A 53,949-nucleotide genomic window follows, 5' to 3' on the forward strand; every position below is an offset into this window, starting at 1 on the left:
TGGTGACTGCCCGTGTGATCATATGTGCGGGGTGGGTATGCACCGGTTGAGCCCCGGTCCATGGTGGTGCGATAGCTGGAAGGTCGGTATATGCTTTCTGGCTACTAACTGGCGCAAAAATCTAACGTAAATTATAATCGGAGACCTCGTTCATTTGCAAGGATATTATTAACCAACAATGGAGGTTAGCTTCGGTTGGATGTTGGTTAAGGTTGGTATGGTACTCTACTCGAATTCCACGACGTCTCCACGCCCGTTGTCGAGGATTTCTCGCACTTCAGCCAAGAGTTCCCGACCTTCCTCGTGGAGTCTTGTACCTTCATCGAGGCCACACTCGTCCGCATCGAGCTGCTCAATGATTTCCTCGACACGGCTCAGCCGGTCGTGAATCTCTCGGTCGTTTGCCACGCTCAGATCACCCCCAGCCACAGTCCGGTAATGACCAACAACAGCAACAGCAGCACAGCAATGGCAACCTTGTAGTAGATCGGCGGGAGCCCCTCGGGTGCGGCCGCCTCGTCGACTGCTTCGGCGAGTTCCTGTTCGTGTTCGTGCTCTTGCTGGAAAGTTTGGTACGCAGCCTCGAGTTGCTGCTCCAGCGGTTCGACCTCACTCGCAAGGAACTCCTCGCGGGACTTGACGATGTACTCGCCGGCGGCCGTTGGCGTGATCGCGGCCATATCCGCCACCCGATCCGCGATCAGCCGGTCATCAGTGTGCCCAATTGCGGTGACGATCGGCGTGTTCGCGGTGAAGATGGCCTCCGCGACCCGTTCCGTGTTGAACGCCTGGAGATTCGAGTCACTCCCGCCGCCGCGACCGACGATGATCGCGTCGACGTCCTCCGAGCGATCAAGATGATGAATGCCGTTCGCGATGGATGTCGGCGCTTCCGATCCCTGGACGGTCGCATCCTTCACCAGAATGTCGACAGTAGGGTCCTGCTCGTGGATCGCACTCTGGATATCGTAGCGGGCATCCCCACGAAGAGAGGTCACGACACCGACTCGCTCCGGAAACGCCGGCGGGCGCTGTTTCTGCTCGTCGTCGAACCAGCCGCGCTCATCGAGTTCACTCCGCAAGCGTTCGACGGCTGCGGCCTGATCGCCGTCGCCGACAACGATCACCTCCCATGGTTTGAGGTCGATTTTCCCGCCCTCGACCCAGTAATCGATATCGCCTTCGAGGATGACCTCCGTGCCATCCTCGAGGTCGACGTCCATATTCCGGTAGCGGTTCGCCCAGATCATGCAGGGAAGCTCGGCGTCGCCGTCAGTGAGGGTGAAATAGAGAGCCGTACTGTTCTGATGGAGATCCGTGACCTCGCCAATACAGCGGACACCGTCGAGAGCAGGCGTGTTCTCGATGGCCGATGCAATCCGCTCGTTCAGCTCCTGCACTGAAAGAACATCCCCGGAGCGAACGTCATCTACCTCGCGTTCAGCATCGGCCATCGATCCGACTTAAAAAGTGGGTAGGAGAGAGAAAAATGTAACCCCCAGTGGCAGCGAATCCGACGACCTGGTTCGAGCTCCCAATCAGTCCAATAATCCGAGATCGGTGAGTTGGTCTTCGATCTTCGTGAGGGCTTGTTCGGCGTCATCAATCTGCTTGCCGCCGGTGATGACGAGCTTCCCACTGCCAAAGAGAAGCGCGACGACGTCCGGATCGTCGAGCCGGTAGACGAGCCCGGGGAACTGTTCGGGTTCGTATTCGATGTGTTCGAGCCCCAAGCCGATCGCGATGGCATTCAAATTGAGTGTGTGGTCGAGATCGCCACTTGAGACGATATTCTGGATTTCAATCGCTGGAGAAGCAGCGACATCAACGCCCAACTCGCGGAGTTCGTCGAAGACGTGCTCAAGGGCCGTCGTTACGTCGTAAACGCTTTTCGCACCCGTACAGACGACTTTCCCGGAGCGGAAAATGAGTGCTGCGGCTTTTGGATCGTGCATCCGATACACGAGACCAGGGAAGCTATCGGGATCGTAGTCGGTCGCTCCGAGGTCTTCGGAGAGCGTTTCAAGATCGAGTTCCTGGCCGATATCGGACGATGCAACCACGTTCTCGACCAGAATTGACTCGGTTGTGACACTCATAGCTGTACCTTCCAGCCACGAGCATCTTAAAACAGTGAGTGAATTCGAGCGGCGGGAGGGTTCGTTCCGAGCGACCTAGAGATCGCGGGGCTGGACAGTTTTCCGATCGTTTGCCTCGGCACGTCGGGCTGCATCTTCGAGCACTTCAGTTACTTCGTCATCCAGCGCCTCGTAGAAATCCGCCGAGACGTTGTGGTCGTTGAGCGCTTCTTTCACGGCCGATTTGACGATCAGGTCTGCCATACGCAGCGATTGTTCTCCCGTCCTCTGTATAAACATACAGGTATCTGATTCGGTGTCTGTGGGGTGTTACTGCCATCTGAGGGGCAACAGACGTATGCGATAGCGCTTCGTATCAGAGAGCGAGACAATGTACGACCTGACCGGGTTCCAGCGCGACCTCCTGTACGTGATCGCCGGCCTCCAAGAGCCCCACGGTCTCGCCATCAAGGAGGAACTCGAGGAGTACTACGAGAAAGAAATCCATCACGGGCGACTCTACCCGAACCTCGACACACTCGTCGAGAAGGGTCTAGTCGAGAAAGGTGAGAAAGATCAACGAACGAACGTCTACACGCTAACTCGTCGGGGCCGTCGTGAAATCGAGGCCCGACGTGAGTGGGAACAGCAATACATCGAGCGCATAGCATCTGTACCGGCGTAACCCGGGGCACAACTTTCGATCGGGTTCTCATCGTCAGTGTGGATCTTCAGGCGCAAACGCATCCCATTGATTTCGATTTCCTCGGGAATATACTGGTGTCGTGCGTGCCGACCGGATCTGAGGACAACCGTATCTCTTCGTCATCTCGGTAGATTCTTTTTCGATCACTCTTAGAGAAACAGCTATTAGAAAGATGAGGAGAATCCTCTCTTCAGTAGCGTGCAGATCTACCTCTCTGATAACGCATAAGTGGAATTTATTCGGACCGGTTTTTATGACTATTCAAGTGCAACACTACATCGATGCTCGAACAAGGCGATACTGCCCCGACGTTCTCCGCGACACGTGGTACGCGTGATCATGAACCGTTCGACCTCGAGAATACGATAGGCAACGGACCGACTGTGCTTGCGTTCTTCCCGGGCGCCTTCACGCCGCCCTGTACAAATGAGATGGTCGCCCTCCAAGAGCGACTCGACGAATTTCAGGCTGCTGGCGCAACCATTCTTGGGGTGAGTGCTGACTCGCCGTTCTCCCAAGGTGCATTCCGCGAGGAACACGGTATCGAATTTGACCTCGTCAGCGACATGGCGGGCGAAGCAATCCGAGAGTACGATCTCGAAATCGACATCGAAGAACTCGGGCTGTACGGAATCGCGAATCGAGCTGTGTTCGTCATTGATGAAGATGCGAAGGTTCGGTACAACTGGATTGCTGATGATCCGACGAACGAGCCAGACTACGACGAAGTTCTTGCCGCTGTCCGGAGCGTATAAGGTACGAGACGGCGGAATATCTACCCGTATATTCTCCATTCATCTATCCGGCCAACTATTCAATCTCACAGGGATGTGAATATATGAATAGCGGCCGATTTTTTACAAACGGCTAATGGAATAATATTCGGTGAATTTAATGATATCACACCCGCATTCGGTAATCTCTGTTGCTTGGGGGAAATCAACAGTTATAGTTGACTGGTCGGGATTTTGCGCGGAAACGATTGTCTCTTGTAACGAGTCTTCGATCTCGTCAAAGTGACATACTGACGCCGTTTCCGGTATGTTTGTCACGGGCTCTATGATAATCTGTGTTAGATTGCCAGTCATTCACTACCATAGTATGCTCCTTCGGTAGTACGTTGGTTGTCGCGAAGATATTTTGTTATTGATTGAAGTGATGGACAGTTCTCTAACTGCAGGGTGTCTTGAGGACAGGGAAGCGAATCAATTCGGACGAATATCCACCTTCGTGCGTGACTTTAGACTATCCATGCCAACGCTGTCATCTGCAACTACTTATTTTGGGCTTGGACTTGGGGCTCTATGTGCCGTTGCTGGACTCGTACTCCACGGAATCGAAGGCGGCCTCTTGGGAGGTCTTGTTGGGTATTTCCTCGGAAAAACGATACAGAGTATATTCTGGACGCTTTTCGGTGGCTATACGACGTGATTTCCCCCTCTCGGTGACTTTCACCGGTTCCTGAATATCTTCGCGATAACCGTTTCGCTGGAAGGGTATGACGTTACCACTGGAATGACCGAACAACAACTCGACTTGCGTGAAATTCCGCCACCACAACGACATCCGAAGATATTCAAGGCGTTTGAGGAGGTGGAGAGTGGTGACGCGCTGACGCTCGTCAACGACCATGAGCCGACACCCTTGTATCATCAGATGGCTGCTGAAGTTGAATCGTTTGATGCCGAGGGCTATACTGTCGATCGCGTAGGGGCGAACGAGTTCATCGTAACGCTTCCGAAGAAATAACTCGACGATCAGAATACAGTTACGGAAGCTCACCCGGTTTTCTCGACGGTGAACGGGCCACCATCGGCAGGCGCATCAAGAATCCGCTGTACACGGCTATACCACTGTTTCCGGAACCCACGAGCTTCGTCGTCATCAGCGGCACCGGCAACGATTTTTGAGAGCGTCTGCATTGAGGGGCCGCCACCGGCATCGGAATCGACGCCAGCCCCAGAGGGGTCGAACGAGACGATGACTGCTGTATCGTTGTCGGTTCGTTCGAATCGGAATGCACGTCCAGAAGCGTCAACGTCACCGAACGAGAGAAGGTCGTTACGACCGCCGAATCCCCCAAAGCCGGCGAATCCAGTTTCGTCAGCTGCGCCAGTGATGTGTCTAATCACGTTCGCCATAGGGCCGAGTCCCGAGTCGCTTGGCTCTCCACCGACAATGACCTCGATGTCTGATCGTACCGGATATCCGTCGGGATAGAGTCGCTCGAGTGCGAGTTGCGTACTTCGGTAAGCACCGGCCACAGCTGGGCAGGCGTGGCCGGCTACCTTCGCTACGTCTGCAAAGGTCACAACGAGTGGTTCATGTTCGGGAACCATCCCCAGTACCTCTGCGAGAGGATCACGAATCCGGATCGGTTCTGCGTTCGCGAGGTATTGCCACGGCGTTTCGTCTGTCGGTTGTGTTGGACTGTCGGCTGTTGTGGTTTCGTGGTTACTCATGATGAATCTCCAGGTAGGTCGTGTACTCCTTGCGGAGGAGACGGCCGCGCTCACTCTCGATTGCGAGCAGTTCGTGCGGTGTCTGTTCTGCCAGTTGTGGGTACTCCTGTTTGGCTCGTTTGTCGGTACTCTTTACGACCAGTACAGCGCCGTCTGATAGGTCTTCGAGCGCCCGCTGTACGCGGGCGATTCCACTCGCACAGCCACGCCCTCGGTTATCGACGGTCATGTCCGATTCAACATCAGGGGCTGTGTCAGGTATCGTGGCTTCAGTCATCGTTTGCTACCTCTGCTGATTCTTCGATCGGTTCGCTGTTTTCCGATTCGCTCCTTCTGGTACTGCCTTCGCTGAGATCATCAAGTTCGCAGACGCCTTCGATCGGGGAACAAGCCCGCCACATCGGGCAGAGCTTGAAGATGACCACGAGCAGGCCGATGAATCCGACCTTTGCGAGGACAGCCAGTCCGACAGTGCTTCCAAGATACAATGAAACGCTCGTTCCGAGGCCGTCTACGGCTTGGTAGAGGCCAGTAAGGAACAGCGTTGGGATGATGAACCGAACCGCCCACCGAAATCGCTCGAGTTGCTCGCCCGCTGCTTGAACGACTCGAACGGTCGGGCGCTTTTGCCCCGTAGGAACTGCGACGAAGATGTTCCACACCGCACCGCCGATCCATACCGCGAACGCCAAGAGATGGAGTATCCGGACGCCGACGGCGACCGGATCGAGACCACGCATTCCTACTTCGATGATAGCCGTCGCGATGACGACCGCCAATGCGAGTGCCAGTGCAGCCAGCCCGACCCTGCTCCGAAACTGGTGCTCGATAGTGGCGTTCCGATGTGTCGTTATGACAGCGAACACCATCCATACTGCTACCAACGCGGCGTATCCGAAGACGCCTATCGTCTGTCCGACCGCTCCGAGATACCTCCAAAAGACAACTATCCCACTGATCGCAAGCACAGCAATGGCACCGGCGGCGATACGGTCGAATCGATCGTACATTTCGGCACAGTAGTCGGCAGCTTCGGTTCCGAGATCTCCCGGACGTACGAAGAGATGCTTCCAGACATACCCACCCGTGAGGATTCCCAGTGCGACGAAGTACGCCCACTTAGCTACAGCGAGTGTTAGGGCAGCGGTTCCGTTTAGAGTCGTGGTAACCCATGTGCCGACCAGTGAGGCTACTAAAATAACCGCCAGCGCAATTTTCGGGAGCGTATATCTGTCGAAGAGCGCATCCGTCTGTTCTGCAACAGTCTGAGTTTGAGATTCCGGCATGGCGAGTGGGATCCCTTCAATGGATGATTAGGTTACCCGAAACTAAGTTTCGTGGCGGAGATATTCGGCCGAGGTGACTCGGTGGCTCGCCGGAAACTCTCCTGGTATGGAAACGATATCTGTCGATCGGGAATACGACGCTCCCGAACATCGCTTGCGCTCAGTGTTTGAAGATGTCACTGCCTTTTTCGATGCTGCAGGCTTCGATGTCGATCGGACCCACGACCGGCTTGAGCTATCGAAACAGGTAGCCGTAACCCGGTTTGAGCTGGACGTTAAGCTACGCGAGACGGAATCGGCCACGCTCGCGTACGAACAGGTTTCAGGTCCCTTCAAAGAAATGACGACCCGCTACCACGTCGATTCGTCTGCAACTGGTAGCTGCCTCACCATAGAGACGTCATTCGAACCGCCAGCGACTGGGTTTGGGTCATTTCTGAATGGAACTGTGATCAAGCAGCAACGCCGTATGGAACTTGATGCGGTTGCTTCACTGCTGAAGGTGAATGACGAGACTTCAGGACAGAAAATCGAGGGCCCCTCTGTTACAACTGGGGACGATTGATGGATGGCTAATACGTACGCGGACCGCGAGCCGGTTACGAGGCGAACACATGATCATCCGTGGGTTGCCAACCTTGAAGCGGATGAGCACGCCACCAATCAGCAGCTCACTGTCGCCGAAGCCGTGGACGCGGTCGAACAAACACAACCAGACCACTTCGTTGATCTTGTGACCCACGAACAGCACGGTCATCCGATGTCGTATCTCTACAAGGCAGTTCGATCCATAGACCGATCGGTTACTCTCTCTGATGAAGGTCGGTGCTCTTGTGGTGGATACGTCACCCGCGTCACGGTATATCGTCGAGACTGAGATGATTACTGCAATGAAAAGGATGTGTCGTCTCTGGAATGCGAATATCTCGGGAAGTACTTTCCCGTGGCAAGGGCGTATAGTAAGACGATGAATATGGGAGAGTCGGCAGATAACGCTCTAACGACAGTCGAGTGGCGACACATATCGTCTGATGGGATATCTCCACCTATCGTCCAGCGGATCCCCTATGTCGAACTAAAACTCGAACATCCCGAACTCGAATCGAGCGGACACAGCGACCGTTTCTTTCCGGACGCGGTTCCATACGGACTTGATGACAACCCGCGAGTATTCTATTGGCGGTCAGCGTTGGCGCCATCAGCTGGTGAACCGAATGCTTGGCAACTAGCCTGTGCCACTACGCACGAACTTGTCGGGTATGACTCGCTTCCAACCGATGGGCCATCGCTCGTTACCGAAGGTGCGAGCGGATCGATACTCGTTGTCGACGGGACGATTGCTGGTGATGCAACGACCAGTCACGTAGCATCGTATACGGCTCCGGAGCTTACTGTCGATGAACAGTCCGATACAGATATCAAATTGACGGTAAACGGAACCCAATACAGCGTTTCAATCGGTGAACGACGTCGAATACGCCTCAATGAGCAATACATTCAGCCGGCGTCAGGAGATGGAGATCCCACACCAGTCACGCCGGAACTCGTTGTCCGCTATCCTGGACGGCGCGAACTTCACCATCCGGCTCGTGGCGCGATGTATCGGCTGTTCCCGTCGTTTGATCTCAATCTTGACGAGATCCCTAACCCATTACCTATCCCGACCACGGCTGGCGAACTCGACGATGCAGCCTTGGCAACGAAATTAGGTGTCGATCTATCACAGCGTCCCTATCCCGAACGGGTCCTCTGGCAAGCGTTCGCGTACACAGCATTCGACGTACACACTGACGCGATCCCGGAATTAACACAGTTTGGCACGGGACATATCGTGCTTCGAATGGGCAACGAGGCAACGTAACAAGTCGACGGCGACTCACTATCTTTAGTCCATCTTTGCGGTGGTCAGAGTCGTTCTCTCCTAATTTCGACGTGCCACTCTTCGGGCGATGGATTAGTGGTCTCGTATTCGTAGCCGCGGTCCTCCAGAACGTCATAGAGTGGTTCCGGTTCGAAACTGTTGATCAACAGGAGTGATTCGTCGCTGGAAAGCTCCTCAAGCGTGGTCATGATATTATCAAACGGTTCGCCGTCGATTTCTCGCACATCCAGCTTTCGGTCTACCTCGCCAAACCGTTCCGAGCTCATACCCAACCATTCGTACGCGGAGAACTATACGTTCGCCCGATGACGTTCGCCCCGGTCAGGTAGACACACCATCCGAATATGGGTTTTCTGAGCAACATCTATCCCGGTAGGCGAACAACAGGCACTATGGGCGATCCTGCGTGTTATCGAGATTACTGTCCAGAGTGCGATCTCGAAGTGACGATTACAGATGAGGAGTGCCCAGAGTGCGGCATAGAGCTGCCCCAAAATTGCGAATAACCCGATAGCACGAGAATCGGAGCGGGGAAATTACGAATTCCATTATAGGCCGACGGTCGGGTGAGAATAGGTGATTCTCAGTCTTTCCAGATTACTGTGACTACCTCATCTCCGGATTCGAGCGTATCATACTCGTATCCCCTGTCGTCTAATTTCGGATATAGATGCTGTGGCCGTCGGTCGTTTAGCTGAATTAGGACGACTGTGTCGTCTATCTCCGAGAGCTGTTCTAATGTGTTGCGTAGTGGCTGAGGCGGGGGTAACTCACTGGCATCGATGGTCTCACACGGCCGGTTTTCCGGTGCATCAGTCTGTGACAGGTACGAGACGGTCCGTTCCATACCGTTCACATTAGATTTCCGAATAAACGACTGTTCGGCCGAAGGTATTCCCATTGAGAGTCATACGAAATGGGGCCGTACCAACCAGGTGATGCCTACCATCGAATACCTCAATTACGACGTGGTGGATGACAAGGGATGGGACATCCACGACGAGAGGAACTTCGATCAAGCCGCGGAGTTAGACCTCTCGGAGGAGGATTACGGTACGTTCGAGTGTAACGAGGGAGAATACATTCTCGAAGCAGCAGAAGCCGAGGGATACGACTGGCCGTTTTCCTGTCGGGCCGGGGCCTGTGCGAACTGCGCCGCGATCATTGTCGAGGGGGAGATCGAGATGGATATGCAGCAGATTCTCAGTGACGAGGAGATTGAAGAAAAGACCGTCCGACTCACGTGTATCGGGTCCCCTGCGACCGACCACGTAAAACTCGTCTATAACGCGAAACACTTGGATTACCTGCAGAACAGGGTGATTTGAGGTAATCAGATGTATATCGAATTCGACCGCGACACCTGTGTGGGGATGTTCAACTGTGTCGAGGAGTGGGACAAATTCATCGAAGATCGGGACGCTGGCAAAGCGAGACTCCTCGAGAGCGATGAAGACCGGGAAGATGTTTACGTCCGAGCCGTGCCTCCTGGAGAAGAGCTCGATGCAGAAATGGCCGCTCGGGTCTGCCCTGTTGATGCAATTACCGTGTACAAGGATGACGACTAAACTGATCTGCCTGCTGCATTTCTATTCCACCGATATCGCGGGAGACCTGATATTCTCGCTCACCAAACCCGGTGAGGTCCTCGATCAGTTTGCTCGTTTGTAGCTGGCGATCACTAAGCCGGTTAGAACGACCAGTATGAGCAACTTGAGAATAATGAGATGGCCGAGAAGAGATTGGAGAAGTGCGGGAGCCGAAAGCCCGATAAGACGATCAGTCTGATAAGCTCCGCTCACCGCGAGGAGGACGATAATAATTGGAAGATGGCGACGGAACTTCTGCGCCTGTGATTTTACTGGGGATGCGGTACCAGGACGAGTTCGAATCGTGGGAAGGACGACGAAATTGTGCCAGACAGCCCCACCGATCCAGAGTGAGAACGCCCCGACGTGACCTAATCGTACTATCCAGTTAAAGGGAGACGTACCTGTTTCGAGCCACGCAAAGCTACCGAGCGAACCGAAGGCGACGAGCAGTAGACTAGCTCTGAGTACTGTCCGCCGGCGGGTTGATCCATCAGTGTACCACCTGATACCGCCCCAAATAGCTAATGCACAAATGAGTGCGATAGCGAGTGCCAGGTCTACGATCCCAAATGGATCGTTGCTCATACTGAAAGTGACATAAGCAGTTCCGGAGAGGATGGCTCCCCAGACAGCGACAGCTTCGATTCGTTCCCACCGATTTTGAACGTATCGACAGTACTCAAGATTGTTGAATGTACTTCGATCAAAGAGTGCGACCCGCCAGTAGAGACCCCCGACGAGGACACCGACTGAGACAACGAGTAGCCACGTGACAATCCGATTTTCAAGGGTATCAGCTATGTGGGTGACCCAGATACCCGCGAGCGAGCCGCCAAACAATAGTCCAAGAACAACTCGTGGCTGCAGTCCTTTTGTGAAGGGACTTCTTCCAAATCGTGAAACCTCTCCGTTTTCATTTTCCTCCATCTCTCTGGGTGACTTTGTATTTAGGCGTGCCTAAACTAAATGCTGGGCCGGAGATATTCGACTGATAAGTCGTCTACGACGGGGCGAAGGAATTCGGGAATATGTATTCGACGGTAGATGATCAACCGAGGAGTATGGCATCAGAACCGAGGACGGGGATCTCGTCGTCGTCTCCACATTCACTGTCCGATATCGAACGAAGCGCAGCACGATATCTCTTTGCGATTTCTGCCCTCTCAGAGTCCAACTCGAATCGAATCGCGACTGGTGAGTTGCAGGAGTATTTGGATGTTACCCCAGCTAGCGTCACAGAGATGGTAGCGAAACTCGACGAACGTGGATTGGTAGAATACGAAAAGTACCAAGGAGTGATGCTCACGGACCAGGGGGATGCACTCGCTACAGAGGCAGGCTGGCGATTTTGTGTTGTTTCGACCTTTTTCGAATCGGTGTTAGATATGAGGGTTACCGATGAGACAGCATTCGATATCGGATTCGTGTTACCGAAAGATGGTGTATTCCGTCTCCGCGATCTCGTCGATTCGGCCTGTCTTGGGCTCTGTCCGGCTTTGGACGACGACTCGAAGCGGTGCATGGCCTAAGCAGAGGTACGAAATTCCCTGTTTACCGAGTTCTGTCTCCACTCAACGGTGTCAAACGTAACTGCCTGTACTAAGCGTCCCACAGCTGATGTACAAGTCCAATAGCCACTGCCTCCTAGTGGGATCGGTCACCAGTATTTCAGTTACCCGTGTCGTCTAAATTGTCTACTACTGCTCTTGGCTGGCCAAGCACATTACTCTGATACGTCTCTGGGAGTGGCCCCAATATACGGAATAATCGCTAATTGGTAGGTTCTGTCCCCGCAGGGGGCGCTCATTCCAGTCTGCTAGTTGCAATTTTCTCGGCGGTGTCGCCGGCAACTGGCTTCGAGTTATGAACCTCTATTGCCGTTACCCATTTGATGCTCTCCCAACAATCCGAGTTAGTGGTGGTTGGCACGAGTCGGGCGGGCCCACCGTGTTTCACCGGAAGAGGCTGATCGTCGATTTCGACGGCGAGAAGCGCATCAGCTACGCGATCTATAGGGAATGAACAGGCGTACTCGGCGTCCATCGCGTGGACGAGTGCGTAGTCGGCAGTGGGCTTGAGATCGGCACGGTTCAGGAGGGAACTGACGCGTATCCCCCGCCACGAAAGATCCTCTGCGACCCACCCTCGATGCACTCGAAGTCGTCTACAACCGTCCCGACGGGAAACTCCAATAACTCCTCCTGATCGATACGAAGCGGGTTGGAAACAGCACCGGTGACCTGGAGTGTCCAATCGCTCGGGTCAATTTCAGCCGGAACTTCGTGAGTTCGTAGTTGGGACATAGTATTTTTCGGTGATGGGTGCCTATTTGTCGTGTTCAATCACTGATCAAGTGACCAAAATGGGATAGTTACACAGTGTGGAGTTCATATCCCTCCTCGACGAGGGCGGCGATATCCGGTCCATGTTCGGTGCTCTCGATCTCGAACCCTTCCCGTTCGACGGCATCGGCAACGCCTTTGAACGTTGCACAGTGGTCACAGACACCTGCAATGAGTCCTCGCTCTTTGGCTTGCTCATAGGCCTCAACTGCGGGGCCCGGATGATCTTCGATTCCATCGAACCAGTATGTCGCTGCACCGTCGAAGTAGACTGCGACATCGTGGCCGGCTTCGTCCAATTGACGAGCATAGTTAAGCGGATTCGCGAACTTACCCGGTGTTTCGGGAGACGACAACAGCAGGAAGGCGTGTTTGGACATCTGGTGTGAGTTCGGGGGCGACCCCCATATGCTTAGTCGCGAACATCTCGTTCGGTTCGTTCTTCCCCGTTGGTATCGCTACTGACTAGCGTTGACCCCAGCTTGACGAAGGACATCTGTACTGAAGGTCGGTTCTGGACGTTCATCCTTCGAGGAACTCGTGGAATTTCTCATCATTAGACTAGTTGACTATGGACGAACTGAATATATTCGCAACAACTTATTTTAAGTCTCTCGCCAGAAATCCATCTGGATGAGTTTAGGCCAGCCTAAAAATATGAGTCGGGAACAGAGCGGCAATAACCCCCATTTCCGCATCATGCAGATATCATGATACGAAACCATCTCCGGCATATCCATCATACAATCGACGACAAATCCCTCCCGATCCGAGGTGCGATCACCCTCGTAGCGTTGCTTTCACTCCCCGTCTTTGGGACTGGCGTCCGCGCCCTCGGGAGTGCACTCGGACTCGGTCGGCTAGTCCTCCCATTACTGGTACTCGCCCACGTACCGGCTGTAATCGTACTCATCGCAGTCTGGTCAATCGGTTGTGACATCTGTCGACCGGAGGGATCAACGTGACGGCTACCGATTTCGATACGGAGCGGGCATACGACGATGACCAATTCTCGGCAGTCGAGGTTTTCCGAAGTGACCGGATGAAGGTCGTCTGTGGCTACTTCGAACCGGGGCAGTTTATCCCGGTTCACGCCTCATCCAGTGACGTCGCGATCCACATCCGTTCCGGAACCGGACTCGTCCGCGACGGTGACGAGGAACACTCTGTCGAATCCGGCGACGTGATTGTCGTCGAAACAGATACTGACAGGGGCATCAAGGCCAATTCCGACTCACGGTTGGAAGCCTTCCTCGTTACTGCGCCGCCGCCCACCGACGTCGAACACGAACCAGTCCGCCAAGGACTCCAGCAAAACGACTTCGACCCACAAAACCCATGACCACGATCCGGACACTCGACGAACTAGATGGACAGCCACACGCGAACGTCTTCCCCGATGCGGAACCGAAGACGATCAGGCTCACACTCGACGAGGGTGAAGGAGTCGCTCCCCACTCACACCCCGACCGCGAGATTATCTTTTATCTCATCGAAGGAACAGTCGAGTTACAACTCGGAGACCAGACACACGAACTGACGGCAGGCGATATTGCCCACTTTGACGGCGATCAAGAAATCGCTCCTCAAGCTATCGAAGAGACGAGTGCATTGATCGTCTTGGCATCACGATCAGACGATTGATTCAGCCCTCAACGAATGTAGATCGTCCCAGGTGAAGAACTGAAACACTCGTCCTTTCCAGCTCGTTGAATCCTTTAGACAATATCCGTCAAAGTCGGGAAAACAACTATTTGGCAAGACATCCCTCTACTACTCTTTGGTAGGGTGCTCCCCTGTTGCTCTTGATCGCTGGCGGGGGTCGAGCGAGCCCAAGAGAATTCGACCTAAGGAGTGTGGACTGTGGTCGCGGATGACGAATATCATGTTTGCACTAAAAACGACGATTCCGAGGCTAACGAGCCCGCCACCGATGATCTGGAAAATCGACGAAAGCTGGAACCACTCCGACGCGACGAGTACAAGGGTGCCGCTCACCAGCAACGTCGCATCTGTCGCTGCGATCCTGCTGTCGTAGAGGTCGTCGATCATCGGGACATCTTCGAGGCCGAGGAGATCACTGTATCGATGGACCCAGATGATGAACGGAATGATGTGATAGAGAGTCCCGAGGACGACGAATCCGATAGTGCCGAGAACGAAGAGGTGGACTGCTCCTGGCGCACCGAATAGGTGTTCCGGCGCAGTGGGGGTCTGTAGCCACGCTGGTATCGTGACGAGCGCCCACGCAGCTAATCCCGGCACGACGATCGCATACCGGGTATGCATCGGTGTCCAGGCTACTTGCATTTCATAGAGTTTCCGCCCAAGAATCGTACTGAAAGCGAGCGCTGCCGCCAGTATGAGCACAGCACCAACTTGGGCGACGAGTACTGTCTCCAGTACTCTGCCAACCGCCAGTAGGACGACACCGACTGGATGACCGATCTCTTCGATCGGCTGTAGATACTCGTCGACGCCGTGGAGTTCGGTCTGGGTGAACATCGTTCCCAACTGATAGAGGGCGCCGTAGACGGTCGTCAGGATAGCGCCGAAGACAGCGATCGTCGCGTGCATTGCCACGACGTTCGGGCGGTTGACAGCGACGTGTGCGAACACCGGCCTCGTGAAATCGAGGGCAAGAAGAAAGCCCAGCACGGTGAGTACAGCAAAGAACCCCAGCGAGAGTAAGAAGTGGCGCTCTGTTACGTCGTACGAGTCGAGAGAGCGCAGTGTCCGCCCGATGTTATAGACGAACGTCCAGAATCCAGCGAGCATGAGTCCGCCAAACGGGATGAGCCACGCGAGCGAGTTGAGTACGAGACCCGTAACGAACCCGACCAAGCCGACGACGACGAGGGTTAGCTGTGCGCTCGCAAGTCTGCGAGAGTGGAGGGTAGCGCCCGACCAGACGGGAACGAACTGGGTCATCGCGCCCATGATCGTAATGCAGATCCACCCCGCTAGCAGCAGATGGACGTGCGCCAGCGTTCCGAGCCCGGGGATAGCATCGACGACGATCCCGATTCCAACGAGGGTTCCGCCAAGAAGAAACCCGAGTCCGACGACGAAGTGTCGTAGCGGAAGCGTCATTGGAGGTTGTTGATCTGTCTCGAGGTTTCCCGGTATTGCGCCCATATTCACAGATAGGACGTTGCCTCCCTGACTGTCGTTCCGAATATATTCTCTCGAAACGAGAGGGGGGAGGCATCATCAACTGCGTCGTGTACTCTGTCTGAATTTGAGTGTGGGTACGCTTACTCCCGAATCGATTCCCCCAGCCCCATACATCCGTGGGTCAGCTACTGACGAAATATAATGAGTGACGGAATCGGCCTTCCAGAGATCGGTGTCTCACGGCGTGAGTTTCTCGTAGCAGCTGGGGTGACCGGCACGTCGGTTCTCGCAGGGTGTTCGACTGGTGCACCTACTGCACCAGCGGCTACGGATAGGACAGAGACGACGGAACGAGCGACAGCAACAGATCATTCGACCCCCAGTCTCGATAAGTGGGTCGACGAGGTACCACGCCCAGGAGTTATTGACCCGACTGGAACGAAAGATGGGCATCCACGTTACGAGGTGGAAATGCGAGAAGTCGAGCAAAAGGTCCATCGCGACCTCCCACCGACGACCATCTGGGGATACGACGGCCAGTTTCCTGGCCCGACGATTGAAGCTCAACAGGGGGAGCCGATCTACGTCCAGTGGCAAAACAAGCTTCCGGACGACCATCTCCTGCCAGAGGATCCGACCATCCACAGCGATTTCATCCCATACGATTCGCCGGGTACACGGGCCGTGACGCACCTCCATGGGGGGAACATCGAAGCCGCAAGTGACGGCGACCCTCAGGCCTGGTTCACGCGAGACTTTCAAGAAACAGGGCCCGCGTTCGAGAAAGAAGACTACTACTACGTGAACGACCAGCCGCCAGCGACCCTCTGGTATCACGACCACTCGCTCGGAATCACGCGGTTGAACGTATATGCCGGACTCGCGGGCTTCTATCTCCTCCGAAGCAACCACGAACAGGATCTTGATCTTCCGGAAGGCGAGTACGAAATTCCGCTCGTACTCCAAGATCGAAGTTTCAACGAGGACGGATCATTGCACTATCCGACTACCGTCCCGGACGAGCAAGACGGTGATGGCGGTTCGTCTCCTGAGCCGAGTCTCGTCCCACGGTTCTACGGCGATACGTCGGTTGTCAACGGGAAGGCCTGGCCGCGACTATCCGTCGAGCCCAGAAAGTACCGGTTTCGCATCCTCAACGGTGCCAATAGCCGGTTTTACAACCTCAAAGTGCTCTCGTATGACGAACAGTCCGGCGAAACTGACGGCGAGGGGCCTCCATTCGTCCAGATCGGGAATGATGGCGGCCTCCTTTCAGAACCGGTCACAGTTAACGATCGGCTCGAGATTGGGTCGAGCCAGCGTGCCGACGTGATCGTCGACTTCACAGAGTACGCTGGAGAGACATTACTCCTCCACAACAACGCACCGGCGATGTATCGTGGAACAGTCGGTGCCGAGCAGGATGACCAGGAACCACTCCCTGAGATCATGGTCTTCGACGTGAGTGACTCAGCGAGTGAACAGGATACCAGTCAGATCCCGAGTAGACTGACAGAGGTACCAACTATTCCTGTTGATTCGGCTGACACCGAACGGTATCTCACACTTGCTGTACAGGCTGACGACTACGGGAGACCGCTCCACTTGCTCGGTACCGAAGAGCAGCCAGCAGGTCTCAGGCTCACCGACCCGGTCACCGAGGAGCCGACACTCGGCGATACCGAGATCTGGAGTCTCGCCAATTTCACCGGGATGTCCCATCCGATACACCTCCATCTCGTGCATTTTCAGGTGTTAGGACGGCAGTCAGCTGGCGACTATGATCCGAACGAGAACGATATCGACCCAGCTGCACTCGAGACGCCTGAGCCATACGAGTTCGGGTGGAACGACGTGGTTACCGTCGACCCCGGTGAAGTAGTCCACGTAATCGCCCACTTCGGGGAATATGAGGGGCTATTCAACGACCAAACGGGAGATTATATGTGGCACTGTCATATGATCGAACACGAAGATCACGACATGATGCGCACATTCAGAGTACTGGAAGAGGGGGAAACCGATGGCACCGAAGACCAGCAGTAAATCAGCACTCGGACTGGCTGTGGACTATCGATTATAGTAATATTCCCCGTTGGCTTTCTGTTCTCGGTCAAGTTGGCTGCCAGGCTTGTTGACCCGTGGACGTCCCGTCCGCTCATCGCGACGGAACGTAATCCCAAGCGATAAGAGAAATGTGTTCATCCCGTCTCGTACCGACTGCGGTGGATTCGCGTGCCCATGATCTCCGGGGGTTCCGTCGAACACAATCAACCGATCTGCGACCCGGTCAATCACGAAGAGGTCGTGATCAACGACGAGGGCCGGACGATCTGTTCGTTTGCTAAATTGGTGAATCTCGTCAGCGAGAGACACGCGCCGATCAACGTCCAAGAATGCAGACGGCTCGTCGATGAGATACAGATCAGCATCGCGAGCGAGACATAGTCCGATGCCGACTCGCTGAAGTTCGCCGCCAGAGAGCGAATCGAGGGGGTTGTCGTACAGCACCTCGAGGTCGAACGGATCCCGGATCCATGTTTTGAAGCGCTGGGAGTGGATGTCAGTAACTGCTGCGAACCGCTCACGGACTGTCTCCTGGCTATCCGGCGTTATGTACTGTGGCTTGTACGAGACAGAGAACGTACCCGGAACAGCTCCGTTGTCAGCTTCGATACTCCCTGCGAGTAGTTTCACGAATGTCGTCTTCCCGAGACCGTTCTCTCCGACGATGCCAATCGATTCACTCGCGTAAATCTGACCAGGGTCGACTGACAATGCGAATCCGGCAAACTCTTTCTGTAGTTCCGGGTACTCGAGGGCTGGGTCTTCGTTGGGCAACCCACGCTCGCTGGCTGAAGGGAATTCGATGGCATTCCCCCGAATCCGAACGTTCTCCTCGGTCAGGTATCCATCCAGAAACTGATTGATACCAGCACGAACCGAGAGTCGTTGGGAGACGACCCCGAATCCTCCCGGATCTCCATACAGGATATGAATCCCATCGGAGAGTAGATCAAGCATCGCTAGATCGTGTTCGATGACGATCGCTGACGCATCGGTATCCCGGATACGTTCGTGGATTACTTGGGAAACGGTCGACCGTTGTTTGGCGTCCAAGAAGGATGACGGTTCGTCGAACAGGTAGAGGTTCGCGTCGCTCAGCAGAGTCGTTGCGATGGCAACGCGCTGTCGTTCACCACCGGAGAGGTCACGTAAAGACCGGTCACTGATTGACCGAAGTCCAAGTTCATCGACGAGATGACCCGGATCGGTCGATCGAGAGGTCAGCCGCTGTCGCACCGTCTCGTCATCCGTGTCGGATAGTGAGTCGACTCGCTGGCTTTTATAGGCCGTTGTAACCGCTCCGTCACGGAGCCGTTCGAGATGTGTCTGGAGCGTTGTCCCTCGGAACGATTCGACCGCCTTACCCCAGTTGATCCCGTTCGGGGTTCCGAAGTTCGGCACCAGTTCACCCGCCAGGATACGTAGAGCGGTTGTCTTCCCAATCCCGTTCCGACCGAGAAGGCCAATGACCGAGCCATCGTCCGGTGCCGGGAGGTTGTACAGTCGGAATCCGTTCTCGCCGTACTGGTGGACGAGTTGACCAGTTTCGGAGGGGAGTGGGACGATTCGGATTGCGTCGTTAGGGATTTTCTTTTCGATCAGCTTGTGCTCTCCCATCACCTTACTGTCATCGATGTGGAGTTCGCCGTCCTCGGTGACATGAAACCCTTCGTGACCGGACCGATTTAGTGGGTCGTACTTGATTGCGATGTTCCGTACTTCGTCGGTGACTTCGTCTTGGTCAATGATTGCGACGTATTCTTCGCTCTGTGACTCGGCAGGAGTGGTCATTCGACGGGGACCTCGATGAGTGCCATATCACCACCGACCGCAGACGTGATTACCTCTTTGAGGTCGGATCTCGATTCCGGCCGATATCCATCGATACCGAAGCTCTCGGCGAAGGTCACGAGATCGGGATTAGTTAGTCCGGTTCCAAACGACTCACCCGTATGATCGCGTTGTTTCTTCGAGATGAGTCCGTAATCGTTGTCGTTGAATACAATGATGGTGTAGTCACAGCCAGAACGAGTCGCTGTCTCGATTTCGGCGGCATTCATCAGGAACCCACCGTCCCCAGTCGCTGCAACGACGTTCGCATCGACTGCTAGATCGGCTGCGAGACCGCCCGGAACCGCGATACCCATTGAGGCGAGACCGTTCGAGATGATACAGGTATTCGGCTCGTACGTCGGGAAGTTTTGTGCGATCGCCATCTTGTGATTCCCGACGTCTGATACGAGGACGTCTTCGGGCGCCATCGCCTCGCGCAATACCGGGAGTACCTCTTCGAGGGTGAACGGAGCCGTCTCCCGTGGAGTCCGGTCGACGTCCGAGACAATTCGCTCTCTGAGGTCCGTGAACCACCCTGTCTCGAAGGTCGACCCAGCGGACTGGTACCAATCAGTGAGATTCCGCAGCGTTCGACCGCTGTCCGCGATGACCTCGATGTCAGGATCGTATGCTTCGTACACTTCCGCAGGCTCGCTATCGATGTGAACGAGCGGAACCGTCCCATTGTTCCAATCAGCCGGGTCATGTTCGGCAATATCGTAGCCGACGGTGATGACGAGATCCGCTCGAGAAATGGCTACTGCGGCTTCACCATCGGTTCCGGAACCGAGCGTCATCAGCGAGTGCTCGTCGGCATCAGACACTGCCCCCTTCCCCATATACGTCGAAATGACCGGGATACCGGTCTCCGTGACGAATTCGCGGAGCTGTGTCGCGGCTTGCGTCCGGACGGCCCCGTTTCCGGCAATCACGACCGGTCGCTCTGCTGTTCGTAGGAGTTCCTGGACCTGAGCGAGCGTATCAGGATTCGGGGCAGCGAATGGAACGCGGTCCCGGGATTCAAGCGGCCGCATGTCAGTTTCCTCGGCGGCGACGTCTTCAGGAAGTTCCAAGTGTGTCGCACCGGGTTTTTCGTACTCGGCGACCTTGAACGCCTTCCGGACGGATTCGTGGACGATGTCTGGACTATCGAGCTGAGTGTTCCACTTGGTCACAGGTTCGAACGTCCGCAGTACGTCGATAGCCTGGTGGCTCTCCTGGTGGAGGCGTTCGAGTCCGCCCTGCCCGGTTATCGCGACCAACGGACTTTTGTCGAGATGCGCGTCGGCGACGCCCGTGAGAAGGTTCGTCGCACCCGGACCGAGCGTCCCAAGACAGACGCCTGCATCGCCGGTCAGGCGGCCATGGACGTCAGCCATAAACGCCGCGCCCTGTTCGTGGCGGACCGGGATGAACGTCACTTCGGAGTCCCGAATGGAGAACAGCAGATCCTCTAACTCCTCGCCGGGAACGCCGAACACGTGATTGACGCCCTCGCGTTCGAGGCAGGCGACCAGTAGGTCCGAGGCTTTCATTATTCAACCCACACCGTCTTGCGGTTGACGAACTCCTTGATTCCGGCTTCGGAGAGTTCGCGCCCGTATCCTGAGTCTTTGACCCCACCGAAGGGGACTCTGGGGTCGGATTTTACCAGTTGATTCACGTAGACACAGCCGGCGTCGATGCGGCCTGCAATCTGCTCACCTCGGTCACGGTTTTCGATCCAGATGCTCGCTCCGAGCCCGAAGTTTGTGTCGTTAGCTTTGCTGACTGCCTCGTCCTCATCGGCAACCTCGTACACCGTGGCGACGGGACCAAACGTCTCCTCACTGTCGGCAGGACACCCCTCGGGGACGTCGGTCAGAACCGTGGGTGGGTAAAAGACTCCCTCACGATCGAGAGGGTCACCGCCAGTAACGACCGTCGCCCCAGCATCGACACTCTCCACAACCTGTTCGTGTAACTCCTCCATAAGATCCTGCCGGGCCTGGGGGCCGACATCGGTTCCCTCGTCCATCGGATCACCGATTGTGAGCGAGTCGATTTCGTCGACGAATGCATCGAGGAAGTCGTCGTACACGTCCGTATGGACGATGAAGCGCTTTGCAGCGATACACGACTGACCACCGTTCTGGTTCCGTGCCCATGCGCCAGTCTCGGCAGCCTCGACGACATCGGCGTCGTCCAGTACAACGAACGGGTCGCTCCCGCCAAGTTCTAGCACCGTCTTCTTGAGGTGTTCGCCGGCTGTAGCGGCAACGGACCGGCCAGCCGGACCACTCCCGGTCAGTGTCGCCGCCCGAACCCGGTTGTCTGCGATGACGTCGTCGACGAGATCCGAGGGAATCAGGAGTGACTGGAAGACTCCTTCCGGATAGCCGGCTTCCCGGAACACGTCCTCGATCGCGAGCGCACATCCTGGTACGTTCGAGGCGTGCTTGAGGAGTCCCACGTTCCCAGCCGTGAGGTACGGGGCGGCGAACCGGAACACCTGCCAGAATGGGAAGTTCCACGGCATCACCGCGAGAACGGGCCCGAGTGGTTCATACTCGGTTTTGACTGTCGAACCAGGTGGACTCGGATGAGAATCCGAGTCGAGATAGGTACTCGCATATTCCGCATAGTGGTCACAGACCCAGGCACACTTCTCGACCTCTCCGATGGCCTGCGTGATCGGCTTGCCCATCTCCCGCGTCATCGTCTCTGCGTACTCCTGTTTGTTGTCTCGGAGAACGTCACCCGCAGCTGCGAGGAGCTGCTCACGCTCACGAATCGATCGGGTACGCCAGCTGTCAAACGCCTCGGTCGAACGGTCCAACGCTTCTGTTACGTCACTCTCAGTGTGTTCCTCATACGTCTCAATCCGAGTTCCGGTGGACGGATCGACTACATCCATAGGGTCTAGTAAGCCGTGATACAGACGTATTAGTATTCAGGCGAATCGAATCCTGCGCTCTACTTTACGTCATGGAGACACGACGCTAGATATGTTGTTATTATTATAATACGCAGTTTGATCACGTTAATCGTCGTCACCGCCAGTAGGTGCCAGCCTGCATACCTCGTAGAGAGTGCGAATCCCTTCGGCACAGGAATCTTCCGCCTACTCCAAGACTCTCTACTAGATGACCGACAAACTCGACTTGCGTGATCGGCCGGAAGAAGACCATCGCACACAACTCTTCAATACATTAGATGAGACTGAACCGGGAGACGATTTCGAGGTCGTAGCCGAGGATGACATCGATACTCACCTTGTCCGCTACCAGATCGAATACGACCGCGTAATTGAATGGGAGTACGCAGATCCCGACGCAGAACCCCGAGAAGTCCGGGTGGCCGTCGGAGAGCCCCTCGACGACGCGCTCGGGGCCATCGACGTCCGTGACCTGAAGCCACAGCGGCGACACGAAGCCCTCCTCGAGATATTTGATGAACTGGGCGTAGGCGAGGGATTCGTACTGGTGAACGACCATGACCCGAAACCCCTATACCACGAACTCAAATCGATGCACGGAGAGGTGGTCGACTGGGAGTACAGGAGCCGTGGATCCGGAGAATGGCGGGTCGAAATCATCAAAACTGGCGATTCTGAGGCCACCGATGAGGATATCGTCACGCGGTACGATGTCCGTGACATCCCCAAAGAGGAACGCCACCCCACGATCCACCATCGGTATGGGATGCTTCCCGAAGGGGGGACGTTAGAACTCATCGCTCCGCACGAACCAAAGCCGCTTCATCAGGAGTTTCGCCAGCGGTACGGTGATTCGTTCGTCTGGGAGGTGGTCGAATCGGAACCGGGGCGCTGCCGAGTTCAGATCACGAACAGCGATAGCACCGACAAAAACACCAATCGAACTGATTCCGGCGACGACGTGACGGCATCGCCGTCGGATGAGGAGCGAATCGAAATCGTCGAGGAACACGATGTCAGGGATCTACCACCGGCTCAGCGCCATGAACGCGTGTACAAGGCGTACGACGAATTAGAGACCGGGACTGGATTCGTGCTGGTGAATGACCACGACCCGAAGCCGCTGTATCATCAGTTCGAGGCCGAGGCGGGACCGGAGTTCCGTTGGGCGTACCGCCAGCGTGAACCGGGCGAATTCAGAGTGCTGATCGGGAAGGCTGAGAACCCTACGGACAGTGGATCCGGTGAAAAATCGGAAACCCCGTTCTAGCTATGTCAGGGGGAAAAGTCAAATCCGAGGTCAGGGTCGTATTCCACCCCCAGGAGTGGGTGGACTCACCCGGTGAGGCTCACCACCGAGATAAGAAACAATTGATCCCCGCACGAGAGCGGGATCCGGTCACATATACTGTTCCGAAAGTCGACGCCACAGACGACGCCGGAACGGTCTTCGCAGACGAGTCGTACGAGGCAAACCTGTTGCAGGCACATTCTGCGGCACCAGCGTGGGTCAACGACTGGGACGGGCCATATTATGTTCGAACGGAAGAAGGATGACTGACGGTTCGATCGATTCGGACTGTTCCCTCGGGACACCGGTCGGGGTGATCCCGGGATTCTCTCGTGTGTCCGCATCGCTCGATATCGACTTCTGATGGATGAGTGATCAGTCGTGACAATAGGACTATATGGCAAGATTCGGGTCAGATGGTTGTAACGGTCCACGACCTCCGAAGTAAAGCAGACCAGCTGTTAGACGCGCTGGATGTCTACGACCAGTTCGTCAAGGAATGGCCTTACGAACCCGGCGAAGTTCCGGACAGAATCGAAGGATACCTCGCAGAACTCGATAGCGATACGTCCGGATCTGGATCGTCGCCGGAGGTTACGTTCGCCACTGAAGTCAAAAGGTTATATTACGAAGCCTGCGAGGCAGAAGCCACTTATCTGCAACAGGCTAGAGAACGAGGACAACCAGAATGGTCCCAGATCGTGACGGAGGTTGAACCGGTACGGAAGGCAGCCCGAGGAGTCCATACGGCGGGATATGAGATTGATTCCGAAACGGACGAGTTAGACTATCGATTGCCCCGGGAGCTATGTCCTGCACATCTCGTGTCGATGAATGGCGGTTCTTCGCCGATTATCTACGAGGATAGGGTTACTCAGTACCAGGCCGTCGCCGACTGTTTTAGCCTTTCACCCGAGATCGTTTATCATCCGGGATCGGGACACGACGTGAGCCCTTCTGAGACGTTTACGGAAAGCCGTGTCGTCTACGCCGATATCGACGAAGCCGCGATGACCCATCTGAAACGCGCGGGCTACGAAGCGGTCGGTACCGATGCCACAAAATATGAACTTGAGACGGACGCCGACGTAATCATATTCCGGAACGCCGGGCTGCTAGAAGAAGCTATCGTGGCGGGGAACCTCCAATCAGGCGGGTGGGTCCTCGCCAACGATCACCTGGAATCGGCCCAACACCTAGCTCGGATGGATTCGCTCAAACTCGTCGGAGTCGTCCCGGATGTATGGACGGGAAGTTCTGCGCCAGTCGAGACGAGGAATTTGGGTGCGTATCTCTCCCAGCTTGATCCAGATCAAGAACACTCCAAGCAATTCCGGGAACCAGCACAGAAGCCAGTCGACAGCGCGGGACAGTCATGTACCAGTCCAGCCGCGATTGAAGAGGAAGACGAAAAGGAAGCGACCCTCGGAGACACCAGGAACGCCCTCAACCCAGGGCGAACTACTGGAGGATCTGAATCGGGTGTTCCGACCACAAAAGGAACGCCGCTTGATCTCTACATCTTTCGAGACGTCAGTTGACCGAGTAGCTCAGCCCACCAGACGGTTCCGGACACCGGAATCGGCCACTGTGGGATTATCTGTCCAACCTCACACTCACCCAGACAACGATATAAGCCCCCTCGCTATTTTTTGTGAGGAGGTATCTCGCCGTTCACGGTAAGGGAGTATCACGGCATCGTTGAGGTGCTACTGTCGATTATCACCCTACTGAGACGGTTGTCTACTCGAGCCTTGGACTCAAGCCGAGGTTGTTTCGAAATACGGGAGCAGCAACGCTTCATACGTGAACGCGGAGGATATGACCGCCACAGTTGCACTGGCAGATGTACTCCCAGTCAATATTGTCACCGAACTCCTCGTGGAGGGCCGGGTAGAGATACTTCGACGGATGACCGTGTTCTTCGTGGGTGACGAGCTGGACGTGGGTGCCTTCGACAGTGTTTTTGATGGCCTTGATGGCCTGTTTGACGACTAATTCCCGGTCAGCAGCGTGTTCTGGCTGTTCAAGATCTGCTGCCCAAGCGTGGTCGTGAATGCGATCCGTAACCGGTTCGGTACCCTCGTTGTCGTGACTGGGGGCAGTGTTCGACATCGTTACTCACCCGAGGCTTCCGTCCATTTCGAGTTCAATTAGCCGATTGAGTTCAACCGCGTACTCGATCGGCAGTTCCTCCGTGAGTGGCTCAATGAACCCGGCGACGATCATCTGCTTCGCGTCCTCTGCATCGAGGCCTCTGTTCTGGAGGTAAAAGATATCCTCATCGCCGATCTTCCCGACAGTGGCCTCGTGAGCAACGTCGACAGTATCCTCTCGAATCTCCATGTACGGCATCGTATCCGATGTCGATTCGGCATCGAACATCAGCGCGTCACACTCGACGCTCGTCGAAGAGTTCTCGGCCCCGTCTGCGATATGGACCAGCCCGCGGTAGTTCGTGCGGCCGCCATCCTTCGCGATGGATTTGGACTCGATGGTGGAGTGGGTGTCAGGCGCGGTGTGATACACCTTTGCGCCGGTGTCGATGTTCTGCCTTTCACCAGCGAAGGCGATGGTGACGTGGTTGTCCGTCGCCCCCGGACCCTTGAGTATCGACGCGGGGTAGAGCATCGTCGCTTTTGACCCCATCGAGCCTGAGATCCATTCCATGGTTCCGTCGGCTTCGACGATAGCACGTTTTGTATTCAGGTTGTAGGTATTTTTCGACCAGTTTTGTACAGTAGAGTACTGGACGTGAGCTCCCTCCTTGACAAACACCTCAACACAGCCACTGTGAAGATTGTGGCTACCGTAATGCGGTGCAGAACAGCCCTCAATAAGGTGCACCTCCGAATCGGGTTCTGCGATGATGATCTTGTGCTCGAACTGACCCATCCCCTCAGCGTTCATCCGGAAGTACGCCTGGAGGGGCATCTCGACGGTGACGCCCTCGGGAACGTAGACGAACGATCCGCCAGACCAGACGGCGCCGTGGAGGGCTGCAAACTTGTTGTCGCTCGGCGGGACACACGTGGTCATGAAGTGCTCGCGGACGAGTTCGGGATATTCTTGAACGGCTGTGTCCGTATCACAGAAGATGACGCCTTTCTCCTGGAGCTGGTCTTTCATGTTCTGGTAGACGACCTCAGATTCGTACTGGGCGCCCGCTCCGGAGAGGGCCTTCTTTTCTGCTTCCGGAATTCCGAGTCTATCGAAGGTATCTTGGATGTCTTTGGGAAGGTCATCCCACGAGTCGACGCTGTCTTCCGGCTCAACATCTGGCCGTAGGTACGGGACGATCTCGTCGATATCGACTTCAGAGAGGTCAGGTTGCCCTGGCCAGTCCATCGGCATCGGCATCTGCTCGAATTGTTCGAGCGCACTCAACCGCCGTTCGAGCATCCAGTCGGGTTCGTCTTTCTGCTCTGAGATGAGTCGAACCGTCTCTTCCGTGAGCCCCGTCTTTGACTTGAACTCAGCCAACACGTCGTTCTTGAAATTGAAGTCCGTCCCTGTGCCGGTCCGGTTGAGATGATCGTGTTCGTGGCTCATACTTGGTGAACGGCGGTTAATTCGGGTGTTCTTCCATGAACTCGTGTGCGATCTCCCGAGCGGTCTGGAGGTCCTCAACGAGACCCAACTCGCCGTACTCCGGATCGGTAACATGAATCAGATAGCCCCATCCTCCGAAACTGTTTGGCTCCTGTACATCGTTGATTATCACCTTCCGCCCAGTTGGAGAGTGGACAAAGGCGACGGTTGTGTATTCGCGGTCCATGAACGAGTCGAAGTTAGACCGGTCGAGTGTTTGTTCCCACCCGTCGGGGAGCACTACTGATTCTGGCATACTAGGCAGTCAGGTGCGTATGTCAGTGAACTACGTGGCGGATATATTAGCGATAATCATCATTAGGGGAATCCATTCTATCGGTAAAAGCTCGGGACCCCGTATTCGGGCAAACCCGTATCCGTGAACCACTGCTATACCCAGGTATGGCAACCACAGAAGAACTCGCTGAATTCGTCACAGATGTCTCCTACAGGGAGTTTTCGGAGACGACGTGCGAAGAACTGAAAAAGCGGGTACTCGATTCGGTCGGCATCGGTATCAATGCACTCGGACACGATCCAGTCGACACTGTCCACCAAACCGTTCAGCACGCAAACCCCGGTGATAACTGTACGCTGTGGGGTCGTAATGAAACGGCGTCACCAGTCGGTGCCGCGATGCACAACACAGCGTTGACCCGCTATCTCGATTTTATGGATTCGTTTCTTGCGCCCGGAGAAACGCCCCATCCCAGCGACAACATCGGTGCGGTCATCGCTACAGCTGAATCCGTCGACGCCTCTGGTATGGAATTGTTAGAAGGGGTGGGGGTCGCCTACGAGGTACAGGGTGAGCTTGCATGGAACGCCCCGGTCCGTGACAATGGCTGGGACCACGTGACCCATACCGTCATCTCGGCGACGTGTGGTGTCGCCAAGCTTCTTGATCTCGACGTTGAGACGACCCGAGACGCAATCGGGATCGCTGGGACCGCGCACAACGCCCTTCGCGTGACGCGTACCGGCGGCATCAACGAGTGGAAAGGTATCGCATCGGCCAATGCAGCCCGGAACGCCGTGTACGCCGCCCTCCTCGCCAAAGATGGGATGGAGGGGCCGAAAAACCTCTTCGAGGGACAAAAAGGCTGGAAGCAGGTGATCAGTGGCGAATTCGACGTCGAGTTGGATCCCGGTTGTACGCGGGTTCACGACGTTATGACCAAGCGGTACGTCGCAGAGACGTACGCCCAATCAGCCGTCGAAGGGATCATCGAACTGGCCGAACAGGAGGACATTGACGGATCCGACGTCGAAGCCGTCCACCTGGACACGTTCGCCGGTGCAAAACTCATCATCGGCGGTGGCGAGGGGGATCGCCACGAAGTTGAGACGAAGGCTCAGGCGGACCATTCGCTGCCATATATGCTGGCGGCCGCACTACTGGACCGGAAGATGGGCAATGCTCAGTACGATCCCGAGCGGATCGGTCGCGACGATGTCCAGCGATTACTCCGCCGAGTCACCGTCGAAGAGGACGAGGAGTTCACCGAGCGCTTCGAGGCCGGGGAAATGCCTGCCCGCGTAACGATCGAACTCGAGGAAGGGACCACGCACGTCGTCGAAAAAGACGCTTTCGAGGGGCATCCTACCAACTCGATGGACTGGGCCCAAATTGAGGAAAAGTTTCACAAAACCGCAGGCATGCAGTTCGATGACGAGCGGCGACAGAGTATTATCGATGTCGTCGCGAATCTAGAGTCTCACGGAGTCGACGAGTTGGTGGGTTGTTTGGAATGATGTAGAGCGATCCCTCAGTCGACTCAACCCCCATTAAGACGAGATGGAGGGATTCGGCCGCGATGCTAAGTGATTCGCGAATCAATCTCTCTCTGTATTATGGTAGACCGCACGTTCGAGTTCCTGCACCACAACGAGAGGGAAGATAAACCGCGAGAGAAGGGAATCACGGAGATACGTGGGCCGTACTATGATCCGATGGGGCCGCGCGAGCTCCGGGATATCCTAGAGACGATGGGGCAGTACGTCGACATCTACAAGTTCAGTGGCGGCTCGTTCGCGCTGATGCCAGAGGAGGCCGTCACCGAACTTATCGACATCTGCCACGAATACGATGTCAAGGTCTCGACCGGTGGATACGTCGAAAACGTCCTCGTCCGTGACAACGATAAGGTTGAGCAGTACTTCGAGGAGGCCGAACGCTTGGGGTTCGATATCGTCGAACTTTCGAGTGGATTCCTCGCGATCGGGACTGACGATATGGTTCGGATGACCGAAGTCGTAGCGAACGACTACGAGATCGAACCAAAACCCGAGATCAACGTCCAGTTCGGTGCCGGCGGGGCGACCGATCCGGAAATTCTCGAAGAGCAGGGACAGATGAGTCCCGAACAGGCTATCGAGGAGGGGCAGCGCCATCTCGACGCAGGTGCAAATCTGTTGATGGTCGAAGCCGAAGGAATCACGGAAGAAGTCACAGAGTGGCGGACTGATGTCGCCTACCAGATCGCTAACGAACTTGGGATCGAGAATCTCGTGTTCGAAGCTCCTGGTCCGGAAATGTTCGAATGGTACATCAAGAACTTCGGACCAGAGGTGAACCTGTTCGTCGACAATTCCCAAATCGTCGAATTAGAATGTATGCGCTCCGGGCTGTGGGGGAAGGCGACGACGTGGGGCCGTACCACCACATGGAAACGCGACGACGGGTCGAAATGATTCACCCCCACTCGGGGGTAGAACAGCTTCCGCAACCGAAACCGTATACGTGTAGCAGCCGTAGTAGTAAGTGAAAATGTCAAGCACCCCTCACGATCACGACCATGACGCTGAACCAGTTACCGACCGCGTCCACGACAATTCCTGGTCTGCCAACCTCGAAAAGCCGGAACATGGGAAGGATCGCGAATTGATTCTTCAACAAGCAATCGACGCCGTCGAACACACAGCTGATGGCAACCACGTCAATTTGGTAACTCACGAAAACCACGGCCATCCGTCAGAGTATCTCTTCCCTGGGCTCTGTAGTTTCGGTACACGGCGGTTGATTTCACGGGTATCGGACGCTCCGGCGGAGGTTGTAGACGGTCGCTTTCAGCAGCATTTCACGGAACTCAAGCCACCAGCTTCGCGCACGCACGGCTACGCCGAGCGTGCGCTTGATGCTTGAGAAGACAGTCTCGTTCATCGAGCGACGATTGTACCGATCACGGTCCATGCGGGCGTTGTGAGCGTGATCGAGCGGGTTCATGATTCTGTGCTTAATCAGCGGTCTGATGCCGTTGTCACGGAGTTCGTCGCGGAATGCTTTCGCGTCGTAGCCTCGGTCGGCAGCGAGGCTTCGCAGGTCGCCCGCGTTCCGGCGGGCGACCTGCGGACCGATCTTCGAGTCGTGTTTCTTGCTCGTTGTGGAGTGGATGTCGGTGATGTACAGCGTTTCGACATCCACCAAGGCGGTGACTTTCAGCGCCCGAACGCGGTAGTGCGTGCGGTTGGCGTAGTGGCGGCTGGGCTGGTCGCGATCGAAGCCGGTTGAGTCGATGGCGGCGTGGCCAGTGCGTTTCTCGGCTGAGGCGCCGAGAAACGCACGCCACGTCTTGGTCGGAATCCGTGCAAACCACGTGCGGAGGACGGTGTAGTGAGGAAGCCGCGTCAGGCCAATCTCGTCGAGGACGCCGGGCATCTCGCTGAGCAAATCCACCGCAACGCGGTAGGATTTGCCCAGCTCGATCCGGAGTGCATGGAGCGTGAGCATCGCCCACTCGGCGAACCCGCCACCCCCTTCGGGGTCGGCGGGTTCGTCCGGGTTAGCGACAACTGATTTAGCCTTCGCCACCGTAACACGAGTGAAGAGACGGATTTCGGATGTCAAACCAATCCGTCTCTTCGCTTTCTACGGAGATAACGCGTTCGTAGCCCTCGCGTCTAGCGAAACTACAGAGCCCTTCCCTGTACTCGAAGACGAATTCGCTGACAGGGAGATTAACTGGGAGTATATCGAACAGTGTGGCTGTGGCGGCTACGTCGTCCGTGTTCACGTATAGCCTCTCGGAAGCCGTGGTAGCGTAATCGGTATCTCGGTTCTTTGTTTTCACGAATATCTCCGGCGACAAGGGTACTTAGGATGACGACAAACCGATATCTATGCCTGGTTTCCCATCCCCATTCGGCAAGGACGACGACTCGCTGTTCGATAGCTACGATGAGTTCGTTCCGGATCACAACCCGATGCCCGACAGATTTCTCGAAGGACATGACGTGCTAGCAGGAAGTAACCATATCGCGTTCCATCGCCTGACACGGGAGTTGTTCGAAGAACGGAAAGTCTACGATATGACGTTCAACTATAATCTCGCGCGACTGAACCTCGACACTCGACACAAGAATGCTGGATATCGGTACGCTGTTGAAGACCGGGATACTGAGGACGCTATCGACGATGAGAGTGTAGATCGTGTTCTCCGTGCGGAGTTCACCCCGACGACACCGTTCTGCCCGCAAACCCACACGCTGACGATCGGCTCGTTTCGGGCGTGGAACGGCCTCTCTGAGCGCCACGAGTATGACCTCGTTCGAGTCCGGCCGTCACCGATGCACCATCAGAGCGAGGCGATTAGCGACCAACTCGCGGAACTCGAACAGACGTATCTCGAGACCGGTGACGTGACAGCTGAGCCTGAAGACAGCGCCGAAGTCGGGTCGAACCCGATGGAACGAGCCATGCAAAACGAGGGAGCCAGTCGCGGATCGCCGGATGCTCCGTTCTGAATCGGATCTATGTCCGTCAAGCTCGAATGTGAATCGTGTGGTCACCGCCACAAAATGGGAGACCGCATTTTCGATCCAGATGCAAAACGAATGACTTGCCCCAAGGGGGGTGCGTATCCGTTTACGGTTGATCGAGGGGATCTCACGTGGCACCCCTCGAAAGACGAGTGAACAGCCGCATTCAGTCCTCCCAGAAGCGGATGTTTCGTTTTACGGCTTCTCGTTTCATCTCTTGGATGTGCTCGGTCACGGGGATATCCTTCGGGCAGACTTCCGTACAGGAGAACTGCGTTTGACACCGCCAGACGCCGTGTTCCTGACCCAAGATATCTAAACGCCGTTCTTGGGCCTCTTCACCCTCTCGTTCATCCATGTAGAATCGGTAGCCTTTCACGATCGGCGCAGGCCCGAGATAATACTGATCACCTTGTACGATATTACATGAAGACATACAGGCGCCACACCAGATACAGCGGCTCGCCTTCTTGATTTTCTCACGATTCTCTCGGGATTGACGTTGCTCTTCAAGTTCTCCATCTGGTAACTCATCAGGCTGAAAGTATGGTTCGACGGCGTACATCTGCTCATAGAAATCCCCCATATCAGTCACGAGATCCTTGATGACTGGCTGGTGGGGTAGCGGTTCGATCCGTATTGGTTCGTCGAGATCATCGATTTGAGTCTGACATCCGAGGCGTTGCTGGCCGTCGATGAAGAGTGCGTCCGATCCACAGACCGCCTGTCGACAAGAGTGGCGAAACGTGAGTGAGGAATCGTATTGATCGCGTGCATAAATTAACGCATCCAGAACGGTCATTCCCCGATGAAACGGGACATAGAAATCATCGAATCGCGGCTCTTCTTTCCCCTCTACCTCCGGGTCGTACCGGAAAACTTTCAGATGTACATTCTGACCGTCTGATTCACTATCATTCGGACGGTTACGCGCATTTTTCGTTCGTTGGATAGATACGGTGTCCGTTCCGCCACGGTCCCTCTGTGTCTCATTTCCCTCCTGCTTCACCCCCTCGTCCCCAGAGTCAGGCTTCTTAACGTGTTGAGGTTTGGAATCTTCGGTGCTCATAGGTTCATATATACGGAATCTCGAAAGGTAATGGTTAGGCCGAACTAATCCGATTTCCACGCTTTAGCAGATGGCAGTTTGAACTCTTTTGTCCGTGTTACAGGAGATGCCTCTCCGCAACATCTGTGCCATTTCAGCAGATGTAGATCCTCGTATCTGCCACACGGTGAAGCGCATCCAAATCGGTGACGCCTCCTTGACCAATCAATCAAAGCGGATAGACTGCACCACACCCCGAAAACCGTGTCACACGTTCAGCGAAGAATCTCAAGTATCGGAATCTTCCATTTCATCAAGTGCGATAGTCGCATGAGCATAGGCACCGCCGGTCTGCATCTCGACGGCAACCCAGATAGCTTCCATAAGTTCTTCGTCAGTCGCTCCCAAATCCCGAGCACATTCCATCTGCTCGGAAATACAAGATTTAGATCGGGTTGCGTGGGCAACGGTGACTGCCAGCAGTCGTTTCTGCCGTTCCGATAGGATGCCGTCGTCGAACGCCCGATCGGTGAACGCTTGGAAAGCGTCTGAAGCATCCGGCGCCAGTGCGGCACGGTCCTCTTCCGATAGGCCCTCGAATGTCTGGTCTGCGTGCGTGTGGATGCTATCGGCTCGGAGGGTGGCTGCGACCCAAATCGTTTCCATGATCTCTTCACGAGTAGCTCCCGCATCTTGGGCGCCCTGGGTGTGCCCCCGAATGCAATACGGACATTGGGTCACGTGTCCCGCGGCGACGGCCATCAACTGCTTCGTCTTTTCCGACAAGGCCCCTTCGGCGAACACTTCCTCACTGAACTCCCGGAACGCGGTATTGACCTTCGGTGCGAGTGTCGATCGTTCTTGATGCGTCTGGCGAGTTGCGGGTGGAAACATACGGTCAGGCATAACAGGTATTAATAGATCATCAGCCCGGATATACGTTCTTGGGAATATCTTTCTGCCTCAGCGGATTTACAGTTAGGTCTTCGAAGACATCACTTCAATCCGACCCGAATATATTCACACCAACATATTTTTAGGAGTGCCTAAAAAACATAGTACCAGGTAGTTCGAAGTGGCCCGGTTGACGGATGACCGAGCAACCCAACCACAACCCCCGACTATGCCCCACGCACAACTCACGCTCACGATTCCGGATTCAGTCTGGATCAGCGAGGTGTCCCGCTCCCATCCCAACACGCGATTTCGTGTGCTTGCAGCCACTGCGAACATGGCGACCGGTGTCGCTCGGATTGAAATACTCGGCAATAACTCTGAAGCCGTCTGTGACGAGTTCCGGGAGTACGACGCGGTGACCAATCTGACGATCTTCGAAGCTGATTCTGAGATGACCCGGGTCCAAGTCGAAACGACAGTTCCACTGTTGCTAACCTCCTTACAGGACGCCGGGGTTCCCCTCGAGATGCCCTTCGAGGTCAAGGATGGCAAGATGGCACTTGAGGTGACGATCCCACAGGAGACGCTCTCGGACCTCGGGGAGACCCTCGACGAATTCGGTATCCAGTATACTGTTGAACGAATCCAGCAAGAAATCGACTCAGATTCATCACTCTTGACCGAGCGACAGCAGTGGTTGCTCGATGAAGCAATCGAACGCGGCTACTACGATACGCCACGGCGTACGACCCTCGTCGACCTCGCCGAAGAACTGGATATCGCCAAATCGACCTGTAGCGAGATCCTCCATCGTGCGGAGGAACGGGTACTGAAAGAAAACAGGAGTGACGACCGAGATATTCCATCCGGCATCATAGCCACATCCGACTAACCGTTCACATAATTCTATCTTGAAGATAATCAAGCTGTTTGGCGTTGTAGATTAGTCGGATATAATCGCTTGCCGGACGCCCAACACAGGTCAATCGTATTTCTTTCTCTTGGATCTCCTCATCTGAAAGAGCCTGATCCCCATCCATCTCAATGTCGCCCGAGATGAGCACTGCTGCACAGTTCGAACAGATCCCATCTCGACAGGAGAACGGCCACTCCTGGCCGTCACTCTCTGCGGATTCGAGGATATACTGTCCTTGAGGGACGTCAATAAATCCGTAGTCCTCTTCAGGAAGGTCCATCCCGGCAGCCCGCTCGAAATTCTCCTCGTCGTACAGGTCCCAGCCCCGGTCGTCGATAACTTCGTAGTTGAGATATTCAACGATGGGCATACGGAACGGTATACCCCGTCCCAAGGTAGAGATTCGTACGAACGTCTTGGCGAACGTATTTTTGATGTGGGATCAAGCCATGCGAGGCGATCTATTCGAGGAGCCCTGCTCAATGTGAGATAGTAGCCACTACCAGACTATGTGACGGACCGATTTCCTAGAAAGATACTCGGATCGAACTCCGGTGAATGTCACCTGTTCATTTGCGTTGTCCCACTTGCCTTCGATAGGGATGAGAGAGGACCTGACTCGTAAGTAGTCCCACGAATATATTCGGGTGCAGTTTTCTACCTGGAGACGACCATCCATCCATAGTGACCTCGCTATGATCGTCGTCTCAAACCGAGTGCAAGTCCCTGAAGATCGAGTAGAGACGTTCATCGAAAGATTACGCACAAGTCATGGTATCGAAGAACAACCGGGGTTCCAGGGACTGAAGCTCCTGTCTCCAGTCGATGCTGAGGGGCATATTACGATGACCTTCTGGGACTCACGTGAGGATTATGAGGCTTGGCGTGAGGGAACTGCGTTCGAACGAGCCCATGACGATTCGTCAGCTGATCAGGCCTTCGAAAGACCGAACGAAGTCGAGATTCACGAAGTAATCGTGCAGCGAGAACCGACAGACAACACAACGGAGTCCCATACGGACTGATCCAGTCCTTTCCGAACAAATGGCCGTATCAGGGAGTATTAGCCGATGGACACGCCGCTTTGCGATTGGAAGTGCACTCTCCATGGTCGGCCTTCAGCTTGCGTTTCTGTTCGATTCCCCGTTCCACGTCGTGGCTATCGTGGGGCTGTTCGGAGCTGTGCTCCCGATGGTGTTTGGGATGGCGTATCTCTTGCTTCCGTCCTACGTCGGTCGAACACTCTCGACACAGAGCTGTGTTGAATCGCTGTAAGGCGGTAGATTTTACCGTTTCATGGAGGTTTGATAGGGACTAGTGAAGCTGAGGTCGGTTAGATCGATTCATCATGCATAGCCACCTACGAAACTTAGACTGTCGATATATATTTCGAGCCCAGTAATGCATGAGCAATCGACCCGCCTGACTTCAGGTTCGACAGTAACATCCCAGCTTTACAAAATGTGGCTGCTCCGAGACGACTACCAGCCTTGCCGTTTGCGAATCGGTCGTCCAGGAATTGAGGAGAGAATACCTCGAAGGTGGCGTGCGGTTGGTCAACCCGGATCTGACTGTCCGTCAGCGAGACGTTCAACGCGATCAGAATCTCCAAGGGAGCGTTGGCATAGTTGCCTTGCTCAATATCGACCTCTTCGGCAGTCAGCCCACGAGCAGCGCATGAATCTACACCCCAGTAGCCGAAATCCGACCTATAAGCAAACAGGTGGTTTGTAGAAATCCAAATGCCGAACCTGTTGAACCTCCCACATTTTTGGCGTGCTTATAAGCCTACAAACAAGCGCGTACGAACAGTCTTCGCCGTGATCACTGGCCGCGACCGAATCGGCTCGTCGAGCGCGACCTTAATTAGATAGTCCGTCACCCGCCACAGGTTGTAGATCAGCGTCGACAGCGCGAAGTTGCAGAACCGAAGTCGGTAGTCCGTCGACGACGTCTTTGGCATGAGCTTCTTGATCGATTTGTACTGATTCTCGATGTCCCACCGCTGATTGTACCCGTTCACGATATTCCTGATCTCCTCTAGCTCGACATGGTCTTGGTTTGTCACGAACACCGCGAACTTTCCGTCGGCATCGTCGCTCGTACTCGGCGCATAGAGAAACAGTTAGCCCCATAAAATGGTCTTGGAGAGGGTCGCCTCGAATAAGCACTCGCTCATGGGTCCAGTTGGAAGTAATCAGGGCGGTAGTTCCAGTCGGTATCCTTTTGATTAGACCGGTTTCAGCACGCCCGAGGGTTTCTATTGAGGTTCGATAGCCTCCAATCGGGGCGGACGCTACTCCGAACGTACGGCTCTGTCTCTCCACGACTTGTGAAGTCCGTGAGGAGGTGGACAGAGTAGTGCTATGACTCCCAAAGAATCACCCCAACCTAGTCAGGGTTTACTCGAATCTGAATCCTTAGACCGATACGAATACCGTACGACTACATAGGCAAAAACACATTACACATGAGTGTAACACGGTATATATGGGTAACACGACGGACAGTACCATGGCTGGGGAGTCCACTTCCGGCCAAGAGTTCCCACTGGAGTCCGTTCTGTCCGTCTTTGAGGGTCGAACCGATCAAGCCCGGCCACTAACGGCCAACGACGTAATGGAGGAGCTGGGCTGTTCCCGACGGACGGCGCACAACAAGCTCAACGCTCTCGTCAAGCGGAACACGCTCGCTACCCGGAAGGTCGGGGCACGCGGACGGGTATGGTGGGTGCCCCTGACCGGCATCACCCGCGATGACTCTGCGAAGGAGCACGAGACATACAGGGACCCGGAAGTCAATACGGGTATCGCGGACGCCGAACTCCCAGGATCCGGCGAGACACTCGAAAAGCGGCGCGGGGCGCTCAGAGCCGCGTATGACTATCTCAGCCGGAATCCCAACGCAACCGAGTCGGAGTTTCTCGTTGAGGTATTCCCGGAACACCCCGCCGGATACAAGACCGCAGATAAGTGGTGGGAGGCGATCGAGCCAGCGCTGAGAGAACTGCCGAACGTCGACGTGAACGAGGACCGTGAACACGTCTGGCACTACGTGGGAGGATGAGATAGATGGTCGAATACCGGGCGATAGAGACCCAAACAACAGCTTCGAGGCGGAGAAACTGATCAATGAGTAGGGACCGAGAACGGACGAAACGTGAGGCTGAGACAGTGTCGGAGGACACGGTTGAGACGAACGGACCAGCGCCGTCAGATGTCTATGAATCGCGTGACGAACATCGCTATCCCACGTCAGAGTATACGCCAGTCGCATACGACAACCTAGAGGTGTCGCCGGCGACCGACGCCCATCCCGATTCGGGGACCGGTGGCAGATTCAGGACGCTCGACCTGCCGAAGGTCCCGAAACTCAAGTACGTCGTCGGACCAAGCGCGATCATGCTCGGAGCCTCGCTGGGGAGCGGCGAGACGCTGTTCTGGCCGCAACTAGTTGCCCGCTATGGCTGGTCGCTGTACTGGCTTTTCCTCGTCGGCGTCCTCGCACAGTTCGTCGTTAACACGGAGATACAGCGCTGGACGCTAGCCACAGGCGAGAGCGTCTTTCGTGCGATGGAACGACTCCACCCCCTCGTTCCGTTTGGTTTCTTGCTCGGAGGGTTCGCAAGCTTGGGCTGGCCCGGCTGGGCTGCCAGTGCGGCCAAGGTCGGTGCCGCGAGTCTAGAACTGGGAGCCATCGCCTTTGCTGGCTTCGAGCTCGCTGGGTGGCGTGTACTGGGAATCGTACTGATGGTGTTTGTTTGGCTCACCTATCAACTGACACCGCTGATGTACAACGTCGTCGAGCGACTCCAGATACTGCTGGTCGGGCTGTCGATCGCGTTCGCACTCGTGCTGTTCGCGCTTATCGGCTCGTCTGCGGAGCTTGCTCGCCTCCCCGGCGAACTGGCCGAGTTCGGTCAACAACCGCGGGTCGGGACGATCGCGATCTTGCTCGGCGGACTCGCGTTCGCGGGTGCTGGCGGATATCTGAATCTCTCACAGAGCCTCTGGGTCCGCGAGAAGGGGTACGGGATGGGGCGCTACCAGGGCCGTATCAAGAACCCCTTCGCCGGTGACGACCCCGAGACGGTCCACGAGAACGGCTTCTCCTTCCCGCCGACGGCAGTGAATCTCGAACGGTGGCGCGGGTGGTGGCGGGTCACGCAACTCGAACACCTGCTGACGTTCGTCGCTGGGCTCGTGCTCGCGACGACTGCGTTAGTCGCAATCGCTGTGACCCATGCGCCCGGAACGACCCGAACCGCGGTTGACATGTGGCTAGTCGATATCGCTCCGTCGGTCGGGCCAGTAGCCGCTTGGGTCATCTATGCGACGCTCTTCCTGGCGCTGTTCACCACGGAGTACGCCATCGTCGAGTCGTTCGTCCGCAACAGCTCCGACATTATCTATGAACTGTACGGTCGGGACATCGGCTGGCAGCTCCCGGAGCTGTTCTGGGGACTGTTAACCGCGTTTTGTGCGTGGGGTATCCTCATCCTTCTGCTCCCCGTCAATATCGGTGCATTCAGCATTCTCGTCATCGGGGCCGCGATGTCCGGACTTCTCATGTGGCCCTACATCGTTGTCGTCCAGTACATAAACGCCGTCAGGCTCCCCGAACACGTAATGCCGGGGTGGGGACGAGTCATCGCAATGTGGTTTGCGGCTGGCTTTTTCGGTTACTTCAGCGTCCTATTGGTGGGGACGTTCTTCAGCACGAATCTCGGAATCTCGGTGTTCGCCGTTGAGATGGCTATCCTTGGAAGCAGCCCTGGTGGTTATTTGCTGTGGGCAGGATACGTCGTCGTGCAGGCCTTTCTCGTCTATCGAGTCACAGTGGCGAAACTCGCAAGCGAGGGGACCGTTGCCGATTCTGAGGCTGGACAAGGGTGGTTTCCGTGAGCGGCGAGGCAGCGACCGATGATGTTTTTGTCCATCTCCACTTCGCCATGCGCGGGGCGTACCCACTTCGGCTGCTCGACTGCCTGTTCTGCGAGATGCGCGCGCTGGTCGTCGAGTACGACTATATCACCGGTGTAGGGCTCGTCGGCGGGACGCCGGCGCGCCGTGCCACCGAGTTCGCGGAGGCGGTCCGAGACGGCGGCTTGCCGGCGGCCCTGGACGCCGCTGAACGGATAATCGAGATACCGTACAGTGACCTGACGAACATCCGAATCTACGACGGAGGATGGCTCGGCCGGGAGAAAATCGTCTTCAGACACACCGCTGGATCGTCGGTAACCGCCCGCGTCCACGCAGCGATTGATCCAGCGGCGTTCATCGACGCGCTTCGGCCGGTGGTGGAGCCGCATAGCGTGACGGTGCAGCTGGTCAGCGGAATGGGGTTACGTGACGCACTGCCGATCGTCGGCCGGAGCGGGCGGCGGAACTGATACGACCTGTCGTCGGCCACTTCCGGGATGACCGCTTGGCCGTCACAGAACACAGCGACAACAGGTCATGCGAACCAATAGCGTTCGACGTTATCACATATCGTCGCTACTCGGTGCGATCAGTTCGATCGGGTGTTTCGACGGGCGGGCGAGCAGGTCGTCGAGCTGTTCGAGACACGAGGTACCGCTGGCTACGACAGTCCGGTCGGTCGCGTTCGACGCGCGGAACTGGTCGGCCAACTCTTCGCCGACGGCCATACTCACGTCGTAGTACTCCTGCTTGTAGCCGAAACTCCCGGCCATCCCACAACACTCCACGTCGGAGGTGAGGACGTCGAACCCGAGCTGGTCCAGTATGTACTCCGTGTACTGCTCGACACCCAGTGTCCGCTGCTGACAGTGGCTGTGGTAGGCGACGCGCTCACCCTCGCCGTCCCGAAGTGTGTCGATGTCTGCGCCGTTCTCCAGACAGCCGTAGACGTATTCGAACACTTCGTAACTGTTGTTCGCAAGCGTCCGGTACTGCTCCTCGTTGAGCAGTTTTTCGTACTCACGCTGGAACAGAGCGTGGTCACTGGGCTCGATGACCACCACATCCCGTCCTGCCTCGACGTGCGGGACGAGTGCGTCGGCGACCGCTTCGGCTCGCTCGCGGGCGGTCGATATCATACCCTGAGAGAGAGGTGCGCGGCCAGACCCACCCACGTCAGGGACGCGGACGGTGACGTTGAGGGCTTCGAGTGCGCGGACGGTGGCCTTCCCGCGTTCGACGTGCACGTAATTGGTGTAGAGGTCCGGGAAGAGAACGACCTCTCGCTCCGGGTCCGCTGGCCCCTGTCGGCCGGTGACCCATGCACGGAACGTCTCCCGCTGGAACGCCGGCAGGTCCCGCCGCCGGTCGACGCCAAGTAGGCGTTCCATAACCAGCCGTGACGACACGGTGTTGGCCAGCCAGTTCGACAGCGGTGCGGTGGCGCTTCCGAGGCGGGCGAGCGTCCCGAAGTTGCCGAACAGCCGCTTCTGTGGATCCAGCCCGGACGGCTCCTCGTCGGGTACCAGTCCATCGACGAGCCAGTCCAATTCGCCGTCCTTGCCGCGATTGATGCGGTCGCGGACAACCGTGTTTATCCACGGGATATCTATCTCGACCGGACAGGCGGGCACACATCGCGAACAGCCGGTGCAGAGGTCGTTGAACTCGGCGGCGGTGTCGAGTCCCTCGACGCCAGCCTCCCAGCCAGTCGCGATTCCACCGGAGTACGTCTCGCCGCCGAAGACGTGGCCGCCGACCTGCTGGAAGTTGGCACAGGAGTTCGAACAGGCCGAACAGCGAATACAGTACAGCGTCTCCCGTAAGTCATCGTCCTCGCGCATCGCCATCCGGCCGTTGTCGATGAGTACGAGGTGAAACTCGCGGTCGTCTGGCGAGCCGAATTCGTCGGCTTCGAAGTCCATCGTCGGGGAATCGACCGGGGGCGTCAGTAGCGAGATGTAAGAGGTGATGTCTTGCCCGGTCCCCGAGCGACCGATGAGTTCGACGAACGGCTGGAGGTCTTCAACGGAGGGGACGACCTTCTCGACGCCTGCCACGGCGACATGGGTATCGGTGGCAGTGACGGTCTTACGGGCGTTGCCTTCGCTGGTGACCAGCGCTATCGTCCCGGTATCGGCTGTAATGAAATTCGCGCCCGTAACACCGACGTCGGCCGCGGCGATGTCCTCGGCCAGTTTCTCCCGGGCGAACATCGTCAGATCTTCAGCGGTTTCGGGTTGATCATCAGGATCGAACTGCTCGGTGAACAGGTCAGCGATGGCCTCCCGTGACTTGTGAATTGCCGGTGCGACGATATGGGAGGGAGCCTCGTTGGCCACCTGCAGGACCCACTCCCCAAGGTCTGTCTCGACGACCCGAGCGCCGGTCTCCGCGAGAGCGTCGTTGAGCTCAATCTCCTCGCTGGTCATCGACTTGCTCTTGACGACTGTCCCGGCGTTTCGGTCTTCAACGACCGAGCGGACATACCGGTTTGCATCGGCCGCGTTATCGGCTAAATATAATGTTCCACCGTTTTCCTCGACGGTTTCACGCAAGTCCTTGATGAGGGTCGGCAGTCGCTTGATGGCGTCTTCCTTGATATTTCGGGCCTCTGATTTCAGTTCCTCGTAGGATTCAAGCTTAGCTACGGAGTCGTACCGGCCCTGGTTGAACCCCTGCGTGTTCTCCGCGACGGCCTTGCCCTCCGTTTCGAGGATGTGTCTAATGTGCGATGCCTTCGTGTTGCGTGCATTCGCTGTCATTGGTTGACGATGATTACGTGGACCGACTTCGGCCCGTGGGCCCCGGTGACCAGTGCTCCCATGTCCGCCGTCGCGCTCGGCCCGGTGGCAATGATAGCGCTGGTCCTTTCCGTCCGAAGCTGATCTCCAAGGCGGTCGAATGCTGCCTCCATCCCAGGTACGATATCGCTCGCATCCAGTATCGCGACGTGCTCGTCGGCGAAGAGACTGACCGGTTCCATCCCTTTAGTCGTCGTTGGGATAACGATACTCCCGTACTCAGCGATGCCGAGCACGGCCTCCGTGACTCCCGTTGCCGCGGCTTCGAGGTCGGCCGGCGAGAACGACGTCGAAACGGTATCGGGGAGTCCGTAGGCGTCCGTCGAGGACTCGACGCCAACGGCGGGTTGAGAGACCACGTCCTCGACGACCGTCTCCACGTCTTCCGGGTCGGCGACGGTGTATTCTACGTCGTAGGCCGTGAGGCGGTCAAGAAACCGTTCTGGGATAGGACGCGTCTCAATCATCAGTATGTAGATAGATAGCCTTCGAGCCTACTATAGTTGATGCTCGCTGAGATGTGTGCGTAAATTTGCTGATTCGCGCACTCACGCGCTCTCCACCGCTATTACCGCCTCCACTCTGCCGGCGACTGCGTCGACGATATCTCCAACCAGCGAGTGCTGCTTCGCTAGCTGGCGTCGGATCGCTGACCAGGCCGCGGATGTCTCCGGACATCGTTTCAGAACGTTCCCGAGGCGATGACGTACGAGAACAGGAGCGCGAGTATGCCTGTCACGGTTGCGTAATATGCCAGCGGGATGAGTTCAAGCCGTATGACCCGGCCCTCTTCGCCCACGAGGCCGACGACCGCCAGCGCGGCTACCACGTTGTGGACCGCAATGAGATTCCCGATTGCGCCACCGACTGCCTGTGCGGCTACAAGGATAGTCCGTGAGATACCGAGGTCGGCCGCGACATTGTACTGGAACGTCCCGAACAAGATATCGCTGACCGTGTTCGATCCTGCGAGGAACGCGCCGAATGCGCCGACCAATGCCGCAAAGAATGGGTAGACGCCGCCCGCCGTGTCAGCGGTCGCTTCGGAGAGAACTACCAGCATACTGTCGATACCGGCACTCTCACCGGATTGAATCATTATCTGGACCGTCGCGACGGCGAACAGCAGCGCGACGACGGCAGGCGTGACCTTCTCGATGGTTTCTGTCCAAGCAGCGGTGATCTCCTCGCGGTCCATACCGTGTAGCGGAATCGTCAGCAGGTGGACGGCGACGAACACGGCGCCAGGTAGGTACAGCGCCGCGAAGTCGTTCGTGAGTCCAGTACCGAGGATATCCGGCCACTGTAACACAAGCGTCGAGGTAAGGAAGCTCTTTACCGGACCGATGACGCGGGTGACGACTAGTAGCGCCGCGAGCACCGCGTACGGTGTCCACGCACGGACAAGCGACATTGAGTGGCTGGCCGTGACTTGTCCGCCGTCGGCTGCGATCGTGGAGTCGCGGTCGGACATTTCTTCGTCGGCCGTAGTTGTCTCGCCCGGCTCGATATCGCCGACCCAGTGTTCGGGCCACTGGGATTCAGGGCCGAAGTCCCACTCCTCGTCGGGGTGGAAGTAGCCGGCCTTGAGCGCGCCGACAGTTGCGAGCATCCCGCCCATCGCTCCGAACAGGCCGGGGAACGTCGGACCGAGGAAGTAGGCGGTCAGCCAGTACGGCACTGCGAAGGATGCCCAGGCGAATAGGCACAGCGGGAGGACCTCCAGTGCCGGCTTGATCGAGCGTTCCTCGCCGAAGAACCGAGTCATCATCGCCACGCCGATGAACGGGAGTAACACCCCAACAATGACGTGATATGTTGCCGCCCAGACAGCGATCTGTGCGACCCATTCCGAAACGGTCATTCCCTGCTGTGCGACCGCGGACGAGATGGTGCTTGACGACCTAAAAACGTCTTCGAGACCGATGATGAGCGGCGTTCCAACGGCACCGAAGGTGATGGCCATTAGGTTCCCGGTCAGTGCGACCACTACGGCTGCCAGCGGCGGGAAACCGAGGCCGACGAGCAGTGGTCCAACGACGGCTGCCGGGGTGCCGAAGCCAGCGGCTGCTTCGATGAACGACCCCATCAGGAACACGAGCAGGACGACCTGGACGCGTCGGTCGTCACTGATCGAAGTGAACCCTCGGTTGATGACGTCGAACGCACCCGTTTGCTTGAGCGTGTACAGCACGAGAATTGCGCCAAACACGATATACAGGATGTTGACAGCTGTGATCGCCCCGTCGATGGACGCGGCGGCGATCCACCGTGGCGTCATGTTCCAGCTGAAATACCCGACGACAGCTGCGGTGACCCATGCGACTGGCATCGCCCGGGTCGCTGACCAGTACCGCCCGACCATCAGGAACGCGATGATCAGTAGCGGGAGTGCAGCTAGAATCAGCTGCCCAGCGCTTACCATCGAATACCACCTCCGGACCGTGACGATAGCGTTGTTCGTCTACTGTCCGACTGTCGATGTGACTGCCTGTGCGGCATAGTCGGGCCTGTTCCTACTCTATATTTATAATCATCGACCGTTCAGCACATGGGACGAGTTTAGCCGAGCGTTACAGACGAGATAGAACAGCTTCACATACCTGACTGAGCCAATTTTCTTGAATAATTTTGTGAAAAATGTGGCTGGGGACGAATGATGATAGTTCAGTTGTGTGTATCCCTTCTCTGTTGGTGCAGTTAACTGAAATACCTCAAAGGCGGGCCGACAAAACAGTACAGTTGAGTGCAATCCTGCGCATTCGGGCCTAAAACGCTCGAAATGACTTTATGATTGAATTCCGTGGACCGAGTGAGCCAAGAGCAACGAACAAATTACTATGAAATCACCTTTCTCGCGCGCGCTTGCTGTGGCGTCGCTGACCGAACGCTATGATCACCTGAGTGGTCTCGGTCACAGCACCGCCATACCAGTCGCCTTCTCTCCCCCTTACTCTCGGAGCCCATTTCGGGCCACCGTCGCAAGCGGTGGATGGCAGTCGGACGGTCTCTCGCCCGGAATCGGCGGCCGCTCACCGTCGCTCGCGCTCGACCTCCAAGAAGAGTTCCGGCCGCTGTTCTGTGACGCGTTCGTCACGCGCCTGATCAACCGCGGGACGATCACGCACGATCAGTTCGGAAACGATAACCGACTCACCGACGACGGCTTCCAAGCGTACTTGGACAAGTTCGACGGCTACATGGACGAAGAGTTGACACACCCGCACTTCGAGTACCGCGTGAGCCGTCGAAAAGCGATCCGACAGCAAGTGATCCTCCTGCGGAAAGCGATCACGGGTGAGCTTGACGACTACCACGCACTGGAGGTGTCGCGATGAGACTCGCAGTAACGTACGACGTCAGCGACGACACGAATCGTCGGCGCGTCTACCGGACGCTGGAACGATACGGGGCGTGGCGACAGTACAGCGTCTTCGAACTCGACGTGTCGAAGAGCGAGCGGGTCGAACTCGAAGACGAACTCGAAGGACACATCGAGCCGGCAGACGGAGATCGAGTCCGGCTGTATCGGCTCTGTGAAGCCTGCCAAGAGGCGACGACAGATCTCGGGACCGAACCACCGGACGAGCAATCGAACGTCATCTGACGTCGGTCTTCGTCGACCTTTTTCAAAGCCGTGTACAGCAGGGGTCCACGAGAGCGGGCCGCGCCGTCGTGGGTAGAGCAAGGTTTATGAACCGGCTTAATCAAAATTCACCCCCTGTCGCAGAGCGGTAGAAACCCAGAACGGGATTGAAAGGAGCTGGATATGCACTGGCGAGAAGCCCTGTCGAAGTACGCTGAGCAGCACGAATCCCACTGTACGGACTTCGCGCAGGCAGTTCTCGAACGAGCAGAACAGGACGATCTGCTCGACCGTCAACGACCAACGAAACAAGAGTTCATCACGTATCTGGAGGACGGACTCGTCGAACGGGACTTCAGAGAAATGTTTTGATCAGTCGCGAAGCTCGGCGACCGACTGACCGACCTCACGGACGTGTTCACTTCGCTCGAGGTCGAGTTCCTCGGCGAGGTAGTCAACCGTCTCTTCGAGACTCATATTGGAAGAAAGCCAGCCGAGCGATATAAATCTAGTGCTGAACGCTTCAGCGCAGGCAGGTTGTGATCAATCCAGCATCTACCGAATCCGAGAATATCGATAGCTGTCTTTGATTCGGCGATGGTGGTACTTCCCGTGAGAGGATGCCGCCATCAGTCCCTGATAGACCCTCTTCGGGACGTTGTAGTATTGATAGACTCGGCCACCGTGGAATTCAATTTCGAGAGTGTTCGAACTCTGATCGTAGCCGACACTTTTCAGGTTACTCGACGAAACGGGTGTTCGATTCATAGCTGTGGGATATAGCGGGCTACCGTGTTCCTGATACGAGCAAGCAGGCTATGCTCTTTGGACGGTTCATCACCTTCAGGTTCAGCCTTGTCCTCGGCTGGCTCTTCCTCGACGACAGCATCGAGACCCAGTTCTGCAACATTCCCCGTCTCGACAGTCGACGGCGTTGTCCGATACAGTCCTGTCTTCGCTATTGGAACGCCACGATCGCCGGCAGCTGTGAACGCTCCATTACAGAACTGGCAGTCGGGAGCAGCCTCTGCGTCGCTCACAAGGCGGTCAGACGTTGCGCTGTACGTGCCGGTTCGGAATCCGTGCCGGTCGGCGAGGAGTCCCGTGAGGAACCGGTGCAGCGCGAACGTCAACCGTTGTACCGGTTCCTGGTTGATGGTGATGACCGATGGTTGTTCTCCGGCAACGAGTTCAAGCCCGTACTCGAGATTGTCTTCGTCTTCGCCTTCAGCGTCAATTCGATCTTCGTTGATCGCGTCCAAACAGTCCAGACACGCCCGGTTCGCGCCGGACACCTGGAAGCTGGTCGCGATGCTTCGGAGTCCAGAGTCGTCGTCAACATCGATATCCGTGCCAGCGTTGAACAGGGGCCGAAGATACTGCAGGGCGGCCTCCGACACCAATCGACGTGACGTGGCGGTATCGGTGCCAGTAACAATCACGTCCGCAGCAACGACCTGCTCCAGCGCTTTCGGAGCCTGTACTTCCTCGTGGATGCCATGATAGTAGATCGACGGATCAATATCGGAGACAACGCGGCCCAGGACCTCCGCCTTGGGCGTTCCACATCCGTCGATGGCCTCGGCCCACGCAGCTGGGACGACACCATCCTCGTCGGGCGTCCGCTCGGGATCACCAGCATCGGCTGGTCGCGTACCGACGATTCGCGAGCGGTTGGATTCCTCCACGACGTCGGGATCAACGACCGTGATCGCGCCAACCCCGAGGTGAGCGAGCGTCTGGACGATCGGGGCACCGAGTCCACCAGCACCGACTACGGCGACGTGAGCGTCCCGTAGCCGAGTGTTACCGCCGGCTCCGTGGAGCAGCGCCTGCCGGTCGCGCATCTCGTCGCCGTCGTTTGAAACCGGAGGGAGTCGTGAATCCGTCGTCCGAATCCGCTCTAGTTCACGGTTGTGAATGACAACGAGTTCATCAATCGGCGACGCGGCGGCCGTGATCGGCTCATGCCTGATCGTTGGGACGTCCGAGAGCCACGCCCGGCCGGTCAGACCCCCTTGACCAAAGATGAGGCTTCCATGCGGACCAGCAGTTCGACCGGTCAGCGACGCCATATGGGCCGGCTCGTTCTCGTCATCGGTGCCCGAGTAGCACGGCTGGCTCGAACGGGGATGGCTATGGCACATCAGAAGCGCCATGTCGTCGAGATATCGATGGTCCGTCTCGCTCGTCCGCATCATCGACCGGATCGTCGTGTGATCGAATCGGACGATTCCGGTCGACTGATCGAGATATTCCTCCCGATCCAGCAGGTGAACCTCACGAATGAGATACTCGAAGACCCGCTGCCCACGATGAGTGTACTCCTGTGTACCGGCAACGAGATAGGCGGCATGCTCTTTCGGACACTTCTGCTCCGGACGCACGAGATGGTCGCGTAGCCGCTGGTAGTCGGAGCCTCGGATCCGAACCCGTATCCGGTCAGCGACCGGCCACTCGTGATCAGGGTCTTCTAGCACGGAGCGAAGCCAGTGAGATACCCGCGACTTGCTCCCCGTCGCTCGCTCTCGGCTGCCGTCAGTCTCATGTCCCTGCATAGATGTGGTGTGGGAGGGTTGATCGCCAGCGGGAGGGCTCGCGTCAGTCACCCTGTCGGAGTCGTCCGTTCGCGACGGTCTCCAGATACCACTCGAGATCGGTCTCGTAGGGTTCCCACTCGATGCCGTCCAGTTTGTTGATGTGCCAGGAAAGAGCCAACCAGCCCCGGACTTGGTCGTCGCGAGATTTCCGAAGTTCGCCGCCTCCTTCAAGTCGGAGATCCTCGTCGACGTAGACCCAGTCCGGAGCCTTCTGGGGGTAGTTCTCATGGACGCGGATCATCACGTCCGTCGTGTCCGCATTGTAGGCATCCGACGGGATCTGGTAGTCCCGAACGATGACGTGGACGAACTGCGCCTCGGCCTCGGTATCGACATCGACCTCGTGGTTTTCTCGAAGGGCGTCGATGTCCGCTGCGAGCACGTCGTCGAGCTGGGTGCTCCCGTAGGCAGTGTCAACGGGGATTGCGTCGAAGACGTTCTCTTCGGCGAGGTTGATTTCGCTGTCTTTGGGGACTCGCTCGTCCTCGTCGGGCGGGTAGAGGACGTACTGGTTAGGATCGTACTCGAACGTGCGCAGCAGTTCGATCGGCTCGATGTACTGCTGGTCGAGTACTTTCGTTTCCCCACTGACGGTCACCTCGTAGCCGTCAGTCTCCTCGTCGTCCTCATCAGCATCACCTTCATCAATATCTTCGAGCGCCTCATCAAGGCCGTCCTCGACCTCTTCGATGGCCTCTTCGAGTGCTTCGAGTTCCTCAGCGTAGCTAACATCGAATCCAGCCGCGTCCTGGAGGGTGTCGATGTCGTTTTGTGCTGACTGAATGTAGTCGGCCGCCCGATGGAGCGCGTCGTAGCGGGATTGATCCTCGTCGGTATCTTGAGCCTCGTCGATGGCGTCCTCTGCGGCTTCGAGTGCGGCACGGAGGTCGTCGGCCCTCTCTTCGTCGAGAGACTCGAGCTGTTCGCTCAGTCCTCGGTAGCGGTCTTGGGCATGCTGGGTTGCTTCCTCAAGATCAGTTGGTTGCATGCACATTCGCCTAACAGCGTCATTCCCTTAAGTACCACGCGGTCTCTAACATCAGCGACAGCATTAAGCGCATAATCCGCACCAAACGCATAAACCACAGAATCCCCAACAACGAGACATGCGCCCCAGTGAACGAGTCCATATCGCGCCGCTCGGGTTCGAGCGCGATCGTGTCGTCGAAGCCGCGGAGCAATTGAAAGCTGATCGATTAATCCTACTCGAATGGGGTGAAGGGGAACGACCGCCATTTGTCGAGGAGCTGTATGAGGATATCGAGGCGGCTGGGATTGACCGAGAGATCCGATCCTGCAACATTTTCGATCTGTATGAGGTTGTCCGGGTAACGGCACGAGAGATCCAACAGCACGCAGATGATGACGTGTTCGTGAACATTGCAACCGGGAGTAAAATATCCGCAATCGGCGGAATGATCGCGTGTATGGTAACCGACGCTGTGCCGTACTACGTCGAGCCAGAACGATATGGTGAAAAAGACGCTCAACGGGTCAAACCGGTTTCCCACGGGGTGAAGAACATCAAGGAACTGCCGGCGTACCCAATAGATGCCCCCGAGACACAGCTCATCTACGTGATGGAGTACATTTACCGAAATGGCCCGGTCACGAAGAAGGAACTAATCGGCTTCGGCCAGGGGAACGGTAAATCAATCCCAGCAGGAACGCCCGCGGAAGGGCTGCCATTCATAACGGACCACGAGGCAGACTCAGACCGAGCTCGCTACCGATTACTCGAAACGCACGTACTAGAACCACTGGCCGAGAAAGAGTTCATTCAAACCAAAGAAGTGGGTCGAAGGACCGACGTAGAACTTACCGAGGAAGGAGAAAATACACTTTCCGCGTTTAGACACCTCATCGAAACGTGACCGATTCGCTCAGCCGTCTGCCGAATCGACATCTTCGAGAGCTTCCGTAGCGACATCACCTAACTCGCCAGCTTCGATATGCGAATACCGTTCACGGACCATTTCTTCGGAGTTGTCGAGATATCGAGCCGCGACGGTATACCCGAACGCGCGGACTAGCACCTCGCCCATCCCACGACGGCCACCGTGTGGAGCAAGGTAATCGTGTTTCGGATGGTCGATGTCGATCTCTGCAGCCTCCGAAAGCCGTTGGAGAATCGATCGTGCACCGTCCGTCGTGATCGACGGCGGCCGAATGTCCTCATCGAGCGCCAGCAGCAGGTCACGGGCGTATTCTTCACGGCACTCAGTAATCGCACCTGGGCGTTTCCCTCGGTCGGCTAGCTCTTCCCGGACGAGCTCTGCGAGCGTCCGTTGGTCGAACGTCGGAAACACCGGCCAGCGATCCGTGGGTGGGTCCATCAGCTGGCGGTAGCTCCGGAGCGGAGAAATCACTGGATCGGGGAGACTCGCAGCGTCCCACTGCTGTTTCTTCCGGTAGACGTCCATACTCCCGTCGTCGAGGGAGAGGTCCTCCCAGCGAACGCCGCGCCGGCGCGGGTCGTTTGGATCGCGGAGGAGTTCGCCGACGCGGACGGCGGTGTACGCGAGGACAACCACGAGCGCCCGGTCACGGGTCGCCTTCAGCGCCGCGTAGCGGGCTCGCTGCTTGTCGAGGGGGTCAGTATCCTCCGGGAGTGTCGTGTACGCCTCGACGGCGTCGCGAGCCTGCTCGTCGACGTGACGGGTGAGTGCGTGGCGCTGTTCGGACGTCCAGGCCTGCTGGTCGCCAGGCTTGCGGCCGTCGTCCTCGGGCAGCGGCGCCATCGCACTCGCCCGCTGCGCGTAGTGTGCTTCGAGATACCCCTCGTTGACACACCACCCGCACCACGCGGAGATATAGCGATAATAGGTTTGTACCGTGTTCTGCTTGAGTCCGCGATCTCCGCTGAGATGCCGGGCGTACTCCCGGAAGACTCGTTCGTCGAGGGCCTCGAAGGTGGGGTCGTCGTCGATGTCATCGGAGACGATCCCGATCCAGTCGTCGTCACCGCGGTCGCCGGCGGCCCACTCAGCAAACCGCTCCAGCTCACGCGCTGCGTTCCGCCGATAGTTCCCGCCGTCGCCACCGCGACCCTTGCCTTTGTCCTGGAGATACCGTTCGAAGGAGCTCGCAAGCGACCGATCGGCGCGTTCTCGTGGTGTCATGCGTCCTCGTTCCCGTACTGGTAGGTCGGACGGACGTCCTCGAGGAGCGATTCAATGATTTCCCAGAGGATTAGCGAGGGGGTCTCGTGTTCGAACGTGATTCCCCAGCGATCTTCCTCATCGGCGGCTGAGTACTGGAAATGCGTTCGTCCGAGATCTGGATGGTCTTCGTCCTGGTGCCAGCCAGCGTGAAAGCCCGTGTTCGGGTCGGTGTAGTTGATACGGAACCAATCGTGTGGGTCCTGTCGATACCACTTGATGGACAGTTCCGGCGACTCAGTCCCTGTCGAAGGAGAAAGGCGGGCCGGATCAAAACGGGCCCGCAGCTGCTTGGCCTCGATATCGTCAGGAACGAACTCGACCGTCGTAATCTGTGGCACACGGTCAAGGACGTCTCGCTTCAGCTGGGCGTAGAGGTTCGCGTTCGGATCACCACCTGGATGGGGGACCGACATCCGTTAGCTGCTGGCCTCAGCAGGCTCTGTCGTCGGCGCGAGAAAGTCCCATTCGCGGATGGCGAAGCCGACGATCTGGATACGCCGTTGAAGGTGCTCCCACTCGCGGGCGATCTCACGGCGCCGATCCTCCTCATCAGCGTCCAGGGCCTCGTCAGCGAGCGTCCCGCGAAGCTGGTTCGGTGACTCGACGCCGAATTCGTCCTCCCAGTCGCGGATCTGCGTCTTCATATCGGCGAGACGATCCGTGAGTTCCTCGACAGTGTATCCGCTGTCCCGGAGGCGCATCGCCTCCTGCATCGCCTGGCGGCGGTAATCAGGGTAGTACGTCGTGTGCGTACCACTCTCGTCACGGTGGAGGATCCCGTCGTCGACGAGTCGTTCGAGGACGCGCTTGGTCGGCTCGTGTGACCAGCCCGCTTCGGAGGCGATCCAGTTGGCCGTACGCGGCTCCGACAGCTGTCGGGCGGCCATCCGCACGCGGTCTTCGCCCGTGGTCTGGCGCTCCATCAGACCCTTGGAATTCGATTCGTCTTCGGTCATACGTTACCGTTCACGCTCGACCCCCATATAGATTGAGGTCATTCGTCCTATATCGAACTTCGGTATTCCGCTAGTTCTTCGACGTCGCTGAGTGGAACTACAGCAAACCCGCGGCCCGATCTCGGCGGCTCTACCCTGGGGGAAGCGCCGTTCTGAGCCGATTGCAGCATTCGTGCTTAGCGGACGGCGGCGGGGTACTTCAAAGTGGTCGTGATTATTGGAGTAATCAAAACCAATATGAGAAGAAGTCTCATCTCCTATATTCCTGCGATAGAGGGGTTCTACTCACTAATAACCGAATATGAGGCAATAATAAATCGTATGCCGCTATACCAAAATCGCAACCGGCGGTTGCCGATTCATTGTCAAAGCTAAATCGGGAAATACTGGGGCTGAGCCGGTTGTCCTTCCCAATCGTGTCATCTATTCCTGGCGAGATCACGCCACGGCTGTATTGACCACATTGGCGAGATCACACTTTCTGCCGCCCCCCGCAACGCCGCGAGAGTGTAGTCTTCTTCGGCGAACTCAGGGAATCAACCGTCCAAGAGAGATAGCCGATGGGCTTGCTTGACATCTTCACGACTGATTACGGAGCTGGGAACTTGGCTGGAAGATCATCTGAACCCCGTCGATCACGGTACAAGATTCTATGCAGAGCGTCGGTACCTGATGTAGCTGAATGATTCTCGCCGTATCGAGGGAAAAGAATGGTCGACGGCCCGACCTTGTTCTGCCTAGCGTGCCGGCGTCCGGCGAATTTTGCTTTACTCACCCACATACATCAGTTGTGGCAGTCAGTTATGAACGCCCATTGTGAACGCTCATTATGAACGTACAGTATGGCCATAATGTGTGGTCTGTAGTTGCTACAGTAAGTAATGTGGCGTGTGTCTGACTAACTCTTATTATCGGTGCGGATGATGGTGCGTACATGCTACCAATAACCGTCTATAACCAGAGTGGTGGTCAATCCAAATCCACGATCACCAGAGATCTCGCCGCCGCCTACGCCGAACTCGGTCTCAGCGTCCTCATCGCGGATTTCGACGCCCAAAATGGAAGCGTCTCGAACTACCTTGGCGTCGACGAAGACAAACACAACCCCGACGCCGACGACCTTACGCTGCA

At 56.6% G+C, this 53,949-nt stretch carries 58 protein-coding genes and 4 pseudogenes (1 of these 62 only partly in view); 29 read left to right on the top strand and 33 right to left on the bottom strand.

From position 1 onward, the window contains the following. Positions 1 to 225: 225 nt before the first annotated feature. From xseB to ACQUQ1_RS18635, 4 genes are all read right to left on the bottom strand, one after another. Positions 226 to 408 carry an exodeoxyribonuclease VII small subunit gene (gene xseB, locus ACQUQ1_RS18620; protein WP_435065728.1) on the bottom strand — a complete coding sequence of 61 codons (183 nt, stop codon included), beginning with the start codon at positions 406 to 408 and terminating at the stop codon, positions 226 to 228. Positions 409 to 410: 2 nt separating this feature from the next. Beyond that, positions 411 to 1,454: an exodeoxyribonuclease VII large subunit gene (gene xseA, locus ACQUQ1_RS18625; protein WP_435065729.1), complete on the bottom strand. Its 1,044-nt coding sequence runs from the start codon at positions 1,452 to 1,454 to the stop codon at positions 411 to 413. Positions 1,455 to 1,538: 84 nt separating this feature from the next. Further along, on the bottom strand, positions 1,539 to 2,099 hold the full coding sequence (locus ACQUQ1_RS18630) for a TATA-box-binding protein (RefSeq protein ID WP_435065730.1): 561 nt from the start codon (positions 2,097 to 2,099) through the stop codon (positions 1,539 to 1,541). Between the two features lie 75 nt (positions 2,100 to 2,174). Further along, positions 2,175 to 2,342: a DUF1931 domain-containing protein gene (locus ACQUQ1_RS18635; RefSeq protein WP_311173248.1), complete on the bottom strand. Its 168-nt coding sequence runs from the start codon at positions 2,340 to 2,342 to the stop codon at positions 2,175 to 2,177. 127 nt (positions 2,343 to 2,469) lie between these two features. Here ACQUQ1_RS18635 and ACQUQ1_RS18640 point away from each other — a divergent pair, with 127 nt between their 5' ends. The 4 genes from ACQUQ1_RS18640 (at position 2,470) to ACQUQ1_RS18655 (ending at position 4,533) form a co-directional block, all read left to right on the top strand. Next, the gene (locus ACQUQ1_RS18640) at positions 2,470 to 2,763 is read left to right on the top strand and encodes a PadR family transcriptional regulator (RefSeq protein ID WP_435065731.1); all 294 of its coding nucleotides are present in this window, start codon (positions 2,470 to 2,472) and stop codon (positions 2,761 to 2,763) included. A 302-nt stretch (positions 2,764 to 3,065) separates the two neighbouring features. Then, on the top strand, positions 3,066 to 3,539 hold the full coding sequence (locus tag ACQUQ1_RS18645) for a redoxin domain-containing protein (protein ID WP_435065732.1): 474 nt from the start codon (positions 3,066 to 3,068) through the stop codon (positions 3,537 to 3,539). 496 nt (positions 3,540 to 4,035) lie between these two features. Continuing rightward, the gene (locus ACQUQ1_RS18650) at positions 4,036 to 4,215 is read left to right on the top strand and encodes a hypothetical protein (protein ID WP_435065733.1); all 180 of its coding nucleotides are present in this window, start codon (positions 4,036 to 4,038) and stop codon (positions 4,213 to 4,215) included. 84 nt (positions 4,216 to 4,299) lie between these two features. Beyond that, positions 4,300 to 4,533, top strand: coding sequence for a DUF2249 domain-containing protein (locus ACQUQ1_RS18655; protein WP_435065734.1), 234 nt, complete (start codon positions 4,300 to 4,302; stop codon positions 4,531 to 4,533). A gap of 29 nt (positions 4,534 to 4,562) precedes the next feature. Here the strand turns inward: ACQUQ1_RS18655 and ACQUQ1_RS18660 are convergent, their stop codons facing one another. Genes ACQUQ1_RS18660 through ACQUQ1_RS18670 form a run of 3 tightly spaced genes read right to left on the bottom strand, consistent with a single transcriptional unit; the run spans position 4,563 to position 6,532 of the window. Next, positions 4,563 to 5,246 carry a hypothetical protein gene (locus ACQUQ1_RS18660; RefSeq protein WP_435065735.1) on the bottom strand — a complete coding sequence of 228 codons (684 nt, stop codon included), beginning with the start codon at positions 5,244 to 5,246 and terminating at the stop codon, positions 4,563 to 4,565. Continuing rightward, positions 5,239 to 5,523, bottom strand: a complete 285-nt coding sequence (locus tag ACQUQ1_RS18665) for a sulfurtransferase TusA family protein (protein WP_435065736.1) — start codon at positions 5,521 to 5,523, stop codon at positions 5,239 to 5,241. Before ACQUQ1_RS18665 ends, ACQUQ1_RS18660 begins: the two co-directional genes overlap by 8 nt. Further along, positions 5,516 to 6,532, bottom strand: coding sequence for a hypothetical protein (locus tag ACQUQ1_RS18670; protein WP_435065737.1), 1,017 nt, complete (start codon positions 6,530 to 6,532; stop codon positions 5,516 to 5,518). Before ACQUQ1_RS18670 ends, ACQUQ1_RS18665 begins: the two co-directional genes overlap by 8 nt. A 163-nt stretch (positions 6,533 to 6,695) precedes the next feature. On the opposite strand from ACQUQ1_RS18670, the gene ACQUQ1_RS18675 reads away from it, so the two are divergent. From ACQUQ1_RS18675 to ACQUQ1_RS18685, 3 genes are all read left to right on the top strand, one after another. Then, the gene (locus ACQUQ1_RS18675; RefSeq protein ID WP_435065738.1) at positions 6,696 to 7,097 is read left to right on the top strand and encodes a hypothetical protein; all 402 of its coding nucleotides are present in this window, start codon (positions 6,696 to 6,698) and stop codon (positions 7,095 to 7,097) included. A 3-nt stretch (positions 7,098 to 7,100) separates the two neighbouring features. After that, a complete protein-coding gene (locus tag ACQUQ1_RS18680; protein ID WP_435065739.1) occupies positions 7,101 to 7,409 on the top strand; it encodes a CGCGG family putative rSAM-modified RiPP protein in 309 nt (102 codons plus the stop codon). Positions 7,410 to 7,499: 90 nt separating this feature from the next. Then, the gene (locus tag ACQUQ1_RS18685) at positions 7,500 to 8,393 is read left to right on the top strand and encodes a hypothetical protein (protein ID WP_435065740.1); all 894 of its coding nucleotides are present in this window, start codon (positions 7,500 to 7,502) and stop codon (positions 8,391 to 8,393) included. Between the two features lie 44 nt (positions 8,394 to 8,437). Here ACQUQ1_RS18685 and ACQUQ1_RS18690 read toward each other — a convergent pair whose 3' ends face one another. Then, positions 8,438 to 8,680 carry a DUF2249 domain-containing protein gene (locus ACQUQ1_RS18690; RefSeq protein WP_435065741.1) on the bottom strand — a complete coding sequence of 81 codons (243 nt, stop codon included), beginning with the start codon at positions 8,678 to 8,680 and terminating at the stop codon, positions 8,438 to 8,440. Positions 8,681 to 8,997: 317 nt separating this feature from the next. Further along, entirely contained in the window at positions 8,998 to 9,261 is a 264-nt protein-coding gene (locus ACQUQ1_RS18695) for a DUF2249 domain-containing protein (protein ID WP_435065742.1), read from the bottom strand. A gap of 91 nt (positions 9,262 to 9,352) precedes the next feature. On the opposite strand from ACQUQ1_RS18695, the gene fer (ACQUQ1_RS18700) reads away from it, so the two are divergent. Together fer (ACQUQ1_RS18700) and ACQUQ1_RS18705 are read left to right on the top strand one after the other, a co-directional pair. Continuing rightward, positions 9,353 to 9,742 (top strand): ferredoxin Fer, encoded by a 390-nt coding sequence (gene fer / locus ACQUQ1_RS18700; RefSeq protein WP_435065743.1) that lies wholly within the window; start codon positions 9,353 to 9,355, stop codon positions 9,740 to 9,742. 9 nt (positions 9,743 to 9,751) lie between these two features. Then, positions 9,752 to 9,982 (top strand): ferredoxin, encoded by a 231-nt coding sequence (locus tag ACQUQ1_RS18705; RefSeq protein ID WP_435065744.1) that lies wholly within the window; start codon positions 9,752 to 9,754, stop codon positions 9,980 to 9,982. 84 nt (positions 9,983 to 10,066) lie between these two features. Here ACQUQ1_RS18705 and ACQUQ1_RS18710 read toward each other — a convergent pair whose 3' ends face one another. After that, on the bottom strand, positions 10,067 to 10,933 hold the full coding sequence (locus tag ACQUQ1_RS18710; protein ID WP_435065745.1) for a hypothetical protein: 867 nt from the start codon (positions 10,931 to 10,933) through the stop codon (positions 10,067 to 10,069). Positions 10,934 to 11,067: 134 nt separating this feature from the next. Here ACQUQ1_RS18710 and ACQUQ1_RS18715 point away from each other — a divergent pair, with 134 nt between their 5' ends. Beyond that, entirely contained in the window at positions 11,068 to 11,535 is a 468-nt protein-coding gene (locus ACQUQ1_RS18715; RefSeq protein WP_435065746.1) for a metal-dependent transcriptional regulator, read from the top strand. 274 nt (positions 11,536 to 11,809) lie between these two features. Here the strand turns inward: ACQUQ1_RS18715 and ACQUQ1_RS18720 are convergent. Together ACQUQ1_RS18720 and ACQUQ1_RS18725 are read right to left on the bottom strand one after the other, a co-directional pair. Continuing rightward, positions 11,810 to 12,309: pseudogene (locus tag ACQUQ1_RS18720) on the bottom strand (molybdopterin-dependent oxidoreductase). Positions 12,310 to 12,377: 68 nt separating this feature from the next. After that, a complete protein-coding gene (locus ACQUQ1_RS18725) occupies positions 12,378 to 12,728 on the bottom strand; it encodes a DsrE family protein (RefSeq protein ID WP_435065747.1) in 351 nt (116 codons plus the stop codon). 581 nt (positions 12,729 to 13,309) lie between these two features. Between ACQUQ1_RS18725 and ACQUQ1_RS18730 the strand changes: the two genes are divergently transcribed. Together ACQUQ1_RS18730 and ACQUQ1_RS18735 are read left to right on the top strand one after the other, a co-directional pair. After that, positions 13,310 to 13,690 (top strand): cupin domain-containing protein, encoded by a 381-nt coding sequence (locus tag ACQUQ1_RS18730; protein WP_435065748.1) that lies wholly within the window; start codon positions 13,310 to 13,312, stop codon positions 13,688 to 13,690. Beyond that, positions 13,687 to 13,992 (top strand): cupin domain-containing protein, encoded by a 306-nt coding sequence (locus ACQUQ1_RS18735; RefSeq protein ID WP_435065749.1) that lies wholly within the window; start codon positions 13,687 to 13,689, stop codon positions 13,990 to 13,992. The genes ACQUQ1_RS18730 and ACQUQ1_RS18735 overlap by 4 nt, the downstream gene beginning before the upstream one ends. A gap of 129 nt (positions 13,993 to 14,121) precedes the next feature. On the opposite strand, the gene ACQUQ1_RS18740 is transcribed toward ACQUQ1_RS18735, so the two are convergent. Then, positions 14,122 to 15,486 (bottom strand): hypothetical protein, encoded by a 1,365-nt coding sequence (locus ACQUQ1_RS18740; RefSeq protein WP_435065750.1) that lies wholly within the window; start codon positions 15,484 to 15,486, stop codon positions 14,122 to 14,124. 180 nt (positions 15,487 to 15,666) lie between these two features. Between ACQUQ1_RS18740 and ACQUQ1_RS18745 the strand changes: the two genes are divergently transcribed. After that, entirely contained in the window at positions 15,667 to 17,511 is a 1,845-nt protein-coding gene (locus tag ACQUQ1_RS18745) for a multicopper oxidase family protein (RefSeq protein ID WP_435065751.1), read from the top strand. Between the two features lie 24 nt (positions 17,512 to 17,535). Here ACQUQ1_RS18745 and ACQUQ1_RS18750 read toward each other — a convergent pair whose 3' ends face one another. From ACQUQ1_RS18750 to ACQUQ1_RS18760, 3 genes are read right to left on the bottom strand one after another with little or no spacing between them, the layout of a single operon-like run. After that, positions 17,536 to 19,323: a ribosome biogenesis/translation initiation ATPase RLI gene (locus tag ACQUQ1_RS18750; RefSeq protein WP_435065752.1), complete on the bottom strand. Its 1,788-nt coding sequence runs from the start codon at positions 19,321 to 19,323 to the stop codon at positions 17,536 to 17,538. Next, the gene (locus tag ACQUQ1_RS18755; RefSeq protein ID WP_435065753.1) at positions 19,320 to 20,900 is read right to left on the bottom strand and encodes an acetolactate synthase large subunit; all 1,581 of its coding nucleotides are present in this window, start codon (positions 20,898 to 20,900) and stop codon (positions 19,320 to 19,322) included. Before ACQUQ1_RS18755 ends, ACQUQ1_RS18750 begins: the two co-directional genes overlap by 4 nt. Further along, positions 20,900 to 22,261, bottom strand: a complete 1,362-nt coding sequence (locus ACQUQ1_RS18760) for an NAD-dependent succinate-semialdehyde dehydrogenase (RefSeq protein ID WP_435065754.1) — start codon at positions 22,259 to 22,261, stop codon at positions 20,900 to 20,902. Before ACQUQ1_RS18760 ends, ACQUQ1_RS18755 begins: the two co-directional genes overlap by 1 nt. A 229-nt stretch (positions 22,262 to 22,490) precedes the next feature. Here ACQUQ1_RS18760 and ACQUQ1_RS18765 point away from each other — a divergent pair, with 229 nt between their 5' ends. Both ACQUQ1_RS18765 and ACQUQ1_RS18770 read left to right on the top strand, forming a co-directional pair. Continuing rightward, positions 22,491 to 23,552: a DUF2249 domain-containing protein gene (locus ACQUQ1_RS18765; protein WP_435065755.1), complete on the top strand. Its 1,062-nt coding sequence runs from the start codon at positions 22,491 to 22,493 to the stop codon at positions 23,550 to 23,552. Positions 23,553 to 23,989: 437 nt separating this feature from the next. Beyond that, positions 23,990 to 25,114: a hypothetical protein gene (locus tag ACQUQ1_RS18770; RefSeq protein WP_435065757.1), complete on the top strand. Its 1,125-nt coding sequence runs from the start codon at positions 23,990 to 23,992 to the stop codon at positions 25,112 to 25,114. 259 nt (positions 25,115 to 25,373) lie between these two features. On the opposite strand, the gene ACQUQ1_RS18775 is transcribed toward ACQUQ1_RS18770, so the two are convergent. The 3 genes from ACQUQ1_RS18775 to ACQUQ1_RS18785 are packed head-to-tail and all read right to left on the bottom strand — an operon-like array spanning position 25,374 to position 27,420. Continuing rightward, the gene (locus tag ACQUQ1_RS18775; RefSeq protein WP_435065758.1) at positions 25,374 to 25,688 is read right to left on the bottom strand and encodes a CGCGG family putative rSAM-modified RiPP protein; all 315 of its coding nucleotides are present in this window, start codon (positions 25,686 to 25,688) and stop codon (positions 25,374 to 25,376) included. Between the two features lie 6 nt (positions 25,689 to 25,694). Then, positions 25,695 to 27,125, bottom strand: a complete 1,431-nt coding sequence (gene sufB, locus ACQUQ1_RS18780) for a Fe-S cluster assembly protein SufB (RefSeq protein WP_435065760.1) — start codon at positions 27,123 to 27,125, stop codon at positions 25,695 to 25,697. Between the two features lie 16 nt (positions 27,126 to 27,141). Next, positions 27,142 to 27,420 carry a hypothetical protein gene (locus ACQUQ1_RS18785; protein ID WP_435065762.1) on the bottom strand — a complete coding sequence of 93 codons (279 nt, stop codon included), beginning with the start codon at positions 27,418 to 27,420 and terminating at the stop codon, positions 27,142 to 27,144. Between the two features lie 146 nt (positions 27,421 to 27,566). Here ACQUQ1_RS18785 and ACQUQ1_RS18790 point away from each other — a divergent pair, with 146 nt between their 5' ends. The 3 genes from ACQUQ1_RS18790 (at position 27,567) to ACQUQ1_RS18800 (ending at position 30,309) form a co-directional block, all read left to right on the top strand. Then, the gene (locus ACQUQ1_RS18790; protein ID WP_435065764.1) at positions 27,567 to 28,919 is read left to right on the top strand and encodes an MmgE/PrpD family protein; all 1,353 of its coding nucleotides are present in this window, start codon (positions 27,567 to 27,569) and stop codon (positions 28,917 to 28,919) included. Between the two features lie 99 nt (positions 28,920 to 29,018). Then, positions 29,019 to 29,858: a phosphosulfolactate synthase gene (locus ACQUQ1_RS18795; protein ID WP_435065765.1), complete on the top strand. Its 840-nt coding sequence runs from the start codon at positions 29,019 to 29,021 to the stop codon at positions 29,856 to 29,858. A 76-nt stretch (positions 29,859 to 29,934) separates the two neighbouring features. Beyond that, positions 29,935 to 30,309, top strand: coding sequence for a CGCGG family putative rSAM-modified RiPP protein (locus tag ACQUQ1_RS18800; protein ID WP_435065767.1), 375 nt, complete (start codon positions 29,935 to 29,937; stop codon positions 30,307 to 30,309). Here ACQUQ1_RS18800 and ACQUQ1_RS18805 read toward each other — a convergent pair. Continuing rightward, positions 30,190 to 31,011: an IS5 family transposase gene (locus tag ACQUQ1_RS18805; RefSeq protein WP_435065768.1), complete on the bottom strand. Its 822-nt coding sequence runs from the start codon at positions 31,009 to 31,011 to the stop codon at positions 30,190 to 30,192. The genes ACQUQ1_RS18800 and ACQUQ1_RS18805 overlap by 120 nt on opposite strands. Before the next feature lie 272 nt (positions 31,012 to 31,283). Here ACQUQ1_RS18805 and ACQUQ1_RS18810 point away from each other — a divergent pair, with 272 nt between their 5' ends. Continuing rightward, on the top strand, positions 31,284 to 31,907 hold the full coding sequence (locus tag ACQUQ1_RS18810; protein ID WP_435065770.1) for a hypothetical protein: 624 nt from the start codon (positions 31,284 to 31,286) through the stop codon (positions 31,905 to 31,907). Positions 31,908 to 32,088: 181 nt separating this feature from the next. On the opposite strand, the gene ACQUQ1_RS18815 is transcribed toward ACQUQ1_RS18810, so the two are convergent. Beyond that, complete coding sequence (locus tag ACQUQ1_RS18815) at positions 32,089 to 32,991, bottom strand: succinate dehydrogenase/fumarate reductase iron-sulfur subunit (RefSeq protein ID WP_435065772.1); 903 nt, start codon at positions 32,989 to 32,991, stop codon at positions 32,089 to 32,091. Positions 32,992 to 33,258: 267 nt separating this feature from the next. Then, positions 33,259 to 33,876 carry a carboxymuconolactone decarboxylase family protein gene (locus ACQUQ1_RS18820; protein ID WP_435065773.1) on the bottom strand — a complete coding sequence of 206 codons (618 nt, stop codon included), beginning with the start codon at positions 33,874 to 33,876 and terminating at the stop codon, positions 33,259 to 33,261. A 217-nt stretch (positions 33,877 to 34,093) separates the two neighbouring features. On the opposite strand from ACQUQ1_RS18820, the gene ACQUQ1_RS18825 reads away from it, so the two are divergent. Beyond that, on the top strand, positions 34,094 to 34,759 hold the full coding sequence (locus tag ACQUQ1_RS18825; protein WP_435065775.1) for a helix-turn-helix domain-containing protein: 666 nt from the start codon (positions 34,094 to 34,096) through the stop codon (positions 34,757 to 34,759). A gap of 4 nt (positions 34,760 to 34,763) precedes the next feature. On the opposite strand, the gene fer (ACQUQ1_RS18830) is transcribed toward ACQUQ1_RS18825, so the two are convergent. After that, positions 34,764 to 35,153: a ferredoxin Fer gene (fer, locus tag ACQUQ1_RS18830; RefSeq protein ID WP_435065777.1), complete on the bottom strand. Its 390-nt coding sequence runs from the start codon at positions 35,151 to 35,153 to the stop codon at positions 34,764 to 34,766. 325 nt (positions 35,154 to 35,478) lie between these two features. Between fer (ACQUQ1_RS18830) and ACQUQ1_RS18835 the strand changes: the two genes are divergently transcribed. Continuing rightward, positions 35,479 to 35,808 (top strand): antibiotic biosynthesis monooxygenase family protein, encoded by a 330-nt coding sequence (locus ACQUQ1_RS18835; RefSeq protein WP_435065778.1) that lies wholly within the window; start codon positions 35,479 to 35,481, stop codon positions 35,806 to 35,808. A 755-nt stretch (positions 35,809 to 36,563) separates the two neighbouring features. On the opposite strand, the pseudogene ACQUQ1_RS18840 reads toward ACQUQ1_RS18835, so the two are convergent. Continuing rightward, positions 36,564 to 36,905, bottom strand: a pseudogene (locus tag ACQUQ1_RS18840) (ISNCY family transposase); the annotation flags it as partial. A gap of 368 nt (positions 36,906 to 37,273) precedes the next feature. Between ACQUQ1_RS18840 and ACQUQ1_RS18845 the strand changes: the two are divergent. The 3 genes from ACQUQ1_RS18845 (at position 37,274) to ACQUQ1_RS18855 (ending at position 40,178) form a co-directional block, all read left to right on the top strand. Beyond that, positions 37,274 to 37,849, top strand: coding sequence for an ArsR family transcriptional regulator (locus ACQUQ1_RS18845; protein ID WP_435065780.1), 576 nt, complete (start codon positions 37,274 to 37,276; stop codon positions 37,847 to 37,849). Positions 37,850 to 37,914: 65 nt separating this feature from the next. Next, entirely contained in the window at positions 37,915 to 39,687 is a 1,773-nt protein-coding gene (locus ACQUQ1_RS18850; RefSeq protein WP_435065782.1) for an Nramp family divalent metal transporter, read from the top strand. Next, positions 39,684 to 40,178: a hypothetical protein gene (locus ACQUQ1_RS18855; RefSeq protein WP_435065783.1), complete on the top strand. Its 495-nt coding sequence runs from the start codon at positions 39,684 to 39,686 to the stop codon at positions 40,176 to 40,178. Before ACQUQ1_RS18850 ends, ACQUQ1_RS18855 begins: the two co-directional genes overlap by 4 nt. A 93-nt stretch (positions 40,179 to 40,271) precedes the next feature. Here ACQUQ1_RS18855 and ACQUQ1_RS18860 read toward each other — a convergent pair whose 3' ends face one another. From ACQUQ1_RS18860 to ACQUQ1_RS18870, 3 genes are all read right to left on the bottom strand, one after another. Continuing rightward, complete coding sequence (locus ACQUQ1_RS18860; protein WP_435065785.1) at positions 40,272 to 42,473, bottom strand: LUD domain-containing protein; 2,202 nt, start codon at positions 42,471 to 42,473, stop codon at positions 40,272 to 40,274. After that, the gene (locus ACQUQ1_RS18865; protein ID WP_435065787.1) at positions 42,470 to 42,979 is read right to left on the bottom strand and encodes an LUD domain-containing protein; all 510 of its coding nucleotides are present in this window, start codon (positions 42,977 to 42,979) and stop codon (positions 42,470 to 42,472) included. The genes ACQUQ1_RS18860 and ACQUQ1_RS18865 overlap by 4 nt, the downstream gene beginning before the upstream one ends. Positions 42,980 to 43,194: 215 nt before the next feature. Continuing rightward, a complete protein-coding gene (locus tag ACQUQ1_RS18870) occupies positions 43,195 to 44,937 on the bottom strand; it encodes an L-lactate permease (protein WP_435065788.1) in 1,743 nt (580 codons plus the stop codon). Between the two features lie 610 nt (positions 44,938 to 45,547). Between ACQUQ1_RS18870 and ACQUQ1_RS18875 the strand changes: the two are divergent. The 3 genes and pseudogenes from ACQUQ1_RS18875 to ACQUQ1_RS18885 form a co-directional block, all read left to right on the top strand. Then, positions 45,548 to 45,850: pseudogene (locus ACQUQ1_RS18875) on the top strand (CRISPR-associated endonuclease Cas1); the annotation flags it as partial. Continuing rightward, the gene (gene cas2 / locus ACQUQ1_RS18880; RefSeq protein ID WP_435065790.1) at positions 45,847 to 46,119 is read left to right on the top strand and encodes a CRISPR-associated endonuclease Cas2; all 273 of its coding nucleotides are present in this window, start codon (positions 45,847 to 45,849) and stop codon (positions 46,117 to 46,119) included. The pseudogene ACQUQ1_RS18875 and the gene cas2, both read left to right, overlap by 4 nt. A 153-nt stretch (positions 46,120 to 46,272) precedes the next feature. Further along, a pseudogene (locus ACQUQ1_RS18885) lies at positions 46,273 to 46,470 on the top strand (hypothetical protein); the annotation flags it as partial. Positions 46,471 to 46,653: 183 nt separating this feature from the next. Here ACQUQ1_RS18885 and ACQUQ1_RS18890 read toward each other — a convergent pair. From ACQUQ1_RS18890 to ACQUQ1_RS18900, 3 genes are all read right to left on the bottom strand, one after another. Next, the gene (locus ACQUQ1_RS18890) at positions 46,654 to 46,866 is read right to left on the bottom strand and encodes a KTSC domain-containing protein (RefSeq protein WP_435065792.1); all 213 of its coding nucleotides are present in this window, start codon (positions 46,864 to 46,866) and stop codon (positions 46,654 to 46,656) included. Further along, on the bottom strand, positions 46,863 to 48,578 hold the full coding sequence (locus ACQUQ1_RS18895; RefSeq protein WP_435065794.1) for a HesA/MoeB/ThiF family protein: 1,716 nt from the start codon (positions 48,576 to 48,578) through the stop codon (positions 46,863 to 46,865). The genes ACQUQ1_RS18890 and ACQUQ1_RS18895 overlap by 4 nt, the downstream gene beginning before the upstream one ends. Positions 48,579 to 48,699: 121 nt before the next feature. After that, positions 48,700 to 49,686, bottom strand: coding sequence for an E2/UBC family protein (locus ACQUQ1_RS18900; RefSeq protein ID WP_435065796.1), 987 nt, complete (start codon positions 49,684 to 49,686; stop codon positions 48,700 to 48,702). A 118-nt stretch (positions 49,687 to 49,804) separates the two neighbouring features. On the opposite strand from ACQUQ1_RS18900, the gene ACQUQ1_RS18905 reads away from it, so the two are divergent. Further along, entirely contained in the window at positions 49,805 to 50,572 is a 768-nt protein-coding gene (locus ACQUQ1_RS18905) for an HFX_2341 family transcriptional regulator domain-containing protein (RefSeq protein ID WP_435065797.1), read from the top strand. Between the two features lie 9 nt (positions 50,573 to 50,581). On the opposite strand, the gene ACQUQ1_RS18910 is transcribed toward ACQUQ1_RS18905, so the two are convergent. Genes ACQUQ1_RS18910 through ACQUQ1_RS18920 form a run of 3 tightly spaced genes read right to left on the bottom strand, consistent with a single transcriptional unit; the run spans position 50,582 to position 52,818 of the window. After that, a complete protein-coding gene (locus ACQUQ1_RS18910; RefSeq protein WP_435065799.1) occupies positions 50,582 to 51,820 on the bottom strand; it encodes a phage integrase SAM-like domain-containing protein in 1,239 nt (412 codons plus the stop codon). Further along, positions 51,817 to 52,275 (bottom strand): hypothetical protein, encoded by a 459-nt coding sequence (locus tag ACQUQ1_RS18915; protein WP_435065801.1) that lies wholly within the window; start codon positions 52,273 to 52,275, stop codon positions 51,817 to 51,819. Before ACQUQ1_RS18915 ends, ACQUQ1_RS18910 begins: the two co-directional genes overlap by 4 nt. 3 nt (positions 52,276 to 52,278) lie before the next feature. Next, positions 52,279 to 52,818 (bottom strand): DUF7342 family protein, encoded by a 540-nt coding sequence (locus tag ACQUQ1_RS18920; protein WP_435065802.1) that lies wholly within the window; start codon positions 52,816 to 52,818, stop codon positions 52,279 to 52,281. Positions 52,819 to 53,752: 934 nt separating this feature from the next. Between ACQUQ1_RS18920 and ACQUQ1_RS18925 the strand changes: the two genes are divergently transcribed. Then, a protein-coding gene (locus tag ACQUQ1_RS18925; RefSeq protein ID WP_435065804.1) for a ParA family protein crosses the window boundary here: on the top strand, positions 53,753 to 53,949 show its beginning. The gene runs 757 nt beyond the window's last position; the window shows 197 of its 954 coding nt (coding positions 1–197); the start codon lies at positions 53,753 to 53,755; its stop codon lies off the right edge, out of view.

It is taken from the genome of Halobaculum sp. EA56 (assembly GCF_051195075.1).
Classification (GTDB): Archaea; Halobacteriota; Halobacteria; order Halobacteriales; family Haloferacaceae; genus Halobaculum.

Excerpts from the sequence above, each read along its gene's own strand:
- xseA (WP_435065729.1), bottom strand. The coding sequence starts at position 1,454 with ATGGCCGATGCTGAACGCGAGGTAGATGACGTTCGCTCCGGGGATGTT.
- ACQUQ1_RS18630 (WP_435065730.1), bottom strand. The coding sequence starts at position 2,099 with ATGAGTGTCACAACCGAGTCAATTCTGGTCGAGAACGTGGTTGCATCG.
- ACQUQ1_RS18635 (WP_311173248.1), bottom strand. The coding sequence starts at position 2,342 with ATGGCAGACCTGATCGTCAAATCGGCCGTGAAAGAAGCGCTCAACGAC.
- ACQUQ1_RS18640 (WP_435065731.1), top strand. The coding sequence starts at position 2,470 with ATGTACGACCTGACCGGGTTCCAGCGCGACCTCCTGTACGTGATCGCC.
- ACQUQ1_RS18645 (WP_435065732.1), top strand. The coding sequence starts at position 3,066 with ATGCTCGAACAAGGCGATACTGCCCCGACGTTCTCCGCGACACGTGGT.
- ACQUQ1_RS18650 (WP_435065733.1), top strand. The coding sequence starts at position 4,036 with ATGCCAACGCTGTCATCTGCAACTACTTATTTTGGGCTTGGACTTGGG.
- ACQUQ1_RS18655 (WP_435065734.1), top strand. The coding sequence starts at position 4,300 with ATGACCGAACAACAACTCGACTTGCGTGAAATTCCGCCACCACAACGA.
- ACQUQ1_RS18660 (WP_435065735.1), bottom strand. The coding sequence starts at position 5,246 with ATGAGTAACCACGAAACCACAACAGCCGACAGTCCAACACAACCGACA.
- ACQUQ1_RS18665 (WP_435065736.1), bottom strand. The coding sequence starts at position 5,523 with ATGACTGAAGCCACGATACCTGACACAGCCCCTGATGTTGAATCGGAC.
- ACQUQ1_RS18670 (WP_435065737.1), bottom strand. The coding sequence starts at position 6,532 with ATGCCGGAATCTCAAACTCAGACTGTTGCAGAACAGACGGATGCGCTC.
- ACQUQ1_RS18680 (WP_435065739.1), top strand. The coding sequence starts at position 7,101 with ATGGCTAATACGTACGCGGACCGCGAGCCGGTTACGAGGCGAACACAT.
- ACQUQ1_RS18685 (WP_435065740.1), top strand. The coding sequence starts at position 7,500 with ATGAATATGGGAGAGTCGGCAGATAACGCTCTAACGACAGTCGAGTGG.
- ACQUQ1_RS18690 (WP_435065741.1), bottom strand. The coding sequence starts at position 8,680 with ATGAGCTCGGAACGGTTTGGCGAGGTAGACCGAAAGCTGGATGTGCGA.
- ACQUQ1_RS18695 (WP_435065742.1), bottom strand. The coding sequence starts at position 9,261 with ATGGAACGGACCGTCTCGTACCTGTCACAGACTGATGCACCGGAAAAC.
- fer (WP_435065743.1), top strand. The coding sequence starts at position 9,353 with ATGCCTACCATCGAATACCTCAATTACGACGTGGTGGATGACAAGGGA.
- ACQUQ1_RS18705 (WP_435065744.1), top strand. The coding sequence starts at position 9,752 with ATGTATATCGAATTCGACCGCGACACCTGTGTGGGGATGTTCAACTGT.
- ACQUQ1_RS18710 (WP_435065745.1), bottom strand. The coding sequence starts at position 10,933 with ATGGAGGAAAATGAAAACGGAGAGGTTTCACGATTTGGAAGAAGTCCC.
- ACQUQ1_RS18715 (WP_435065746.1), top strand. The coding sequence starts at position 11,068 with ATGGCATCAGAACCGAGGACGGGGATCTCGTCGTCGTCTCCACATTCA.
- ACQUQ1_RS18725 (WP_435065747.1), bottom strand. The coding sequence starts at position 12,728 with ATGTCCAAACACGCCTTCCTGCTGTTGTCGTCTCCCGAAACACCGGGT.
- ACQUQ1_RS18735 (WP_435065749.1), top strand. The coding sequence starts at position 13,687 with ATGACCACGATCCGGACACTCGACGAACTAGATGGACAGCCACACGCG.
- ACQUQ1_RS18740 (WP_435065750.1), bottom strand. The coding sequence starts at position 15,486 with ATGGGCGCAATACCGGGAAACCTCGAGACAGATCAACAACCTCCAATG.
- ACQUQ1_RS18745 (WP_435065751.1), top strand. The coding sequence starts at position 15,667 with ATGAGTGACGGAATCGGCCTTCCAGAGATCGGTGTCTCACGGCGTGAG.
- ACQUQ1_RS18750 (WP_435065752.1), bottom strand. The coding sequence starts at position 19,323 with ATGACCACTCCTGCCGAGTCACAGAGCGAAGAATACGTCGCAATCATT.
- ACQUQ1_RS18755 (WP_435065753.1), bottom strand. The coding sequence starts at position 20,900 with ATGAAAGCCTCGGACCTACTGGTCGCCTGCCTCGAACGCGAGGGCGTC.
- ACQUQ1_RS18760 (WP_435065754.1), bottom strand. The coding sequence starts at position 22,261 with ATGGATGTAGTCGATCCGTCCACCGGAACTCGGATTGAGACGTATGAG.
- ACQUQ1_RS18765 (WP_435065755.1), top strand. The coding sequence starts at position 22,491 with ATGACCGACAAACTCGACTTGCGTGATCGGCCGGAAGAAGACCATCGC.
- ACQUQ1_RS18770 (WP_435065757.1), top strand. The coding sequence starts at position 23,990 with ATGGTTGTAACGGTCCACGACCTCCGAAGTAAAGCAGACCAGCTGTTA.
- ACQUQ1_RS18775 (WP_435065758.1), bottom strand. The coding sequence starts at position 25,688 with ATGTCGAACACTGCCCCCAGTCACGACAACGAGGGTACCGAACCGGTT.
- sufB (WP_435065760.1), bottom strand. The coding sequence starts at position 27,125 with ATGAGCCACGAACACGATCATCTCAACCGGACCGGCACAGGGACGGAC.
- ACQUQ1_RS18785 (WP_435065762.1), bottom strand. The coding sequence starts at position 27,420 with ATGCCAGAATCAGTAGTGCTCCCCGACGGGTGGGAACAAACACTCGAC.
- ACQUQ1_RS18790 (WP_435065764.1), top strand. The coding sequence starts at position 27,567 with ATGGCAACCACAGAAGAACTCGCTGAATTCGTCACAGATGTCTCCTAC.
- ACQUQ1_RS18795 (WP_435065765.1), top strand. The coding sequence starts at position 29,019 with ATGGTAGACCGCACGTTCGAGTTCCTGCACCACAACGAGAGGGAAGAT.
- ACQUQ1_RS18800 (WP_435065767.1), top strand. The coding sequence starts at position 29,935 with ATGTCAAGCACCCCTCACGATCACGACCATGACGCTGAACCAGTTACC.
- ACQUQ1_RS18810 (WP_435065770.1), top strand. The coding sequence starts at position 31,284 with ATGCCTGGTTTCCCATCCCCATTCGGCAAGGACGACGACTCGCTGTTC.
- ACQUQ1_RS18815 (WP_435065772.1), bottom strand. The coding sequence starts at position 32,991 with ATGAGCACCGAAGATTCCAAACCTCAACACGTTAAGAAGCCTGACTCT.
- ACQUQ1_RS18820 (WP_435065773.1), bottom strand. The coding sequence starts at position 33,876 with ATGCCTGACCGTATGTTTCCACCCGCAACTCGCCAGACGCATCAAGAA.
- ACQUQ1_RS18825 (WP_435065775.1), top strand. The coding sequence starts at position 34,094 with ATGCCCCACGCACAACTCACGCTCACGATTCCGGATTCAGTCTGGATC.
- fer (WP_435065777.1), bottom strand. The coding sequence starts at position 35,153 with ATGCCCATCGTTGAATATCTCAACTACGAAGTTATCGACGACCGGGGC.
- ACQUQ1_RS18835 (WP_435065778.1), top strand. The coding sequence starts at position 35,479 with ATGATCGTCGTCTCAAACCGAGTGCAAGTCCCTGAAGATCGAGTAGAG.
- ACQUQ1_RS18845 (WP_435065780.1), top strand. The coding sequence starts at position 37,274 with ATGGGTAACACGACGGACAGTACCATGGCTGGGGAGTCCACTTCCGGC.
- ACQUQ1_RS18850 (WP_435065782.1), top strand. The coding sequence starts at position 37,915 with ATGAGTAGGGACCGAGAACGGACGAAACGTGAGGCTGAGACAGTGTCG.
- ACQUQ1_RS18860 (WP_435065785.1), bottom strand. The coding sequence starts at position 42,473 with ATGACAGCGAATGCACGCAACACGAAGGCATCGCACATTAGACACATC.
- ACQUQ1_RS18865 (WP_435065787.1), bottom strand. The coding sequence starts at position 42,979 with ATGATTGAGACGCGTCCTATCCCAGAACGGTTTCTTGACCGCCTCACG.
- ACQUQ1_RS18870 (WP_435065788.1), bottom strand. The coding sequence starts at position 44,937 with ATGGTAAGCGCTGGGCAGCTGATTCTAGCTGCACTCCCGCTACTGATC.
- cas2 (WP_435065790.1), top strand. The coding sequence starts at position 45,847 with ATGAGACTCGCAGTAACGTACGACGTCAGCGACGACACGAATCGTCGG.
- ACQUQ1_RS18890 (WP_435065792.1), bottom strand. The coding sequence starts at position 46,866 with ATGAATCGAACACCCGTTTCGTCGAGTAACCTGAAAAGTGTCGGCTAC.
- ACQUQ1_RS18900 (WP_435065796.1), bottom strand. The coding sequence starts at position 49,686 with ATGCAACCAACTGATCTTGAGGAAGCAACCCAGCATGCCCAAGACCGC.
- ACQUQ1_RS18905 (WP_435065797.1), top strand. The coding sequence starts at position 49,805 with ATGCGCCCCAGTGAACGAGTCCATATCGCGCCGCTCGGGTTCGAGCGC.
- ACQUQ1_RS18910 (WP_435065799.1), bottom strand. The coding sequence starts at position 51,820 with ATGACACCACGAGAACGCGCCGATCGGTCGCTTGCGAGCTCCTTCGAA.
- ACQUQ1_RS18915 (WP_435065801.1), bottom strand. The coding sequence starts at position 52,275 with ATGTCGGTCCCCCATCCAGGTGGTGATCCGAACGCGAACCTCTACGCC.
- ACQUQ1_RS18920 (WP_435065802.1), bottom strand. The coding sequence starts at position 52,818 with ATGACCGAAGACGAATCGAATTCCAAGGGTCTGATGGAGCGCCAGACC.